The 51,822-nt window shown below is 51.2% G+C and carries 42 protein-coding genes, 5 tRNA genes and 1 pseudogene (1 of these 48 cut by a window edge); 28 read left to right on the top strand and 20 right to left on the bottom strand.

Going from position 1 to position 51,822, the window contains the following annotated elements; all coding sequences use genetic code 11:
- Positions 1-297 precede the first annotated feature (297 nt).
- Positions 298-1,506: an NAD(P)-binding domain-containing protein gene (locus EA58_RS06530; RefSeq protein ID WP_036750514.1), complete on the bottom strand. Its 1,209-nt coding sequence runs from the start codon at positions 1,504-1,506 to the stop codon at positions 298-300.
- Between the two features lie 9 nt (positions 1,507-1,515).
- Positions 1,516-2,388 (bottom strand): HTH-type transcriptional activator IlvY, encoded by an 873-nt coding sequence (ilvY, locus tag EA58_RS06525; protein ID WP_036750511.1) that lies wholly within the window; start codon positions 2,386-2,388, stop codon positions 1,516-1,518.
- 130 nt (positions 2,389-2,518) lie between these two features.
- On the opposite strand from ilvY, the gene ilvC reads away from it, so the two are divergent.
- Positions 2,519-4,003, top strand: coding sequence for a ketol-acid reductoisomerase (gene ilvC, locus EA58_RS06520; RefSeq protein WP_036750509.1), 1,485 nt, complete (start codon positions 2,519-2,521; stop codon positions 4,001-4,003).
- Between the two features lie 93 nt (positions 4,004-4,096).
- Here ilvC and ubiK read toward each other — a convergent pair whose 3' ends face one another.
- From ubiK to EA58_RS06500, 4 genes are all read right to left on the bottom strand, one after another.
- Entirely contained in the window at positions 4,097-4,354 is a 258-nt protein-coding gene (gene ubiK, locus EA58_RS06515; RefSeq protein ID WP_036750506.1) for a ubiquinone biosynthesis accessory factor UbiK, read from the bottom strand.
- Between the two features lie 159 nt (positions 4,355-4,513).
- The gene (locus EA58_RS06510; RefSeq protein ID WP_036750503.1) at positions 4,514-7,630 is read right to left on the bottom strand and encodes a multidrug efflux RND transporter permease subunit; all 3,117 of its coding nucleotides are present in this window, start codon (positions 7,628-7,630) and stop codon (positions 4,514-4,516) included.
- A 12-nt stretch (positions 7,631-7,642) separates the two neighbouring features.
- Complete coding sequence (locus EA58_RS06505) at positions 7,643-8,758, bottom strand: efflux RND transporter periplasmic adaptor subunit (protein WP_036750501.1); 1,116 nt, start codon at positions 8,756-8,758, stop codon at positions 7,643-7,645.
- Between the two features lie 33 nt (positions 8,759-8,791).
- Positions 8,792-9,358 (bottom strand): TetR/AcrR family transcriptional regulator, encoded by a 567-nt coding sequence (locus tag EA58_RS06500; protein WP_036750498.1) that lies wholly within the window; start codon positions 9,356-9,358, stop codon positions 8,792-8,794.
- A gap of 174 nt (positions 9,359-9,532) precedes the next feature.
- Between EA58_RS06500 and rep the strand changes: the two genes are divergently transcribed.
- Positions 9,533-11,551 carry a DNA helicase Rep gene (gene rep, locus EA58_RS06495; RefSeq protein ID WP_036750497.1) on the top strand — a complete coding sequence of 673 codons (2,019 nt, stop codon included), beginning with the start codon at positions 9,533-9,535 and terminating at the stop codon, positions 11,549-11,551.
- A 71-nt stretch (positions 11,552-11,622) separates the two neighbouring features.
- On the opposite strand, the gene EA58_RS06490 is transcribed toward rep, so the two are convergent.
- A complete protein-coding gene (locus EA58_RS06490) occupies positions 11,623-12,033 on the bottom strand; it encodes a c-type cytochrome (protein ID WP_036750495.1) in 411 nt (136 codons plus the stop codon).
- A 293-nt stretch (positions 12,034-12,326) separates the two neighbouring features.
- Between EA58_RS06490 and EA58_RS06485 the strand changes: the two genes are divergently transcribed.
- The 9 genes from EA58_RS06485 to EA58_RS06445 all read left to right on the top strand — a co-directional run bounded on the left by EA58_RS06485 (position 12,327) and on the right by EA58_RS06445 (position 19,174).
- A tRNA-Arg gene (locus EA58_RS06485) sits at positions 12,327-12,403 on the top strand.
- Between the two features lie 44 nt (positions 12,404-12,447).
- Positions 12,448-12,523: transfer RNA gene (locus EA58_RS06480), tRNA-His, on the top strand.
- 151 nt (positions 12,524-12,674) lie between these two features.
- Positions 12,675-12,751: transfer RNA gene (locus EA58_RS06475), tRNA-Pro, on the top strand.
- A 114-nt stretch (positions 12,752-12,865) separates the two neighbouring features.
- Positions 12,866-12,941: transfer RNA gene (locus tag EA58_RS06470), tRNA-His, on the top strand.
- Positions 12,942-13,043: 102 nt separating this feature from the next.
- Positions 13,044-13,120: transfer RNA gene (locus EA58_RS06465), tRNA-Pro, on the top strand.
- Between the two features lie 648 nt (positions 13,121-13,768).
- Positions 13,769-15,487 carry an ABC transporter ATP-binding protein gene (locus EA58_RS06460; protein ID WP_036750493.1) on the top strand — a complete coding sequence of 573 codons (1,719 nt, stop codon included), beginning with the start codon at positions 13,769-13,771 and terminating at the stop codon, positions 15,485-15,487.
- A 145-nt stretch (positions 15,488-15,632) separates the two neighbouring features.
- Complete coding sequence (locus EA58_RS06455) at positions 15,633-17,186, top strand: ABC transporter substrate-binding protein (RefSeq protein WP_036750490.1); 1,554 nt, start codon at positions 15,633-15,635, stop codon at positions 17,184-17,186.
- Between the two features lie 66 nt (positions 17,187-17,252).
- A complete protein-coding gene (locus tag EA58_RS06450; protein WP_036750487.1) occupies positions 17,253-18,230 on the top strand; it encodes an ABC transporter permease in 978 nt (325 codons plus the stop codon).
- Positions 18,231-18,232: 2 nt separating this feature from the next.
- Positions 18,233-19,174: an ABC transporter permease gene (locus EA58_RS06445; protein ID WP_036750485.1), complete on the top strand. Its 942-nt coding sequence runs from the start codon at positions 18,233-18,235 to the stop codon at positions 19,172-19,174.
- Positions 19,175-19,834: 660 nt separating this feature from the next.
- Here EA58_RS06445 and EA58_RS06440 read toward each other — a convergent pair.
- Complete coding sequence (locus EA58_RS06440) at positions 19,835-21,202, bottom strand: YjiH family protein (RefSeq protein ID WP_036750482.1); 1,368 nt, start codon at positions 21,200-21,202, stop codon at positions 19,835-19,837.
- A gap of 358 nt (positions 21,203-21,560) precedes the next feature.
- Between EA58_RS06440 and EA58_RS06435 the strand changes: the two genes are divergently transcribed.
- On the top strand, positions 21,561-22,805 hold the full coding sequence (locus EA58_RS06435; RefSeq protein WP_036750479.1) for a conjugal transfer protein TraF: 1,245 nt from the start codon (positions 21,561-21,563) through the stop codon (positions 22,803-22,805).
- A gap of 147 nt (positions 22,806-22,952) precedes the next feature.
- Here EA58_RS06435 and mdtI read toward each other — a convergent pair whose 3' ends face one another.
- The 3 genes from mdtI to EA58_RS06420 all read right to left on the bottom strand — a co-directional run bounded on the left by mdtI (position 22,953) and on the right by EA58_RS06420 (position 24,795).
- A complete protein-coding gene (mdtI, locus tag EA58_RS06430; protein WP_036750476.1) occupies positions 22,953-23,282 on the bottom strand; it encodes a multidrug/spermidine efflux SMR transporter subunit MdtI in 330 nt (109 codons plus the stop codon).
- Positions 23,279-23,677, bottom strand: coding sequence for an SMR family transporter (locus EA58_RS06425; RefSeq protein ID WP_036750472.1), 399 nt, complete (start codon positions 23,675-23,677; stop codon positions 23,279-23,281). Before EA58_RS06425 ends, mdtI begins: the two co-directional genes overlap by 4 nt.
- 179 nt (positions 23,678-23,856) lie before the next feature.
- Positions 23,857-24,795, bottom strand: coding sequence for a LysR family transcriptional regulator (locus EA58_RS06420; protein ID WP_036750469.1), 939 nt, complete (start codon positions 24,793-24,795; stop codon positions 23,857-23,859).
- Positions 24,796-25,260: 465 nt separating this feature from the next.
- Between EA58_RS06420 and EA58_RS06415 the strand changes: the two genes are divergently transcribed.
- Positions 25,261-28,257 carry an amino acid adenylation domain-containing protein gene (locus EA58_RS06415; protein WP_036750468.1) on the top strand — a complete coding sequence of 999 codons (2,997 nt, stop codon included), beginning with the start codon at positions 25,261-25,263 and terminating at the stop codon, positions 28,255-28,257.
- Between the two features lie 139 nt (positions 28,258-28,396).
- Positions 28,397-29,140: an AraC family transcriptional regulator gene (locus EA58_RS20845; protein WP_161781019.1), complete on the top strand. Its 744-nt coding sequence runs from the start codon at positions 28,397-28,399 to the stop codon at positions 29,138-29,140.
- A 29-nt stretch (positions 29,141-29,169) separates the two neighbouring features.
- Here the strand turns inward: EA58_RS20845 and hemB are convergent, their stop codons facing one another.
- The 3 genes from hemB to EA58_RS06395 form a co-directional block, all read right to left on the bottom strand.
- The gene (gene hemB, locus EA58_RS06405; protein WP_036750465.1) at positions 29,170-30,159 is read right to left on the bottom strand and encodes a porphobilinogen synthase; all 990 of its coding nucleotides are present in this window, start codon (positions 30,157-30,159) and stop codon (positions 29,170-29,172) included.
- Between the two features lie 219 nt (positions 30,160-30,378).
- Complete coding sequence (gorA, locus tag EA58_RS06400) at positions 30,379-31,734, bottom strand: glutathione-disulfide reductase (RefSeq protein ID WP_036750462.1); 1,356 nt, start codon at positions 31,732-31,734, stop codon at positions 30,379-30,381.
- A 195-nt stretch (positions 31,735-31,929) separates the two neighbouring features.
- The gene (locus tag EA58_RS06395) at positions 31,930-32,769 is read right to left on the bottom strand and encodes a 23S rRNA (adenine(2030)-N(6))-methyltransferase RlmJ (RefSeq protein ID WP_036750460.1); all 840 of its coding nucleotides are present in this window, start codon (positions 32,767-32,769) and stop codon (positions 31,930-31,932) included.
- Positions 32,770-32,961: 192 nt separating this feature from the next.
- Here EA58_RS06395 and prlC point away from each other — a divergent pair, with 192 nt between their 5' ends.
- On the top strand, positions 32,962-35,004 hold the full coding sequence (gene prlC / locus EA58_RS06390) for an oligopeptidase A (protein ID WP_036750458.1): 2,043 nt from the start codon (positions 32,962-32,964) through the stop codon (positions 35,002-35,004).
- A gap of 74 nt (positions 35,005-35,078) precedes the next feature.
- On the opposite strand, the gene gppA is transcribed toward prlC, so the two are convergent.
- Both gppA and rhlB read right to left on the bottom strand, forming a co-directional pair.
- Positions 35,079-36,575 (bottom strand): guanosine-5'-triphosphate,3'-diphosphate diphosphatase, encoded by a 1,497-nt coding sequence (gene gppA, locus EA58_RS06385; protein ID WP_036750455.1) that lies wholly within the window; start codon positions 36,573-36,575, stop codon positions 35,079-35,081.
- A 14-nt stretch (positions 36,576-36,589) separates the two neighbouring features.
- Positions 36,590-37,894, bottom strand: coding sequence for an ATP-dependent RNA helicase RhlB (gene rhlB / locus EA58_RS06380; protein WP_036750453.1), 1,305 nt, complete (start codon positions 37,892-37,894; stop codon positions 36,590-36,592).
- A 113-nt stretch (positions 37,895-38,007) separates the two neighbouring features.
- Here rhlB and trxA point away from each other — a divergent pair, with 113 nt between their 5' ends.
- The 6 genes and pseudogenes from trxA (at position 38,008) to fre (ending at position 43,629) form a co-directional block, all read left to right on the top strand.
- The gene (gene trxA / locus EA58_RS06375) at positions 38,008-38,334 is read left to right on the top strand and encodes a thioredoxin TrxA (protein ID WP_036750451.1); all 327 of its coding nucleotides are present in this window, start codon (positions 38,008-38,010) and stop codon (positions 38,332-38,334) included.
- A 203-nt stretch (positions 38,335-38,537) separates the two neighbouring features.
- Positions 38,538-39,803 carry a transcription termination factor Rho gene (gene rho / locus EA58_RS06370; RefSeq protein ID WP_036750450.1) on the top strand — a complete coding sequence of 422 codons (1,266 nt, stop codon included), beginning with the start codon at positions 38,538-38,540 and terminating at the stop codon, positions 39,801-39,803.
- Positions 39,804-39,918: 115 nt separating this feature from the next.
- Entirely contained in the window at positions 39,919-41,010 is a 1,092-nt protein-coding gene (locus tag EA58_RS06365; protein WP_051641925.1) for a hypothetical protein, read from the top strand.
- Between the two features lie 136 nt (positions 41,011-41,146).
- Positions 41,147-42,613: pseudogene (ubiD, locus tag EA58_RS06360) on the top strand (4-hydroxy-3-polyprenylbenzoate decarboxylase); the annotation flags it as partial.
- A gap of 26 nt (positions 42,614-42,639) precedes the next feature.
- On the top strand, positions 42,640-42,909 hold the full coding sequence (locus tag EA58_RS06355; RefSeq protein ID WP_036750445.1) for a 2Fe-2S iron-sulfur cluster-binding protein: 270 nt from the start codon (positions 42,640-42,642) through the stop codon (positions 42,907-42,909).
- A gap of 9 nt (positions 42,910-42,918) precedes the next feature.
- Positions 42,919-43,629, top strand: a complete 711-nt coding sequence (fre, locus tag EA58_RS06350; protein WP_036750442.1) for an NAD(P)H-flavin reductase — start codon at positions 42,919-42,921, stop codon at positions 43,627-43,629.
- A 133-nt stretch (positions 43,630-43,762) separates the two neighbouring features.
- Here fre and EA58_RS06345 read toward each other — a convergent pair whose 3' ends face one another.
- The gene (locus EA58_RS06345; RefSeq protein WP_036750440.1) at positions 43,763-44,635 is read right to left on the bottom strand and encodes a carboxylate/amino acid/amine transporter; all 873 of its coding nucleotides are present in this window, start codon (positions 44,633-44,635) and stop codon (positions 43,763-43,765) included.
- A 124-nt stretch (positions 44,636-44,759) separates the two neighbouring features.
- Positions 44,760-45,182, bottom strand: a complete 423-nt coding sequence (locus EA58_RS06340; RefSeq protein ID WP_036750438.1) for a universal stress protein — start codon at positions 45,180-45,182, stop codon at positions 44,760-44,762.
- Positions 45,183-45,424: 242 nt separating this feature from the next.
- On the opposite strand from EA58_RS06340, the gene ftnA reads away from it, so the two are divergent.
- The 3 genes from ftnA (at position 45,425) to EA58_RS06325 (ending at position 47,735) form a co-directional block, all read left to right on the top strand.
- Positions 45,425-45,952: a non-heme ferritin gene (ftnA, locus tag EA58_RS06335; protein WP_036750436.1), complete on the top strand. Its 528-nt coding sequence runs from the start codon at positions 45,425-45,427 to the stop codon at positions 45,950-45,952.
- Positions 45,953-46,065: 113 nt separating this feature from the next.
- Positions 46,066-46,404, top strand: coding sequence for a universal stress protein UspB (uspB, locus tag EA58_RS06330; protein WP_036750435.1), 339 nt, complete (start codon positions 46,066-46,068; stop codon positions 46,402-46,404).
- Positions 46,405-46,547: 143 nt separating this feature from the next.
- Entirely contained in the window at positions 46,548-47,735 is a 1,188-nt protein-coding gene (locus EA58_RS06325; RefSeq protein ID WP_036750433.1) for a BaiN/RdsA family NAD(P)/FAD-dependent oxidoreductase, read from the top strand.
- Between the two features lie 54 nt (positions 47,736-47,789).
- Here EA58_RS06325 and EA58_RS06320 read toward each other — a convergent pair whose 3' ends face one another.
- Complete coding sequence (locus EA58_RS06320) at positions 47,790-48,125, bottom strand: hypothetical protein (RefSeq protein WP_036750430.1); 336 nt, start codon at positions 48,123-48,125, stop codon at positions 47,790-47,792.
- 30 nt (positions 48,126-48,155) lie between these two features.
- Positions 48,156-48,485, bottom strand: coding sequence for a hypothetical protein (locus EA58_RS06315; RefSeq protein WP_036750540.1), 330 nt, complete (start codon positions 48,483-48,485; stop codon positions 48,156-48,158).
- 342 nt (positions 48,486-48,827) lie between these two features.
- Here EA58_RS06315 and EA58_RS06310 point away from each other — a divergent pair, with 342 nt between their 5' ends.
- The 4 genes from EA58_RS06310 to EA58_RS06295 all read left to right on the top strand — a co-directional run.
- Entirely contained in the window at positions 48,828-49,175 is a 348-nt protein-coding gene (locus EA58_RS06310) for a hypothetical protein (RefSeq protein WP_036750428.1), read from the top strand.
- A gap of 2 nt (positions 49,176-49,177) precedes the next feature.
- Positions 49,178-49,489: a hypothetical protein gene (locus EA58_RS06305; RefSeq protein ID WP_036750426.1), complete on the top strand. Its 312-nt coding sequence runs from the start codon at positions 49,178-49,180 to the stop codon at positions 49,487-49,489.
- Positions 49,490-49,498: 9 nt separating this feature from the next.
- Positions 49,499-51,094, top strand: coding sequence for a hypothetical protein (locus EA58_RS06300; protein WP_036750424.1), 1,596 nt, complete (start codon positions 49,499-49,501; stop codon positions 51,092-51,094).
- 83 nt (positions 51,095-51,177) lie between these two features.
- Positions 51,178-51,822: the 5' portion of a hypothetical protein gene (locus tag EA58_RS06295; RefSeq protein ID WP_036750421.1), read on the top strand. The gene runs 489 nt beyond the window's last position; 645 of the gene's 1,134 nt are visible here — the first part of the coding sequence; it begins with the start codon at positions 51,178-51,180; its stop codon lies off the right edge, out of view.

Here is a 51,822-nt window from a genome sequence, read left to right as displayed (position 1 = left end):
GACTGGGGCTTTTTTACATTCCGGGGTTTGAAATCCGCCCTGCGACCGGACGAGTCCCGGTCGTGTACGATCCCAGCCGTCCACCATTTCTTCAAGAAACCCAGTCAGCCATGGCTAGTTTTTTGTAATAAGGTTTGGGCATCTGTTCTTCAGTCAATCGTGTCATTTTTGTCGAGCGTGGTTTTGTCTTTGGGGTGGCGCTTGATGGAAAGTGTTTTCTCTTTCTGGGCAGTTATTCGAATGGGTTATGTATATTTGAGCTTTGAAGCAGCCTCTAGTCAGTGACACCCGGAAAGTTTAACTGTAGTGATAAAAGAAGCGTAGCCATTGCTCTGCGATGAATATTTCATCTTGAGCTGATAATGCTTGGATTCCGGCTGCATAGCCGTGATTCTGGCTGGCCAGTTGGAGTCCCGCCAGTAAATGAGCAGCTTCAAACAGATAGAGAGTGGGATCTCCCATCCCTGTTTTGAAAGGAGTATTGGCTGATTCACCGCCAGCGAGTAAGTAGATGCTTGCTTTGTGTTGATTCTTGTATTCTTTCACGAGCGCATTGCCCCCGATATAACGAAGGGTACCATTGTGTATCAGTTCAGGCAGGTTCAGTTCATCATCTGCTGAAGTAACCGTCGCGACAAACAGATTTTCACGACGGGATTGCAAATGCGCGGTGTGGAGTGCGCCATTCCCGGTACAACAGAAAATCAGATTACAGTGGTTGAGCATGGTTTCAGTCGAACAGACCTGAATGCCGTTACGTGGCATAGCCGTCAGCCGCCGCGGGTCTTGATCGCTGACATAAAGCTCATGGATACCTTTCCCTTGTAAGGTCTTGCAGATGCCACGGCCAAGGTTACCGCTGCCGATCACTCCTATTGATAAAAATCCCTGATTGTTGAGTTTCAGACCGAAAGCTTCACGCAAAATTTGATCGGTGTAGTGAACGATGCACTCTGAAGCTTCATAGTCTGCCGGTGTTTTGATACTCAGGTGAGCCACAGAGACCAAAGGTTTGAGTAGATGCCTGTTTCGGTATTTCGCGACGCCATTTGCAGTCAACTCTGCGATACCCACACAAGCATTGCTGAACGTCTCTAAAATTGCTTCAGCGCCGTGGGCGAAATAGCCTCCATGATCCAGGATCAGAAAAGCTTGTTCATCCGTCGTGTATCGGCGGATTAACTCGACACAGCAAGCCGGGTCGCGTAAGGCGATTTTGTCGAAGCCGGGCGCGACAGTCTGACAGTTTTCAATTGTTTCAATGGTATTCAGGAGTGAACTGTTATTACAAAACGTGGCTTGTTTGGGAAGAAAAATGACGTGATCAGCGAGCTGGCACAGTACGTTCAGATAAGGCAGCGTACCTTCGTAACAGTGCATGACGGAAAAAACAACCAGATTGTCTGGGAGAGCGTAATCCTTTGCTATCTGCTCCAGGAATCGGAAGCCTTTTTCTGCATAAAAGGCGGAATAGTAGCTGTGTGTCAAAGTATGCGATGACGTCATATGGACCTGCTATTTGAATAATGCCAGCAGCGCCTGATAAAGCGGTTCCTTTTGCCGGCTTTGTTTACAACACAATCCCAGTATTAAAGGGTCTACCGTTGCTGTGGGCAGCTTGTGTATCTTGTCGCGAATAGGACTGTTCTCTATGACAATATCTGGCGCAATCCCTATGCCACATCCCAATGCCACCATACTAACAATAGCCTCATGTCCAGCAACTTGGGCATAAATGTTAGGCTTAATTTTATGAGATTTCATCCACTTGTCAGCGTTTTCTCTGGCACTACCATGCTCAGGGAGAATGAAAGGAAGTTTTTCCCACTGAATTTCTGGAGTAAGCATGCTCTGAAGAGCGGGGGGAGGGGCTAAAGGGCTAATGAGTGACATGGAAACATCCCCCAGGTAAATAAAGGCAAGTTTACCGGGAAGGTTGGCCGGGAGTGCTGTAATGGCGAAATCTGCTTCATCCTGCATGACTTTATCAATGGCTTGTGCCGGATCGCCGGTGGCCAGTTGTATCTCAACTTGCGGGTAATGCTGTCGGAACTGGTTCAGCACACCAGGTAAATGGCTGTAGCTTGCTGTGACCGAGCAGAAGAGGGTCAGTTTGCCTTTGAGCATCTGATCTTGCTCGGTCAGTTCCTGTTGCAGGTGCTGCCATTCGGCAATGATACGGCTGGCGACAGGAAGCAGTTTGTGTCCAGCCGTTGTGAGTTCTACACTGCGGTTGTCACGGATAAACAGTGGCTGGGCGAGCTCCTGCTCAAGGCGCTGTATTTGACGGCTCAGCGCCGACGGACTGATATGCATTTTCTGGGCAGTCTGACTAAAGTTCTTGCTGTGACATAAATGAAGAAAGAATTGCAGCGATTTGATATTCATGACGATGTTGCACTTTTTGCAATATGGTGTTGTGAATATATCACTTTGGACAACATCACGCCTGATCTACTATCAGGTTATTCGGCAATGACGTGCCGACCAAGGATCAGATTTCACGGAGTAACTTGTTATGGCTAATTATTTCAATACTTTAAATTTGCGTCAGCAATTAGACCAACTGGGCCGTTGCCGTTTCATGGATCGCAACGAGTTTGCTCAGGAAGCAGAGTACCTGAAAGGGAAAAAAGTCGTGATTGTTGGTTGTGGTGCTCAGGGCCTGAATCAGGGTCTGAATATGCGCGACTCTGGCCTGAATGTCGCTTACGCGCTGCGTCAGGCTGCAATTGATGAGCAGCGTGCGTCTTTCCGCAATGCCAAAGACAATGGTTTTGAAGTCGGTAGCTATGAACAGCTGATCCCAGAGGCGGATCTGGTGGTTAACCTGACACCAGACAAGCAGCACACCGATGTTGTCACAACTGTGATGCCACTGATGAAGCAAGGTGCTGCATTGGGTTATTCGCATGGCTTCAACATTGTTGAAGAAGGCATGCAAATCCGTCCGGATATCACGGTTGTGATGGTTGCGCCGAAATGCCCGGGTACAGAAGTACGTGAAGAATACAAACGTGGTTTCGGGGTACCGACGTTGATCGCCGTTCACCCGGAAAACGACCCGCAGGGTCACGGTCTGGAAATTGCCAAAGCCTGGGCAGCCGCGACTGGTGGTCATCGTGCCGGTGTTCTGGAATCGTCTTTCGTTGCCGAAGTGAAATCTGACCTGATGGGTGAGCAAACCATTTTGTGCGGGATGCTGCAAGCCGGTTCGATTGTGTGTTACGAGAAGATGGTGGCAGAAGGGATTGATCCTGCTTATGCCGGGAAGCTGCTGCAATTTGGCTGGGAAACTATTACTGAAGCGCTGAAGTTCGGTGGCATTACCCACATGATGGATCGTCTGTCGAACCCTGCCAAAATCAAAGCCTTTGAGCTGTCTGAATCGTTGAAAGATCTGATGCGCCCGCTGTACAACAAGCATATGGATGACATCATCAGCGGTGCGTTTTCTGGCACCATGATGGCCGATTGGGCGAATGATGATGCGAATCTGCTGGGCTGGCGTGCAGAGACTGCTGAAACCGCATTCGAAAACTATCCGCAGTCTGATGTGAAGATCAGCGAACAGGAATACTTCGACAACGGCATTCTGATGGTGGCGATGGTGCGTGCCGGAGTTGAGTTGGCGTTCGAAGCCATGACGGCCTCAGGCATTATTGATGAATCGGCTTACTATGAGTCACTGCACGAGCTGCCGTTGATTGCGAACACCATTGCCCGGAAACGTCTGTACGAAATGAACGTGGTCATTTCTGATACCGCTGAATACGGGAACTATCTGTTCGCAAATGTTGCGACACCACTGCTACGTGAGCAGTTTATGCCGAAGGTTGGTACAGACGTGATTGGTCAAGGTCTGGGCGAAACCAGCAATCAGGTAGATAACCAAACACTGATCGACGTGAATGAAGCATTACGCAGCCATCCGGTTGAACTGATTGGTCAGGAACTGCGTGGCTATATGACTGACATGAAGCGTATCGCAGTCGGTGACTAATCATCACCTTAGATTTCTTCCTTCTAGTGACGAAAAGCCCGGCAAACACTGCCGGGCTTTTTCATGTTTCGAGCGGTTTCAGGAAAAGGCTGATTATTCAGCTTTATCAGCCAGCATGGCTTCCAGCTGAGCCACTTTTTGCTCCAGCTCATTGAGTTTCTGGCGGGTACGCAGCAGGACCTGAGTCTGCACATCAAATTCTTCGCGGTTGACGACATCCAGTTTGCTGAGCTGAGCCTGAATGGTTTGGCGCACTTTCTGCTCAACGTCCTGACCAAGCGCTTTGACCGGCTGAGGCATGGCTTCCTGAATCTGCTTTGCGACCTGCTCAAGTTTCTTTGGATCAAACATACGCGGGTTTAACTCCATGAAGGTATTGTGATACTTGACGTTAGTGTACACCAATTTCACCCTGCCGCAGGCAGGAATACTGGGATCGGCGACACGCGACTGACTCACCATAAAAAAAGGCCGCTTGTGCGGCCTGAAGTATAAAAAGTGAAAAGAAGGTTAACTTTCCCGGGCTTTGAGTGCTTGTCTCGCCTCATCAGCCCGTTTGAGCTTTTCCAGGTCTTTGTCCTCGACAAAGACGGGCAGCGGCTTATGCGTGCTGGCCAGATACGTATAAATGACCGGCAGAACAAACAGGGTAAACAGGGTCCCGATTGCCAGACCGGCTACAATCACGATACCGATACTGAAACGCTGTGCCGCACCGGCGCCGGTGGCGTACAACAGTGGGATCAGACCGGCAATCATCGCTGCAGTTGTCATCAGAATCGGACGCAGACGAACCTTGGCTGCTTCCATCACCGCAGACATTTTGTCTTTCTGGTGATTGAGCTGTTCTTCTTTGGCCACCTCACAGATCAGAATCCCGTGCTTGGTGATCAAACCAATCAGGGTGATCAGACCGACCTGAGAGTAAATGTTCATTGAGGCTGCGCCCCAGGCGAGTGCGACCAGCGCCCCACAGATCGCCAGCGGAACGGAAACCATGATGACCATCGGGTCGCGCAGGGATTCGAACTGAATCGCCAGAACCAGGAAGATGACCGCCAGGGCCAGACCAAAGGTTGCGAACAGTGCGTTTCCTTCGGTCACGAACTGACGGGCTTCACCCATGAAGTCATACTGGTAACCGGCAGGCAGATTTCCGGCAGCGTCCGTTTTGAACCAGTCAATCGCATCACCCATAGCCGTTCCCGGCATCGGAACGACACCAATGGTGGCTGAGTTCAACTGGTTGAAGTGTGGCAAGGCACGTGGCTCTGCGATGACATCAATGTTGATCAGGCTGCCCAGAGGGACTGAGTTACCATCCGCAGCACGGACGTAGTACGTGTTCAGTGACTCCGGATTCAGACGGTATTTCCGTTCTACCTGTGGAATCACTTCATAGGAGCGGCCATTGAGGTCAATCCGGTTGACATAACCGTCGGCCATCATGGTACTCAGGGTGATCCCGATATCCTGCATGGTGACACCATAGGCACCGGCTTTGTCCTTATCGATGCTGATTCTCATGGTGGCGGAATCAAAGTTCAGATCCAGGTTGGAATAAACGAACATCGGGTTCTTGCTGACATCAGTCAGGACAGTTGTTGCCACCTGGAACAGGCTTTCGAAGTTGTTCGGTGTCGTGATGACGAACTGAATCGGCAGACCTGAACCCGCACCTGGCAGCTCCGGCATCTGGAATGCGGTGACAGCCATGCCCGGAACATCGTTGACCAGTGTGGTCACACGGCCCACGACTTCAGCCTGGCTGGCTTCACGCTGACTCCAGGGCACCATGGATGCAATACCGAATGCCTGGTTTGACTGAGGGACACCGGAGAAGACCTGAGCAAAAGCAACTTCCGGCTGATCGCTCAGCATCTCGTTCACTTCACTCATGGTATTTTCGATGTAATCCAGGTTGGCGGTCGATGGCGCGGTCCCCATCATCATCAGGACGCCTTTATCTTCCGCCGGTGCCAGTTCACTCGGGATGAACTTGAACAGCACGGGCAAGACGGCAAAGACGAGCAGGGCAAAGACAATCACAACCGGACGGAAGTTCATGACAGTGCCCAGCATTTTCTCATAGCCGGTTGTCATGCGATCCAGCACACTGTGAACCGTGTCTTCAAAGCGGTTTGGTTTATCGTGTGCTTTGAGGATCTTGGAACACATCACCGGTGACAGGGTCAGGGCGATGATCCCCGAGATAAAGACCGCACCAGCCAGGGTCAGTGCAAACTCCTTAAAGAGTGAGCCTGTGATCCCGCCCATCAGTGCAATTGGTGCGTATACTGCACCCAGCGTCAGGGTCATGGCAATGACAGGTACTGCGATTTCTCGTGTTCCGATAATGGCTGCGCGGAACGGCGATTCGCCCAGTTTGATGTGGCGGTCGACGTTTTCCAGAACAACGATGGCATCATCGACCACCAGACCGATGGCCAGAACCATAGCCAGCAGCGTCATCAGGTTCCAGGAGAAACCGAAGCCCTGCATCAGCATGGCGACGCCAATCAGCGACAACGGGATAGTGATGATTGGGATCAGCACAGCACGGAACGAACCCAGGAACAGCGTGATGACGACCAGAACGATCAGTGCGGCTTCCCCAATGGTTTTGATGACTTCCTGAATAGACTCATTGATGGCAACCGTAGAGTCATACAGGACGTTCATCTTGATGTTGCTCGGCATGTTGCGCTGAATCTCAGGCAATAGCTCCAGTACATCGGCAGCAATGTTGATCGGGTTAGCACTCGGGGCAGCGTTGATCGCAGCCACCACGGCTTCCTGGCCATTCGCCGTCGCGCGGTAAATGTCGTGGCTTTTCTCCAGTGTGACCTTGGCAATGTCGCCCAGACGAATCACCTGACCTTTCTGGGTTGAAACAACCAGCTTTTTCAGCTCATCTGTGGTCTTCACCTGAGTATCAATCGTGCCGTTATACAGCACGAATTCACCATTGGCCTGACCCGTTGCAGACTGGTAGTTGTTGGCGTTCAGCACGGTCATGACATCGGATGCGGTCAGGTTATACGCCGCCATTTTGGCAGGATCCAACCAGACACGCAGGGCGTATTTCATCCCGCCGTACAGATCAACCTTGGAGACACCGTTGACGGTAAACAGCTGCGGATTGAATACCCGCTCCAGGTAGTCGGTGATTTGGCTGGAGCTTAGCTCGTCACTGGTGAAACCAATGTACATAACCGCCGTGGTTGAACCGGTCGACATGGTTACTGTCGGATCCTCGGATTCACGCGGCAGCTGAGAACGTACCGAGTTGGTTTTGGCCAGAATATCAGCCAGCGCCGCGTTCGGATCGGTATTCAGCTTCATGGTGACTGTAATGGTTGAAGAACCCAGCACAGACGAGGAGGTCATGTAGTCGATGTTATCAGCCTGCGCAATGGCCTGTTCCAGCGGCTGAGTAATAAAGCCCTGGATCAGGTCGGCACTGGCCCCGTAATAGCTGGTGGTCACCGTGACGACGGTGTTCGTCATCTCCGGATATTCCCGCACCTGCATTTTGAAAATAGCCTGGAAACCGAGCAGAGCAATCAGGATGCTGATTGAGACTGCAAGAACCGGCCTTTTTATGAATATATCAGTAAAGCGCATTTAACCTCCGAATCACAGCATCGGTGTTTCAGCCGGGGTTTTCAGGGCATCGTTGTCGACAATGCGGATTTTCACATCATTACTCAGGCGAACCTGACCTGTGGTGACGACCTGATCGCCTGGTTTGACGCCATCCAGAACATGAATGTTGTCACGCTTGCGTTCACCGGTTTTCACGACAGACTGACGGACACGCATGTCGCCTTTGTCGTCTTTATAAACGATGTAGACGTTGTCACCATACAGGGTGTAGGTGATGGCGTGTTGCGGCAGAACCACCTGATTTTCCTGTGTTGGCAGAATAATGTGGGCGCGGGCAAACATACCGCTGCGCAGACGACCATCATTGTTTGGAATGTCTGCCTGTACCTGAACCAGACCGCTCTGATAATTCACCGCCGGTTCAATGGCACTGATCTTGCCTTGGAAGTTTGTTTCCGGATACGCATCGATTGCGATATCCACTTCCTGTCCGATATGAATATCTGCCAGTTCAGTTTGCGGGATTGTAAAACGCAGTTTCATCAGCGAGGTATCTTCAAGACGAACGATATCCGTGCCCGGCTGGATGTACTGACCCAGGAATACATTTCGCAGGCCGACTTCACCGGAGAAGGGTGCGTTAATAATACGGCGGTCGATCGTCGCTTTCAGACTTTCAATATCAGCCATCAGCGAGAAGTAACTTGCCTGAGCATCGTCAAAGGCTTCTTTGGAAATGGAGCCTTTTTTATACAGATCCTGATAACGGATGTATTTGGCTTTGGCAGCGGGCAGGCGGGCTTGTGAACTTTTGAGATTGGCTTCTTCAACATCAGAATCCAGTCCCAGCAGGCGCTGACCTTGCTTGACCGACATTCCCGAATCAAAATCCAGGCTCTTGATGACACCTGAGACTTCCGTTGTGATCGTGACGCCCTGGTTGGGTTCGATGAAGCCAATGGCTTCAATGGCAGGAACCCAATCGATGGCTTTCACGTCCACGACAGTTACCGGGAAATCCGGTTCGGGTAAATTGGCGAAATACTCCATTTTCCCTTTAATTTCCATGTATTTGTATGTGAACAACGTGCCAAAGAGAGCGGCAACGATGATTAACATGACAATCCATGCTCTCCACTTTTTCATTATCTTTGCTCCGGAGTCTTTGTTAATGCGAAATCAGTGTGTAATTAATGCGTCCCAGCAAGCATTGATGGCGGCATCCCGTGCCTCATCACTTACTGTAAAAATGCCGGTCAGATGTTTACGGGCCAGCGCAGCGCTGGGCTCTAAACTGAGAGCGGCGAGTATCTCGTTGTCTAAAGGCTTGAACAGTCCCTGCGCTTTCCCTTCGTCAAACATTTTGTGGACGGGGGCAAAGAGGGTTTTTTCTAACGCGATCTTGTACTGCTTCCCGCGGTGCGGCATGTTTTCAAACTGACCACGGTTAATCAGCGGTGCTTCACTGTCGGTAGCCATCTTCCAGATGTTCAGCCACATGGTACGAAACCGCTGTTCCAGTGGCATGGCATCTGAAATGTGCTGCGTGATTTTTTGCGCGACAATGGTCAAAATATGATCATGAAGCTGATATAACAGGTCGTCTTTATCTGTGAAATACCGATAAATTGTGCCTGTCGCCACCTTGGCTTCCTTCGCCACCATGTTCATCGACAGACCGTGAAAACCATGCTTTGCCAGCAATTCTTCTGTCGCCTGCAAGATACGTTCTTTTTTATCAGTCATTACTACTCACAAGGTGAATGAACGTTCATTCATTATTATTGACGCTTAAATATTACGCAACTCATTTGTTAGCCAATTTTTGTGACAAAAACACGGGGGTTGTCTGAAATAGACACGAGACGAGATCAGGTTACAATGCAGCAGCTGAATCAATCATGACTCATAGGGCAAATCATGAAACTCAATCCCAGACAAAATGAGGCAGTGCGTTATGTGGCCGGACCGTGCCTGGTTCTGGCTGGCGCTGGTTCAGGCAAAACGCGGGTCATTACCAATAAAATCGCTTATCTGGTCCAGCAATGCGGGTATAAAGCCCGGAACATTGCGGCACTGACGTTTACCAACAAAGCTGCGCGGGAAATGAAAGAGCGGGTGGGCCAGACGTTGGGACGTCAGGAGGCTAAAGGGCTGACGGTATCGACCTTCCATACCCTGGGGCTGAATATTATTCGCCGTGAATATAAGACGCTGGGCCTGAAAGCGAGTTTCTCTCTGTTTGACGATCAGGACCAGATGGCACTGCTCAAGGAACTGACGGAAGCACAAATTGATGGCGATAAAGATCTGCTGAAGCTGCTGTTGTCGTCCATTTCAAACTGGAAGAACGATATGAAATCGCCGGCGCAGGCCCAAGCCGAAGCCCGCAGTGAACGTGACCAGCTATTTGCCCATTGTTATGAGTTGTACCAGCGGCAGATGAAAGCCTACAACGCGCTGGACTTCGATGATTTGATTCTGATGCCGGTACTTTTGTTGCGGGATAACGAGGAAGTCCGTCAGCGCTGGCAGAATAAAATCCGTTATCTGCTGGTGGATGAATATCAGGACACCAACACCAGTCAGTATGTGTTTGTGAAGCTGCTGGTGGGTGAGCGGGCCAAATTTACCGTGGTCGGAGATGATGACCAGTCGATCTATTCCTGGCGCGGTGCTCAGCCAGAAAACCTGGTATTGCTGAACAAAGATTTCCCGACCCTGAAGGTGATTAAGCTGGAGCAGAATTATCGTTCAACCAGCCGGATCCTGCGAACGGCCAATATATTGATTGCCAATAATCCGCACGTGTTTGAGAAAACACTATTCTCGGAAATTCCGGACGGCGACATGCTGAAAGTGATTACCGCCAAGAATGAAGAGCACGAAGCGGAAAAGGTGATTGGTGAACTGATTGCCCATCGTTTTTTGAACAACACCGATTACAAAGATTACGCCATTCTTTACCGTGGTAACCATCAGTCACGGTTGTTTGAAAAAGCGCTGATGCAGAACCGGATTCCTTACAAAATCTCCGGAGGAACCTCATTTTTCTCCCGGACTGAGATCAAGGACATCATGGCTTATCTGCGTTTGCTGACCAACCCGGATGACGATAATGCCTTTTTGCGCATTGTGAACACGCCGCGGCGTGAAATTGGCCCGGCGACGCTGGAGAAGCTGGGTACCTATGCCAATATGCGGGGGAAAAGCCTGTTCGATGCCAGTTTTGAGCTGGGACTGGAGCAGCACCTGACTGGTCGCGGATTAGACAGCCTGCGTCAGTTTACCCGCTGGGTAGTTGAGCTGGCTGATAACGCTGAGCGGGGCGATGCGGTTGCGGCGGTCCGGCAGTTGATCCGTGATATTCATTATGAGGATTGGCTGTTCGAAACTTCGGCGAGTCCGAAAGCCGCCGAGATGCGGATGAAAAACGTGTCGGATCTGTATAGCTGGGTCACGGCTGATCTGGAAGGGGATAATTACGACAACGAAGTGCGCACCCTGAAAGAGGTTGTTCAGCGGATGACGTTGCGGGATATGATGGAGCGCGGCGAAGATGACGATGAGGCGGATCAGGTTCAGTTGATGACATTGCATGCCTCCAAAGGGCTGGAGTTCCCGTATGTCTATTTGATTGGCACAGAGGAAGGCATTCTGCCGCATCAGAGCAGTATTGATGAAGAGAATGTTGAGGAAGAGCGCCGGCTGGCATACGTTGGCATTACCCGGGCTCAGAAAGCACTCACCTTTACCTTATGTAAGGAACGTCGTCAGTACGGGGAGCTGATCAAGCCGGAGCCGAGTCGTTTCTTGTATGAACTGCCTCAGGATGATCTGGAATGGGAGACAGAGCGCAAGCCGGTTTCAGCCGAAGAGCGGATGCAGCGAGGTCAGGCACACATTGCAAATATCCGGGCGATGTTCAATAAGAAGTAAGCATACAGACACGACGGAAAGAAAAAAGGTTAGCCCAGGCTAACCTTTTTGATGGCATTGTAGGGGGAAGCTTATAGGCCTTGAATCATGTGTTCGATGGCGGCAACGATTTCTTCATCGCTACAGTCCATACAGGTGCCTTTCGCCGGCATGGCGTTAAATCCGTTTAGGGCGTGGTTGGTCAGTGTTTCCATGCCTTTCGCGATCCGAGGTCCCCAGTCCGCTGCGTCGCCGGATTTTGGTGCGCCCATAACGCCGCTGCTGTGACAAGCCACACAGAAGGTGCCATAAACCTGATCGCCTGAACGTGGGCCGGAAGCGACGGCGGTAGCGGCAGGTGCATCACCTTCCTTATAAACCGAGCCAACGGGCTTGATGCGATCTGCGATCGCTTCGTCAGACATATCTGCCGCGACGGCTGAGCCGCTGATGGCAAGGGTGGCGACAGCTGCGACCATCAGTTGTCGAAGAGAAAATTCCATTGAGCTCACCTTAACACTCCCAGATTATTTGCTCGGATATCACAGCCATCCTGTAGATTGTTGTAAATATGACGTTTTGCGACAGGCTGTGAACCAATTATTAGTGGTTTTTCTGTTAAAAAACTGAGTGATTATATCTGTTAATGGGATTGTGTTAAACAGAATGGCTGTGTTTGTATGATGCGAATCAACCCAAAGATGGTTACAAATGAAGCGAATACAAATTTTTTTGCAAAAAAGACTAGACGACACGCATGCTGATCCGTAATATTCACCACCGCCGATAGGGCAAGGCGCCCGTAGCTCAGCTGGATAGAGCGTTGGCCTCCGGAGCCAAAGGTCACAGGTTCAAATCCTGTCGGGCGCGCCACTCCGGAAAGGCAAGACGGCACTGTTGGCGTTACAAAAACATTGGTGGCTATAGCTCAGTTGGTAGAGCCCCGGATTGTGATTCCGGTTGTCGCGAGTTCAAGTCTCGTTAGCCACCCCATACAATTGGGTATGGAGTTTTTCATGAAACTCGGTACGCAAAAAAGAATAAAAGTCGGTGAATAGCGCAGTTTGGTCGCGCATCCTGGCTCTTGAGAATAGCGGACCAGAGGAACCCTCTGGTTCAGAACTCAAGGCAGCAACAAAATTATCGGTGAATAGCGCAGTTTGGTAGCGCATCTGGTTTGGGACCAGAGGGTCGGGGGTTCGAATCCCTCTTCACCGACCACTTTTATTGTAAGTTTGCCTGATTTGCAAACCTACAGGTTCGGAAGAAAGAAGTGCATTGGCCGGGTGCGGAAGCCCGCCGCGTTCAATCCCTCTTCACCGACCACTTACAATGGTGGCTATAGCTCAGTTGGTAGAGCCCCGGATTGTGATTCCGGTTGTCGCGAGTTCAAGTCTCGTTAGCCACCCCATATTTCGGTGAATAGCGCAGTTTAGTCGCGCATCTCCGGCTCTTGGGAATAGCGGATCAGAGGACCCTCTGGTTCAAAAACTCAAGGCAGAAATAGAATTATCGGTGAATAGCGCAGTTTGGTAGCGCATCTGGTTTGGGACCAGAGGGTCGGGGGTTCGAATCCCTCTTCACCGACCACCTTCGAAAGCCCGCTCATTTGAGCGGGTTTTTTTGTATCTGCGATATTCTCTGAAGTATGGAACAGGCTGCGCTTGTCGGGTCGGGTGCGGATGCCCGCCGCGATCCATCCCTCTTCACCGACCACCTCCGGAAACCCTCATCTTTTTGTTTCTTCCATGTTCAGACTTGTCTGGTTTAGTTATTTATTCATGATTTTATGTGTTGTCCGGAGTGCTTATTGCCGGCTTTAAATGCTGGTGGTTATTATTTTGCTGGCCGCTTATCCCAGCCCTTTACGAGTATATGGATGAACATCTGGCTGTGTTAATAATATGTTTAACATTGTGTGCTTTTTTATTCAGAACGTCATGGTGACTGATGTCGCATAAATATGCGCACTTTTCTGACCGAGAATGGTTTTGTTCTATGTTTATCTAGGTTTATCTGAGCGATTTCTTAGGTTGTATGTTTATTTTTAGCTATGCAACTAGTGATTATTTATGCTTGTTTTGTGCTGTAGTACAGTTTTGTAGCATGAAATGTTGATTTTTCGTGAAATCTTTGCCAGATTGATCGCACTTAACGTGGCCGGTTTTTTGATCGGCGCATTTGAATGGAAGCAATTGCAGGCGGGCAGGCACACTGCCAGGTTGTTGAGGTCTGAACATGGCATTATTGGAAGTTAAAAACCTTCGTATTGAATATCCGTCACGTCACGGTGTCCACGCTGCGGTGAAATCGCTGTCGTTTACGATTGAGCGCGGTGAAATTGTTGGTGTGGTCGGTGAATCCGGTGCGGGTAAGTCGACCGTCGGGAATGCTGTGATCGATCTGCTGAGCCCTCCGGGTAAAATTGCCAGTGGTGATGTCTATCTGGATGGTGAGAAAATTTCTGGTCTGAACCCGGAAGCGATGCGTCAGGTTCGTGGTGCCAAAATTGGGTTTATTTTTCAGGACCCGATGACCTCTCTGAACCCGTTATTCACGGTGGAACGCCAGCTGACGGAAACGATTATTACGAATCTCAATGTCAGCAAAGAAGAAGCTGTGCGCCGTGCCATCAAGCTGATGGAGCAGGTGGGTATCCCCCAACCGGAAGTCCGCATCAAGCAGTACCCACATCAGTTTTCTGGCGGGATGCGTCAGCGTGTGGTGATTGCCATCGCGCTGGCCGGTGAGCCCGATTTAATTATTGCCGATGAACCAACGACCGCACTGGATGTGTCCATTCAGGACCAGATCCTGAATCTGATTCGCGAGTTGTGCGTGAAGAAAAATGTCGGTTGTATGCTGGTGACCCACGATATGGGCGTGGTGTCGAATGTCACCGATCGCGTTGCCGTGATGTACCGGGGCGATCTGGTTGAAATTGGTCCGACAGAGCAAGTGCTGGGGCATCCGAATCATCCGTATACGAAGAGCCTGATTTCTGCGGTGCCGCGTTCAGATATCAAACTCGATCGCTTCCCGCTGGTGAACTATATCGAAGAAGCTGGCGAAACCACTCAGTTGGATGTGAAAAATCACTGGTTGGGTCAGAGCGAAGATCAGCGCCAGTACACTGGTGCGCTGCTGCAGGTGGAAAACGTGAACCTGCGTTTTGTGACCAAAGATTCTTTCTTTGAAAGCCGTCGGGAGTATGTTCAGGCATCCAATAATGTCAGCTTTGAAGTGTTTGAAGGGGAAACCTTCGGCCTGGTGGGAGAGTCCGGTTCCGGAAAGTCGACCATTGCCCGCGTGATTGCGGGTCTGTATCCGCCAAATTCGGGCAAAGTGGTGTTTGAAGGGATTGACCTGACTGCGCTGAAGAGTGAAAACGAACGCCGCCCATTGCGTCGTCAGATGCAGATGGTGTTCCAGAACCCGTATTCGTCGATGAATCCGCGGATGAAGATTTTCGATATTATTGCTGAGCCGATTCGCTTCCACAAACTGGCTGACAGCGAAGGTCAGGTGCGCCAGATTGTCAGTGACTTGCTCGATCATGTCGGCCTGGGCCGTGCTGCGGGCGTGAAATATCCCCATGAGTTCTCCGGCGGTCAGCGTCAGCGAATTTCTATTGCCCGTGCACTGGCAACCCGTCCACGTTTGCTGATTTGCGATGAACCCACCTCCGCGCTGGATGTTTCGGTACAGGCTCAAATCCTGAACCTGCTGAAAGATCTGCAGGACGAATTAAACCTGACGATGCTGTTTATCAGCCATGACCTGCCTGTGATCCGTCAGATGTGTGATCGCATCGGTGTGATGCAGAAAGGGACGTTGTTGGAAGTCGCCCCCACGGAGCAGCTCTTCACGGCACCTCAGCATGAATACAGTCAACAATTGATTTCTCTGATGCCTGAATTTAAAGGAATGAGTCAGGAAGGTCTGAAGCTGGCCTGACAATTATTCAGTTTGCCCGCCGGTCGCTTGTGTCGTGGCCGGCATGGCTCTGTTTCGGGAGCCGGGCTTTTGTTGCTTACCTAAATCAATAATAAGCAAACATAATCATCTGGGAGTTCACTCCCTGCATAAAGGAGCTATGCGAATGAAAACCTTCAAGAGCAAGTTAGCCGTTGCGTTAATGGCTGCTGGTCTGAGCTTTGGTGCTGCCGCTGCGAATCTGAATCTGGCTTATGATGCGGACCCTGTGTCTATGGACCCGCATGAGCAACTGTCAGGCGGTACGCTGCAACTTTCTCACATGACTTTTGATCCGCTGATCCGTTTTACGCAGTCCATGGAATTTGAACCGCGCCTGGCGAAATCCTGGGAGCGGGTGAATGACACCACCATGCGTTTCAAGTTGCGTGAAGGCGTGAAATTCCACTCAGGCAATGACTTCACCGCAGATGATGTTGTCTGGACCTTCAACCGTCTGAAATCTTCTGCTGACTTCAAAGGCATTTTCACGCCGATCGTGGCAATGAAAAAAGTGAATGCCCACACGGTTGATGTGGTGACGGATGGCACTTACCCATTGATCGAAAACGTCATGACTTACGTTTTCCCAATGGATAGCAAATTCTACACCGGGAAAACCGCAGACGGTAAAGACAAAGCTGAGCTGAAGAAAAACGGTTCGACTTATGCCTCAACCAATCTTTCAGGAACGGGTCCATTCAAGGTATCGAGCCGCGAACAGGGTGTAAAAGTTGAGTTCGAACGCTTTGCCGATTACTGGGACAAAGACAGCGAAGGGAATGTGGATCATATTACCCTGCGCCCAATCAAAGAAGATGCCACCCGTGTTGCAGCCCTGCTGTCAGGCGACGTGGATATGATTGCACCGGTATCGCCGAACGATTACAAGCGAATCAAGAGCAATAATAAGCTGGATCTGGTCACGATGCCGGGCACCCGTGTCATTACCTTCCAGATGAACCAGAAAGTTGCAGAACCGCTACGTGATGCCCGTGTGCGTCAGGCCATTGTTTATGCAGTCAACAATGAAGGGATCGCGCAGAAAATCATGAAGGGTGCTGCGACACCTGCGGCTCAGCAGAGTCCTGTCGGTTATGCGGGCTACAATGAATCACTGAAACCGCGTTATGACCTGAAAAAAGCACAGCAGTTGATGAAAGAAGCCGGCTATGAAAAAGGTTTCTCGATCACCATGATTGCGCCGAACAACCGTTATGTGAACGACGAAAAAGTTGCACAGGCTGTGTCGGCGATGCTGGCGAAAATCAAAATCAAAGTTGACCTGCAAACCATGCCGAAGGCGCAATACTGGCCTGAGTTTGATAAGTGTGAAGCAGGGATGCTGATGATCGGCTGGCACCCGGACACCGAAGATTCTGCGAACTTTACGGAATTCCTGACCATGACACGAAATGCTGAAACCGGTAAAGGTCAGTACAACTGCGGTCATTACTCGAATTCAGAAGTGGATAAACTGGTCGAAGCGGCAAACTCCGAGACAGATCTGGAAAAACGCAGTGCCATGCTGAAGAAGATCGAAGAGATTCTGTATAACGATGCTGCCTTTGTTCCGCTGTACTGGCAGGACCCTTCTTGGGCTGCCAAGAAGAATGTGGACATCAAACCGATTGTGAACGGTATGGACTTCCCGTACCTGGGCGATCTGGTGATCAAGTAATCCCCTCCGTAACTCAGGCTCCGGCATTGGCCGGAGCCTCCTTATGGAAGTCGAAAGAGGCAAGGAATGTTTACGTTTTTGGTCAAGCGCCTGGTGCAGGCACTGGTAGTGATGTTTGTGATCAGTCTGGTGGCGTTTGCTATCCAGGACAATTTAGGCGACCCGCTGCGTGAGCTGGTGGGGCAGTCTGTGTCGGAAGCCGAGCGTGATGCGCTGCGGACTGAAATGGGCCTCAATGATCCCTTTATGGTGAAGTACGGCCGCTTTATTTCGAAAGCCGTTCAAGGGGATTTAGGCAACTCTTATTTCTTTAAGCGTCCGGTGGTGGACGTGATCCTCGATAAACTGGTGGCAACGCTGGAGCTGGTGTTTGCTGCATCCTTAATTATTGTGGTGGTGTCGATCCCGCTTGGGGTTTATTCGGCCATACACCCAAACAGCGCCCTGACGAAAGTGATCATGGGCTTCAGCATCGTGGGGATTTCGGTTCCGGTTTTCCTGACGGCGATAATGCTGATGTATGTTTTCTCTATTGAATTCGGCTGGCTGCCGTCGTTCGGGCGGGGGGAAACGGCGAACGTTCTCGGGTGGAACTCTGGTTTCTTTACCCTGGATGGTCTGGCACACCTGATCCTGCCAAGTATCTCACTGGCCTCAATTATGCTGCCACTCTTTATCCGTCTGGTTCGTTCTGAAATGCTGGAAGCACTGAGTACCGAGTATGTGAAATTTGCCCGGGCCAAGGGCCTGGCACAAAACAAGGTGTACTACCAGCACGCGCTGAAAAACACCATGCTGCCGGTCATCACCGTGGGTGGTGTTCAGATTGGTACCATGGTGGCTTATACCATTCTGACCGAAACGGTGTTTCAGTGGCCGGGCACGGGCTTCTTGTTTCTGGAAGCGATTAATCGGGTGGATACGCCGTTGATCACCGCTTATGTCATTTTTGTTGGCTTGATCTTTGTGGTGACGAATACCCTGGTGGACCTGCTGTATGGTCTGATCAACCCAACCGTGAACCTGACTGGCAAAGGAGCGTAATCATGACGACTAAGACGACCGACGCGCCTTCACGCTGGCAGCGTTTTATGCATTCGGATTTCATTTATTTCTTTAAGAAAGACAAAGTGGCGATGGGCAGCTTTGCTGTGTTTATGCTCTTTGTACTGGCGGCTGTATTTGCGCCGTTGATTTCACCGACGAACCCTTACGATCTGAACAGTATCGACATTATGGATGCCGAACTGGCGCCGTCCTGGATGGAAATGGGGGATACCCGCTTCCTGCTCGGTACGGATGATCAGGGCCGCGATATTCTGTCGACCATGATATACGGTTTGCGAATCTCGCTGGCGATTGGCTTGTTTGCAGTCGCGCTGCAGCTGTTTATCGGCATCATCGTTGGCCTGTGTGCCGGTTATTTTGGTGGCCGGGTCGACAGCTTCCTGATGCGGATTGCGGATGTTCAGTTATCGTTCTCAACCATGATGGTGGCGATCATTGTCTCGGCGATCTTCAAAGCCAGTTTCGGCAGTGATTTCTACAGCCAGTACGCGATTGTGATGCTGGTGGTGATCATCGGGATTGCAGAATGGCCGCAGTATGCGCGAACGGTTCGTGCATCGGTGCTGGCTGAGAAGAAAAAAGAGTATGTGGAAGCGTCTCGGGTGATGGGCCTGAAATCGCCGCGGATTATGTTCCGTCATATTCTGCCGAACTGTTTGTCGCCCATTCTGGTGATTTCTACCGTGCAGGTTGCGAATGCCATTATGTCGGAAGCGGCGTTGTCCTTCCTGGGGCTGGGGATGCCTGTGGATCAGCCATCTCTGGGTTCCTTAATCAGCATCGGGTTCAACTACATCTTCTCTGGTTCCTGGTGGATTACGGCCTTCCCGGGCATTGTGCTGGTGACGCTGGTGCTGGTGATTAACCTGCTGGGTGACTGGTTGCGAGATGTCTTTAACCCGAAGGTTTACAAAGGCTAAATTTTCCCCGGTATTTTATTTTCCTTCCTCTAGCCCCTGTTTTGCAGGGGCTTTTTTGATCAGTACCCTTGTGCTCTTTTGTGTCAGATGAATGTATCAATGATCTGTTTGCCTGAATGGGGATTGCATGATTGTTGCGACCGCTCGATTGCACGGACGAACTGACACTGAATCCGAATGATGTGAAAGGCGAATCAGAGAAAGCCTTCAGGATTTGTTTGCTCAGTGGGTCGGGCAGCTACCTGCTGTTGCATGTCAGGTTTGGAAATAGTGTTGTTCTCCCAAGGGGTTGTTATCCACATGTCTCATGCGCAATCAGATTGTGATATTTGAGGATAGGTGCAGTCGTTTTATCCGGCGGGATGTCGGTAATCTGACTGTGTTGGCAACTTAAGGTTGGAGTGGCCCGAAGAGGTTCGTGATGACTCATGATGATTTGGGAGGGAACGAATACGAGCGGGGTTACTTTGCTCGTACTCTGGTGTTGAGCCGCAAAGGGCACCATCAGGTTTTGGGATGAGGAGACGGAACTTTACATGGTGCCGACACCAGCCTGGCGGTGTCTTTCGGCCCCATCCCACAGGAATGTCTGATTGATAACAATAAAAAAGCGGCTGGGTTTCCAGCCGCTTTGATGAGATCTGAAATTCAGGTGTTTGTTTAGAAAATCAGGTGCGCCATCAGTGCGATAACCGGCAGGGTGACCAGCGTACGCAGGATGAAAATGGCAAACAGTTCCCAGGCTTTCACCGGGATCTTACTCCCCAGCAGCAGGGCACCGATCTCAGACATATATATCAGCTGGGTGACCGACATTGCTGCAATCACAAAACGCGTTAGATCGCTCTGGATATCGGCTGCCAGAATTGCAGGCAGGAACATGTCAGCAAAACCCACCACAATGGTTTTCGAGGCTTCAGCCGCTTCCGGAATTTGCAGCAGCTCCAGCAGTGGAATGAATGGCTTGCCTAACCAGTTAAAGACAGGGGTGTACTCGGCTACAACCAGCGCCAGCGTACCAATCGCCATGACCACAGGCAGAACGCCGAAAACCATATCAATCGCCGCTTTTACACCATCGTTGACGACTTTACGCAGACTGGTGACTTTACCGGCACGCTCAAACGCTTTCTCCAGACCATAGCTCATCACGGTATGGCCATTTGGCAGGGCATCCATATCTTCAGGCGCAGCCGTACCGCAGACATATTCGTCGCGCTTGCGGCTCAGTGGTGGTAAACGGGGCACGATCACCGCGGCAACCACACCCGCAATACAGACAGTGGCGTAGAACGGCAGGAACATGTGCTCCAGTTTCACCTGTGCCAGCACGACCAGGCTGAAGGTAATGGAGACAGCAGAGAAGGTTGTCCCGATCACCGCTGCTTCACGCTTGGTGTAGAAACCTTCTTCGTATTGTTTGCTGGTCAGCAGGACGCCTACACTGCCATCCGCCAGCCAGGATGCCATACAGTCGATGGCGGAACGGCCCGGCAGTTTAAAGAGCGGACGCATGATCTTGGTCAGCATGGCACCGAAAAATTCCAGCAGACCGAAGTTGGTCAGCAGCGGCAGGAAGAATCCTGCACACAGGAAAACGGCAAAGAGGACTGGCAGCAGATCGTTCAGCACCAGACCACCTGTATTGCCATTATAAATTTCAGCCGGACCGACTTCGAAGAACGTCATGTTCGCGAAGACTGCACCCAGTATTTGAACGATGAACCAAGGCAGGCTTGGTTTAAACAGGTTGGCAAGAAAAGGCTTACGTTCAATAAAACGAGGTTTGGTCAGGCGAACTAAAACTGAGCACAATGCGGTCATGGAAATGACGGTTGTGACAATCGCTGTCAGGCTGCCTTCGAACAGGCTCTGAATGCCTTTGGCCATCAGGGCAATCGGGATGGTAATGTCGCCATTGATACTGATTGGCGCCATAAATAGCAGGACACCGATGAGGGACGGCAGAATAAACATGAGCCAAGGCGCATTACGAGTTTTTGCGCCAGTTATCACTTGTTCTGACATAGTGGACCTTTAAGTAACTGATACAACGTGTTTTTATGATGACTAAGTGAATAGAGTCAGCATGAACATGCAGTTATTGGTAATATTATTCAAATGCAGGTTACATTTTTTATTGCTGTAATGGAATACTTTGCTGAAAGGATCGTCTAATTATTCATTGTAAATTAGAGGTTATGATAAGTAACTCACGTTTAACAACGATAAATCTTGCATTACATTCTGCGCTTATGTTCTCGCGCAAGAAGTTTGGGGGCAACCTCACTGTCAGTGATTTTGTCGTTGTTTAGCGGGATTGTGCTTATATAATGACCGGGCTTTAATACTTTTTTGACATTCTCACAGCAAGTAGTTACCAGACATGATGAAAATTAAATTGCAGGGACTTTCACTGGCCGTTGCGGCAGCACTTTCAGTGAGCGCTTTTTCGAGTCAGGCCGCTGTTAATGGTGCTGACGCGCGAAGTGTTGGTATGGGAGGCACAGGGGTGGCGTCAGCCAGTTATCTGACCGCCGCTTTTTATAACCCGGCGTTGGTTGCCCATTATCAACAAAGTGATGATTTTGGCGTGCTGCTGCCAGCCGTTGGTATCAGCGTTCATGATCCGGATGATTTGAATCAGAAAGTGGACGACTTCCAGAAAGTGAACGACCAGCTGGAAGCCGCCATTGATAATAGTCACGGTGCACCGGTTTCAGACGCGCTGGTCAACGAGTGGAAAGCGGCGTTGCTGGCAATGGATGAAGGCAAGCTGAAAGCAGACATCAGTGTGGGGGCTGCTGTTGCTGTCCCGAATCGCTATCTGAGTATGAGCCTTTTTACTCAGGCACAGATTGTGAGTTTGGCAAAAGCCAATATCGACCCGGCCGATCTGGCGGGTGTGGACGGGACGAACCCGCCAGATATGGATAACTTGCAGTCTGACGTGCTTGGCATTGCGGGTGGTATCGTTGATGTGGGCCTGGCGATGGGGAAATCTTTTGATTTGCCGATGGTCTCCCTGCCGGAGCAAAAAGTGTCTGTCGGCTTCTCACCAAAAATTCAGCAACTGATTGCGGTCAGTTTCCAGAATACGGTCAGCCAGTTCGATGACAGTGACTTTGATTTCGAAGAAGAATACCGGGATGACACGGCATTCAACCTGGATGTTGGTCTGGCTTACCAGCCGATTCCAGCTGTAACCGTCGGCTTCAGTGGCCGCAACCTGTTCAAGCAGGAGCTGGAAACCAATACCCCGACGTCACCTGCGGGTAAAACTGAGAAGTTTACGGCCAAAACCCTGCTTGTGGAGCCGAAATACACCCTGGGTGTGGCCTACAGTAACAGCTGGTTTACCGCGGCGGCAGATGTCGATTTGAACGAGCAAAAATACTTTAAAGAGTTCGATCTGGCCACGCAGTATGCCCGCTTTGGGATGGAGCTGAACGGTTGGGACTGGGTACAGCTGCGTGCCGGCTATAGCCTGAGTCTGACTGATTCTGCGAAAGACACCATGAGTGCCGGCCTGGGTCTGAGTCCATTCGGAGTGATGGGCGTTGATCTGGCGCTGCAATATGGCGCAGACAACAACTACGGCGCAGCCTTGCAGTTCGCTTTCACCATGTAATGGCGAAGGATCTGTCCTGAAAAGAAACCCGTCACAGTCTGACGGGTTTTTTTATGCTTTTTATCAGAGACGATGCAGGGTCAGAGACCCTGAATGTGTGCGCTGCTCTATCCGCCATTCAGTCGTTGAACAAGTTGATCAAATTGGTCACGCCGTTTTCATCACAACCACTGCGGCAATGACGACAAAAATGCCAGTCCAGCCCAGCGGCGTCAGCCGTTGTTTGAAAAACACTGAACCGCCGATGGCTGTGCCCAGAATGCCAATTGCACCCCATGAGGCGTAGGCAACAGCCAGATCAATTTCTTTCACAGCCTGTGCCAACAGGGTAAATGCGGTGAGGACCAGCACAACCGAAGTTGCTCCCCAAATGCGATGCCTGAAACCATCGGAGCGGGTAAGTGCCATATTGGCGGCAATATCGACGATGGCAGCCAGCACCACAAAGCCAAAAGACAGGGTAAAAAACTGATTCATGACCAACTTCCTGAAGACATGGACTGCTGGGATGTCTCAGTTTTTGAGACAGTGGTTTTGTCTGTACTGAGTTGTTGTTCACCCAGTGTGACCATGACAATGCCCACCACCGCCAGACCCAGTCCGAGTAGTTCCTGTGGATTTAAATCGGCGTCAAACAGCAGAAGAGATGCCAGGGTAATCAGAGAAATGCCCAAGCCCTCCCAGACAGCATACGCCACGCCAATCGCAATTTTTTTTGCGGCTAGAGACAGAAAGTAATAAGACACGGTGATCAGCAGGTACATGATCCCGTAGCCCCACAATGAATGTTGCTGGCCAATAAAATTCATCGTGCTGGTGCCTGCAACCTCAGAGGAAATGGCCAGCAGTAGAAAGATTCGTGCAATAAACATGCTATACCCGACAATGAATGAACATAAATGGATAGCAAAGGATTGCCAGGCCCTGAAGCACATAGAGCGCATCAGAAATCAGAGGTGGTTCCGGCGGGCAATGCTTTGCAATACAGGGCAAGATTAGCCGTTTGTCGGGGCAGTGGACAGGTATATGAGATATTCAATTATGAATATCTCTAGGGGCGACCGGGCGCGGACTGAAAGCATTCGTTTATCACACGATGCAAATGCTGGTGGAGCGGATGATTGCGGTTCGACTGAATAAAGCCGCCAGAAATGACAAATTCGCTGAACGCCCGGTTGACTGCTGGCATTGGGTAGGCGACCAGTTCCGGAAAGAGCCGGATGGTACTCTGACTTGCATACATAATGGCATCCGTTTCCAGCAGCAGTTGTGCTGCGACACGCAGACTGTAGGTTTTCAGCAGTACATTCGGCTGATAGTCCATGCGCTGGTATTCCGACTCGACCGTACACAACGGATTATAGGATGCGGGTGCGGGCAGCGAGATAATGGGGAGCTGCGCCACGGTTTCCCAGTCATTGGCGTCTTTGTGCAGCGACAGGGTCGGGTGGCCCTGGCGGGCCACAATCATCCGCTTTTCAGTAAAAAGCGGGCGCATGTATATGTCTTTCGACAGCGCGGTTTCCTGATCCAGAATGCAATAGTCATGCTGGCCTTCCAGCATCTCGTCCTGACTGTAGTTGTTCCAGCTTGAGAAAGTGAATGTTGCTTGGGGAAACGCCTGATGACAATGCCGGATCAACTGTGGGCCTTGTTCATCCAGCAGGTAAGGATCGATCACCAGTGACAGATGGCCATCATAAGTGTCGGCACTGAAGTCTTCAAACTCCTTCAGTACCTTTTCAATCGGTGCCAGGATGTGATCGAATTCTTCCGCCAGGCGCTGTGCCATCGGCGAAGGCTCAACCCCATGGGGTTTACGGACAAAAAGCGGATCATTCAGGGTTGCCTTCAGGCGTGCAATGCCCCGACTGGCACTGGGCTGCGACATGCCCAGGTGCATCGCAGCAACTTTAATACTTCGATGGTCGACCACGGCTTTGAGTAAGCGCATGAGATTGAGATCCAGAGCATCGAGCTGATGGGCCATAGGTTTGCCTGTCGGTGATTGTTTGGGGAAAAGTTCAGTGATTGTAATCTGCCGGACGAATCAGGTCACGGGCTCGTCGGTCATTGAATGCAGCGAGGGCAGTGCGGGATTGCGTGTGAAATGATGTGTCTTCGCAAGAAAATCAATGAGGTTCATTCGACGTCAAGGAATCAAAAATGAAGGTAATAAAAATTGAAATGAGATTGAGTGGTTTTATGTTGTTTGAATTGATTTATATTTTTTGAATTATTTTCTATCGAACTGAATTGCCAGAAATTATTTATGAAACTCTCCTGCGTGATTTATGTTTTCCTGCTAGGTCTTTTTCAGATTTCTGGTCGTGAATCACACTTTCAAAATAATAAGCGACTATACATAGCTTTGAAATACAAAAGGGGCAACAGAGAAGAGGGTTGGCTTTTATCTCTGTCTGTGCATTTTAGTAAGAACTTTCAGGTGCTTATTATGGCTAGGACGGTATTGGATGGGTTTTATCAGCAATTATCTGAGAATAAAGATAAAACAGCCATCGTGTATCAAAATCAGCAAGTCACATATCAGCAACTTAATGAATTCAGCGATCAACTTTGTACCTTTTTAAAAACAAAAGGGGTTCAGTCAGGTCAGATGATTCCAATAATTGCGCAGCGAACACCGAATTTCATTATTGGTATGATGGCTGTGATAAAGGCGGGCGCAAGTTATATTCCGATCGATGCGGCTTATCCGAAACGGCGTATTCAAGAGATTCTCCATCAGATCAATGCGAGGGTTGTCCTCACCACAGATTTATTTTCAGATTTGAATGTAGAGATAAACCCAGACTGTCTGGTGAATATTGAAACGGCCAAACACATGATGGTTCCTGGTCACGGGAATGGTAATATCAGCCCTGACGATCTGGCTTATCTCATTTTTACTTCAGGCACCACAGGCAATCCGAAAGGTGTGATGATTCCGCATTCGGCTTTGCAGAATCTGGTGGCCTGGCATAATGCGCATTTTGATATGACGACAGATGCCCGGACGTCATGGATTGCCGGGATCAGTTTCGATGTGTCTCAGTGGGAGCTTTGGTCGGCGTTAACCTGTGGCGCAACCCTGTATATTCCGGAGCCAGCGATTCGTCAGCAGCCCGATCGGTTATTGCAGTTTTTTGCGGATCAGCAACTCACGCATGCGTTTGTGCCAACGGTCTTTATCGAGCCGATCGTTTCGCTGCCGCAACCGGAGCATCTGGCGCTGCGCTATTTGTTTACCGCCGGTGAAAAGCTCAGTCCGGTGAATTTATCCCGGGTGGATTACACCCTGATTGATTATTACGGCCCAACCGAAGCGACGATTTTTGCAACCGGCCAGCAGGTTCCATGCCGCAGTCTGCACCAGCCGGAGTCCATTGGCCGGCCAATCGCTGGCGCTGAGGTGTTCATCCTGGACACGGAACACCAGGAAGTCGATGCCGGTCAGTCGGGCGAGCTTTGTATTGCCGGCCCCGGTTTGGCGGTGGGTTACCTGAATGCACCAGATCTGACTGCTGAGAAGTTTGTCTGGCTGCCTCAGGTGTCTGATCAACGACTGTACCGCAGCGGCGACCGGGCACGTTGGTTGCCGGATGGGCGGATTCAGTATCTTGGCCGAATGGATGATCAGGTCAAAATCCGTGGCAACCGGATTGAACTGGGTGAGCTGGAAGGGGTGACTCAGGAGCTGGATGAGGTCAAACAGGCCGTTGCTCTGGTCGCCCACCCGGACAATCCGGCGCTGAAGAAAATTCTGATGTTTGTCCTCGCCAATACCAAAGACAGCACTGTGCTGAATGCTTCGATCCGGCAGCAGATTGACAAGTCACTGCCTGAATATTTTCAGCCTGCAGCCATTGTGCCGGTGACACAGTTTCCGTTAACCCCGAATGGCAAAATCGATAAGAAACAACTGCTGAATCAATACCTCGCACAATTGGAACAAGCGGATGTCATTACTGCTCACCTGTCAGAGAGTGAAGCACAGATTGCCGCGATCTGGCGCGAACTGCTTGGCAACCGGACATTTCTGCCCGGTGATGCTTTCCTGGATGTCGGGGGCGATTCTTTGCAGGCTGTTCAGCTGGCAACGCTGATCAGCACCCGGCTGGGGGTTCAGAGCTACGTCAGGGATATCTATGATTATCCGACCTTACAGCAACTGGCACATGCCATGACCCGCAGGGCGAACGAACTTCCTTCGGAATTGGAGGGGGAACCGGTTCGTGAACTGCATCAGGATGTGAATTTACCGCCGGATGTGCAGATCAATCCGGTTTTTGACACTCAGCAAATCCTCGCGCCTCAGACCATTCTGCTGACCGGGGCCACGGGGTTTATTGGCTCGCATCTGCTGGCAGAACTGTTGCGTACGACTGCCAGCCAGATTGTCTGTCTGGTGCGGGCGACGTCCGCTGAAGCCGCCATGACCCGGCTTCGCTCTGTCCTGACGCAGTACAGGATTGATCTGACAGAAGCACTGCGACAACGAATTCATGCAGTGCCGGGGGATCTGGCAGAACCTGATTTTTCAATGGACTCAATGCAATATCAAGCCTTATGTCAGCAGGTTGATCTGGTGTACCACTCGGCCAGTGCCGTGAACTTCATTCAGCCGTACTCTTATATGAAGCATGACAATGTACAGGGGCTGAAAGAAGTCATCCGGTTTGCATCCAGGGTCAGAACCAAGCCGCTGATCTTGTTGTCGACGGTTTCGGTTTATAGCTGGGGGCACTTATTCACCGGGAAAACCGTGATGGATGAAGCGGATGATATCGACCAGAATCTGCCGGCCGTGGCGAGGGATATCGGTTATGTGCGCAGTAAATGGGTGATGGAGAAAGTGGCGGATCTGGCCGCTGCACAAGGGCTGCCGCTGATGACTTTCCGGCTGGGCTATGCGACGACGCACAGTCAAACCGGGGTGGCTGCAGATTATCAGTGGTGGGGACGCTTGGTGAAAACCTGTCTGCAGCTCGGTTGTGTGCCGGATTTGAGCGATTTCCATGAAGGCCTGACGACGGTGGATTACATGGCCGCCGTCATTGCACATATCAGTCGTCACCCGGAAGCACTGTCGCTGAAGTTTAATCTGGTTCATGAAGCGGCAAACAACCTGAAACTTCCGGAGTTCTTCCGGCGTCTGGGGGATGTTTGTGGCACTGATTTTCAGGTCTTGCCTTACCGGGACTGGCTGGCTTTGTGGGAGTCAGAGCCTGAGACGCCGCTTTATCCGTTGCTCAGTATGTTCAAAGACCGGGTTTATCAAGGGCAGTCGACCGTTGAGCTGTATCAGAAAACCTACCAGTGGGACTGCCGCAATGTGAAGCGCTTCCTGCAAGGCAGTCACATACAGGAACCGGTTTTTAACCCGGCACTGTTCAGGCGTTATCTGGCACAGTCGATTCAGTCAGCAACGGCGGACTTGTCTTTGGTGTAGGGGCGGGTTCGTGCGCCTGGAATGACAGCGTCAGCGATTTCTGAAAATGCAAAATGAACGGGCATGAATGACTGGATCATCATGCCCGTATAGTGTTATTTGTTGCATACTGTTTTCGTTTCCATCCGATCGAGCTGACATGGATATTGAATACTTTATCGACCATCCCATGATTCCGTTTCCGGAAGGTTGTTTAGTGGTCAAGAATAAGCGCCATCAGATTGTTGCCAGTAATCCCGTTCATCTTCGAATGTCGGGGAAACACCATCATTCAGAACTGATTGGCTTAACCGATGAGGACATGCCCTGGCATCAGGCTGCGCCTGTTTTTCAGATGTATGAAGATGACGTGATGGGCGGCAGACAGTATACGCTCTGCCACCTTATCCGGGATGCTGCGGGCCAGTTGCATCATTTCCTCATCCGGAAAAATATTATCCTGGATGCGGCAGGCTGCATCAGCGGGACCGTGACGCATGCAATCCCTTTACAGGCGACCTCAATGGCGACTGATTTTCGATTTCACTGTCTGGATCTCGGTAGCATCAAAGATGAGCGGTTGCGACAAGTCTGCTGTTGTCTGTCGGACAATCCGGCCAATCCACAACCTCTGAACCTTTGGGCGGCGAAGGTGGGTGTTTCATCGCGTACGCTCGCACGGCTGTTTCAATCTGAGCTGAGCATGACGTTTGTTGCCTTTCGTCAGTCCCTGCGTATTTACCGCTCACTGCCGGATGTACTGCATGGCAAGCCGTTGAGCCGCGTGGCGCAGGACTTCGGGTACAGCTCTCAGTCGGCCTATTCAAAAATCTTCAAGCAAGTCATGGGGGTGTCCCCGAAACGCTTTGTGGCAGCAGAGGTTTCCCCGGCTTCCCTGTCATGATATCCGCAGGAAGCCGGGGGGCGAATCAATCAGTCAATCGACGCCGATTCAGTCAGCCATTGCGCGATCTGGTGGGCGAAATAGGTCACAATCATGATCGCGCCGGCACGCTTGAACCCCATCATGGTTTCCAGCACGGCTTGTTTTTCATCGAGTAACCCTGCCTGGGCCGCGTGTTTGAGCATCGCGTACTCGCCGCTCACCTGATAGGCTGCCAGCGGTAAATCCGTGTGCTCTCTGAGGTTTCTGAGCACATCCAGATAAGGCGTGCCCGGTTTGACCATTAAGATATCAGCGCCTTCTTCCTCATCCAGCCGTGCTTCAATCAGCGCCTGACGACCATTGCAGGGATCGGCCTGATAGGTTTCCCGGGTGCCATGCAGGGTACATTCGACCGCACTGCGAAACGGGCCATAAAATGCAGACGCAAACTTAATGGCGTGCGCAAGAATGCCAACCTGCGTGAATCCGGCTTCATCCAGTCCACGCCGAATCGCGCCGATCTGACCATCCATCATGGCCGAAGGCGCCAGCATATCGGCACCGGCTTGAGCTGCGGCGATACACTGTTTGACCAGATTGTCGACGGTCAGATCGTTGTGGACATCCTGCTCTGAAACCACACCGCAATGCCCGTGGGTGGTGTACTCGCAGAAACAAATATCCGGGATCACAATCATCTCGGGTTGCGCGTCTTTGATTTGTCGGATCATCCGGCAGAGCAGGCCATCCGGATTCCAGGTGTCGCTACCGCATTGATCTTTGTTGTGGGAGATACCAAACGGCATGACATAGCGAATCCCCTGCGCATAAAGCGCATCAATTTCCTGCCTGATCGCAGATTCCGGGATGCGGTGGATTCCAGGCAGCGCGGCAATCTCTTTCGGCGATGTGATGTTTTCTTCAATAAACACCGGTTGGATCAAATCGCCGACAGAGAGCGTGTTTTCGCGAACCAGCTGGCGGATAAGCGCATTGGTTCTCAGGCGTCGTGGCCTTTTCATCAGTGTGTTTTGCATGGTGAATTCACCGGAACGGGTAGGGAATGAATGTGTCACAGCATGCCGGACGCCGCAGCCCCCGTCTTCTTCATATCAGACATGTTTGGGTGCAATTGGGACATGGCAGCGGTGAACGAGCCGATGAAGGTGTGTGCACAAGCCAGTAAAAAAGCGATACACCATAAACAGTGTATCGCTTTCTTTTTATTTGCAGATGTCAGTTGCTGGCAGCGCCTATCAACGCATGGTCACAAACTCTTCCGAGCCGGTTGGGTGGATGGCAACCACGCTGTCGAAGTCAGCTTTGGTTGCGCCCATCTTCATGGCGACGCCGAAGCCCTGAATCATTTCATCGACGGTGTAGCCGATGCCGTGCAGGCCGACGACGGTTTCTTCCGGACCGGCACAGACAAGTTTCATTTTACATGGCTGGCGATTGCTGGTGACGGCGGTGTACATGGCCGTGAAACCGGATTTGTACACTTTTACGTTGTCTTCGCCGTACTGAGCGATGGCTTCCTGCTCAGTCAGACCGATGGTGCCGATTGGCGGGTGGCTGAATACCACGGTTGGCACCAGTTTGTAGTCCATTTTCGCTTCTGGCTTGTTGTTGAACAGGCGCTCAGACAGCTGGCGACCCGCTTTCACAGCCACAGGGGTCAGTTCGATACCGCCTTCCATAATGTCACCCACGCAGTAGATGCCCGGGACGTTGGTTTGCTGGTATTCATCGACCTTGATGTAGCCTTTGTCAGTGGTTGCAACGCCGGTCGCTTCCAGATTGATCTTATGGGTGACCGGATTCCGGCCAATCGCCCAGATCAGCAGGTCGGTGTTATGAGACTCGCCGTTCTCGAAGTGCAGCGTGATGCTGCCGTCGGCTTCTTTCACCACTTCTTTTGGCACAGAGTGTGTGTGCAGTGTCGGGCCTTCGTTGTTCATCACTTCGACCAGGGTTTCGACAATCATCGGGTCGAAGCTGCGCAGCGGCGATTCTTTACGAACGAACAGGTGGGTGTCTGTGCCCAGTGCATGCAGCACACCGGCGATCTCAACGGCAATGTAGCCAGCACCGATCACGGCAGTGCGTTTCGGCTGTGCGTTCAGCTCGAAGAAACCGTTGGAGTCGATCCCGTGCTCGGCACCCGGAATGTTCGGAATGGTCGGCTCACCGCCCACGGCAATCAGGATGTGGTCGGCAGTATATTGCTGGCCGTTCACTTCGACGGTTTTGGCATCAACAAATTTGGCAAAGCCATGAATGACTTCAATTTTGTTGTTGCCCAGAACGTTTTCATACGCCTGGTGGATACGGCCGATGTAGGCTTCACGGCTCTCAACCAGGGTAGACCAGTTGAAGTTTTTCACTTCTACATCAAAACCGTAGTCTTTGGCATACAGATGCATGGCTTCTGCAATCTGGGCACCGTGCCACATCACTTTCTTTGGCACACAGCCAACGTTGACACAGGTTCCGCCCAGGGCTTTGGCTTCAATCAGCGCGACTTTTGCGCCATACATTGCTGCGCGGTTTGCCGATGCAATTCCGCCGCTGCCGCCGCCAATACAGATGTAATCAAAATGCGTTGCCATGACTTTTCTCTCTATGCTGTGAAATCTTAGCTGGCGGACAGTGTATACCTAAGTCACTGTCAGATGCTAGGTGCGGTGAAATGGACGCCCGGGATGTGTGTTTGGGAGGTGCGTTTGAGATGGGTTTTCCGGGAAGAAACGGAAAACCGGTGATCGGAAAAGTGCAGTGATCACCGGTGATTGGGGTGCTGGTGTTTACTCTGGCACCACCCAGCGCAGGGTGGTGTGGCCGCGGGTTGGGGCAATCACGGATTGCAGCCACGGCAGCAGGGTTTCCATCTGGCTTTCCAGCTTCCAGGGCGGGTTGATGACAATCATGCCTGAAGCGGTCATCCCGCGTTCTTCTGTATCTGGCTCCACACCCAGCTCGATTTGCAGGATTTTACGGATGCCGAGATCTTCCAGCCCTTCCAGCATGGCGTCGATGTTGCTGCGGTAAACCACCGGATACCAGATGGCATAGGTGCCGGTCGCCCAGCGTTGGACACTCTCGCCAATGGCTTTCACCACGTCCATGTACTCGTGTTTCAGCTCATAGGGCGGGTCGATCAGCACCAGTCCACGACGCTCTTTCGGCGGCAGACTGGCTTTGAGACGGGCAAAGCCGTCTTCTTTATAAATGCGGACCTGACGGTCGCCGCGAAATTCCTGTAACAGCAACGGAAAGTCAGTCGGGTGCAGCTCAGTCAGTACCATGCGATCCTGCGCGCGGATTTGTGCCCGGGCCACTTTCGGTGAACCCGGATAGTAACGCAGGGTTTCGCCGTCATTCAGGACCCGGATAGCATCCAGATAAGATGTCAGTTCAGCGGGCAGATCGTCGCGCTGCCACAGACGGGCAATGCCCTGCAGGAACTCACCGGTTTTCTCGCTGCGCTCGTCCTGTAAATCATAGCGGCCGACCCCGGAGTGGGTGTCGTGATAGACAAAGGCTTTATCCTTTTGCTTCAGGGCATCAAGGATCAGGCTCTGGACGATGTGCTTGAGCACGTCGGCGTGGTTGCCGGCGTGGAAACTGTGGCGATAACTCAGCATGGGTCACTCTGTGGTAGTCGGTGAAGGGCGCTATTATCGCCGAATCAGTCGGAATATCCAGCGTGTATGTGGCCTGTTCACAATGCTTGCCACTAAAATAGAGCATGGAACCCGCCAAAATTGCGCTAAGGGATTGAAAAAGGCGTCGCTCAGACGCATGTATTCAGGAATCACTTCAAAAAGGAAACGCTGATGTCGAACCCATTACTGACCATGACGGATCTGCCGCCGTTTTCACAGATTAAACCCGAACACATCTTTCCTGCCGTTGAGCAGGTCATCAAAGACTGCCGGGCCAAGGTAGAAGAAGTTCTGGCCAGCGGTGCGACGCCAAGCTGGGACAGTATCTGTGCACCACTGGCCGAGGCGGATGACCGTCTGGGGCGTATCTGGTCGCCGGTTGGCCACCTCAACGGGGTGAAAAACAGCCCGGAACTGCGTGAAGCCTATGAAAGCTGCCTGCCGATGCTATCGGAATACAGCACCTGGCTGGGACAGCACAAGGGCCTGTATGAAGCTTATAAAAGTATTCGTCAGAGCGCGTCTTTTGCTGAACTGTCGAAGGCGAGACAAAAAGCGATTACGGATGCACTGAAAGAATTCGAACTGTCAGGCATTGGCCTGCCAGCGGCAGAGCAGCATCGCTATGGTGAAATCAGCAAGCGTCTGTCGGAGTTGTCCTCGACTTTCAGCAACAATGTACTGGATGCCACCATGGGCTGGACCAAACTGGTCAAAGACGAAAAAGCGCTGGCCGGAATGCCGGAATCAGCCTTGCAGGCCGCTGCGGCTGCGGCAGAAGCCAAAGGTGAAAGCGGCTACCTGCTGACGCTGGAGATTCCGTCTTATCTGCCCGTGATGACATACGGAGACAACCGCGAGCTGCGTCGCGAGATGTATGAAGCATTTGTCACTCGTGCTTCCGATCGGGGGCCGAATGCTGGTCAGTGGGATAACAGCGAAATCATTGCTGAGAAATTGAAACTCAGCCATGAGCTGGCGCGCCTGCTGGGTTTCAATACCTACAGTGAAAAATCGCTGGCGACCAAGATGGCTGAATCCACTGAGCAGGTGCTGGGTTTCCTGAACGATCTGGCGGCGCGTGCCAAACCTCAGGGTGAACGGGAAGTAGCTGAGCTGCGTGATTTTGCCCGGGAGGAATTCGGCGCAGAAGCACTGGAACCCTGGGATATTGCTTACTATGCCGAAAAGCTGAAGCAGCATCGTTACAGCATTTCTGATGAGCAGCTGCGTCCTTATTTCCCGGAACACAAAGTGGTTTCCGGACTGTTCGAGGTGCTCAAGCGTGTCTTCGGTATGACAGTGACTGAGCGTGAAGGTGTGGATGTCTGGGATCCGAGCGTGCGTTTCTACGATATCTTCGATGCCAGCGGCGAACTGCGTGGCAGCTTCTATCTGGATCTGTATGCCCGCGAGCACAAACGCGGTGGCGCCTGGATGGATGAGTGCATTGTGCGCCGTGTGCGTCAGGACGGCAGTCTGCAGCGTCCGGTAGCTTACCTGACCTGCAACTTTAACAAGCCGATCGGTGATAAACCGGCGCTGTTTACTCATGATGAAGTGGTGACGCTGTTCCATGAAACCGGTCACGGGATTCATCATATGCTGACCAAGGTGAATGAATCGGCTGTTTCCGGCATCAATGGCGTGCCTTGGGATGCGGTCGAGCTGCCAAGTCAGTTCCTGGAAAACTGGTGCTGGGAAGAAGAGGCACTGGCTTTCATTTCCGGTCACTACCAGACCGGTGAGCCGCTGCCGTCTGAACTGCTGGAAAAAATGCTGGCGGCGAAGAACTTCCAGTCTGCGATGGGCATGCTGCGTCAGCTGGAGTTCGGCCTGTTCGATTTCAGTCTGTATACCAACTACGATCCGGAAATTGGCGCTCAGGTGCTGGATACGCTGGCGTCTATCAAGCAGAAGGTCTCTGTGGTACCAAGTCCGGAATGGGGACGTTTCCCACACAGCTTCAGCCACATCTTTGCGGGTGGCTACAGTGCCGGTTACTACAGTTACCTGTGGGCGGAGGTGCTGTCGTCGGATGCGTATTCCCGTTTTGAGGAAGAAGGGATCTTCAACTCACAAACCGGTGCCGACTTCCTGGATTGCGTGCTGGAACGCGGCGGCAGCGAGGAGCCGATGGATCTGTTCAAACGTTTCCGCGGCCGGGAGCCGAAGATTGATGCATTGCTGCGTCACAGTGGCATCACTGGCTAAGTGCTGGGTGTGCTGAGACAGAAACAGAAAAAGCTCCCGAGGGAGCTTTTTTTATAGGAATCAGACGCTGCGGATCAGCGGGTCAGATTGATGTGCAGCGGCCAGCCCAGGTCGGTCTGACGGTGTGCTTCCTGATGGAGTTCAGTGTCTGTCAGTGGGTTGGCTGCCAGCCAGGCTTGCGGCAGTTCCAGTGTTAGCTGACTCTCATCAACAGACAGACGAGCCGGGGGCTGGTGCTGACTGTCACGGCGGTGGCAGAGAATCACGGCCAGCCGCAGCAGGCGCAGGATCCGGACCGCGTTGACTGCCGGCAGGGCATGTTGCTCCGGAAGGCTGGTCAGATTGTCGCGATAGCGGCGTAGCACTTCACCCAGCAGGTGTTTCTGGGCGCGGGTAAAACCGGGCAGGTCCAGGTGCTGGATCAGGTAAGCAGCATGGTCGCCACTTTGTTTGAAGCCAATCCCGGTGCCGATTTCATGCAGCATGGCACTGGCATGCAACAGCGAGCGGGTCTGGTCATCGGTTTGCCATAATGGCTGGCAGTCATCCAGCAGTGTCATCGCGGTTTCAGCCACCGTGACGGCATGTTCACTATCGATCTGGAAACGATACTGAAGACTGCTGATTGTCCGGTTGCGCACGTCATCGTGGCACATCTGCCGGCGCATCATGTCATACACCATGCCTTCGCGTAGCGCGCCGCCAGCCAGCGTCATGGTCTGGATTTTCAGTGTTTCAAACAGGGCGATCAAAATGGATAAACCGCTCGGAAAGACCAGTGCACGCTCCAGCGTCAGACCTTCAATATCCAGATCTTCCAGGCGCTCGTATTGCATCGCCTGACGTTGCAGACGTTTGAGCTTGGACAGCGTGATCAGTTCATCCATCCCCTGAGCGACCATGATTTCCTGTAGTGCCTGCACAGTGCCGCTGGCCCCAACACAATGTTCCCAGCTCAGGTCGCTGTATGGCTCGACAATGGGTGCGATCGCTTCTTTGGCGGCCTGAATGGCAGCATTGAAGTTCTCTGCGGTCAGGTAGCGGTCTTTGAAATAGCCTTCCAACCAAGTGACGCAGCCGATTTTCAGGCTGGTCAGCGCGCGTGCCTCAAAACCTTCACCGATGATGACTTCGGTACTTGCACCGCCGATATCGACGACCAGTCGTTTGCCCAGGCCGCCGGATGTATGAGCGACACCCTGATAGATAATCCGGGCTTCCTCTTCCCCCGGAATGATGTCGATTGGATGGTTGAGGATGGCCGTCGCTCTGGAAAGAAAGTCGTCAGCATTGACGGCTGTGCGCAGGGCGGCTGTCCCGACAATTCGGATTCGCTCGGCCGGGATATCCTGCAGACGTTCGGCAAACAGTGACAGGCACTCCCAGCCGCGTTGCATAGCTTCCTGACTCAGTTCATTCTGGCTGTTCAGGCCAGCCGCCAGCCGGACTTTGCGTTTGATTTTGGCCAGCGTGTGTACACTGCCGGCGACTTCACGCACGATCCACATGTGGAAACTGTTGGAGCCCAGATCGATGGCTGCATACAGTGGGGATACGGCACAACTTTCCATAGCGTCTTCTTCAGTTACTGCGTTTTCTGTGGAGAACGGCGGCGACTGCGCTGACGTCCCTGTCCCTGTCCCTGACGGGAACCACTGCCGCTGCGACGGCCGCCCTGACGCGGCGCACGCTGTACTTTGACCGGTGGTGGCAGATCGTCCAGCATGGCACTTGGGTCGTAATTCGAACGTGGAATTGTATGCTCGATATAAGTTTCAATCGCGAGTAGGTTATGCGAATAGGCTTCACAGGCAAAGCTGATGGAGTGGCCACTGGCCCCCGCACGGCCCGTCCGGCCAATCCGGTGCACGTAATCCTCTGCATCGTCAGGCAGATCGTAGTTGAACACGTGGGTGACCTGAGGAATATGCAAACCCCGTGCTGCGACATCGGTGGCGACCAGAATGTCGACCTCGCCCTGAGTAAACTGTTCCAGAATACGTACGCGTTTTTTCTGCGGCACGTCGCCAGTCAGTAGTCCGACACGGTGACCGTCTGCTTCCAGGTGAGCCCAGATGTTCTCACAGCTGTGCTTGGTGTTGGCAAAAATAATCGCACGATCCGGCCAGTCTTCTTCAATCAGCGTCTGCAGCAGGGGCATTTTGTCCTGATTTGACGGATAGAACAGTTCTTCCTGAATGCGGTGACCGGTTTTTTGATCCGGCTCAACCACAACGTTTTCCGGAGTGTTCATGTGCTCGAACGCCAGCTCTTTCACCCGGTAAGACAGGGTGGCTGAAAACAGCATATTCCTGCGTGCTTTCGGGTTTGGCATCTGGCGGAACAGGAAGCGGATATCTTTGATAAAACCCAGATCGAACATCCGGTCGGCTTCATCCAGAACCACCACTTGAATGCCTTTCAGGTCAATCACGCGCTGTTTGAAAAAGTCGATGATCCGGCCACAGGTGCCGATCAGAATGTCAACGCCGTTTTCCAGATGCTGCTTCTGCTTTTCATACGCTTCGCCACCATAAGCCAGACCTGCGGTCAGGCCAGTGCTTTTCAGCAGTGGCGCGGCATCGTTGAAAATCTGAATTGCCAGTTCCCGTGTAGGTGCCATAATGATTGCACGGGGCTGATTGGTCTTTCTCTCCTCAGGTGCTGGCGTCAGCATCAGGTAGTTAAAGGTGGCCGTCAGGAAAGCCAGGGTCTTGCCAGTCCCTGTCTGCGCCTGACCGGCAATGTCATGGCCGGAGAGCACTACCGGCAATGCCTGAGCCTGGATCGGGGTACAATAATGGAACCCTTTCTCTTCCAGCCCTTGTAAAACCTGAGGGTGTAGCCCCAGGTCGGCAAATTTTTGCTCTGTGATATGAGTCGTCTTCATTCGTATAGAATATCAGCTTAGGGTTGCAATACGAAACGTATTCAATTCAAATAGGGCATCGATTTGCTGGTTAAAATAGAATCAGCGTTGAAAATCAACCATTGGAGTGGAAGATGAGCGACAAGATTGTGCAGCTGACAGACGCAAGTTTTGATAACGATGTGATTCACGCTGCAGGCCCTGTTTTAGTCGATTTTTGGGCCGAGTGGTGCGGACCATGTAAGATGATCGCACCTATTCTTGACGAAATCGCAGAAGAATATGCAGATAAACTGACGATTGGTAAGCTGAACATTGATCACAATGCTGCGACACCACCGAAGTTTGGTATCCGTGGTATTCCGACCCTGCTGCTGTTCAAGGACGGCGCAGTGGCAGCGACCAAAGTGGGTGCGCTGTCGAAGACGCAACTGAAAGAGTTTCTGGACGCCAATCTGTAATTGGCGAAATTGAGACCTGTACCGCGTACAATACTTTATTGTGCGCGGTGGCTTTTCAGCGTACTAGACGGACGCTGGCTTTAGTGCTAAGTTATTGCACGTAAATTATACGACAGTTCATTTCTTGACCAGCCCCATTGGTCAAAGCTTTATCTCAATTAACCTATAGAACCCCTAATTTGACTGACAAGAAACCCACCACTATGAATCTTACAGAACTGAAGAACCAGCCTATTTCCAAGTTGGTTGCGCTCGGCGAAAGCTTAGGACTCGAAAACCTGGCGCGTTTGAGAAAACAGGACATCATTTTCGCCATTCTCAAACAACACGCCAAAAGTGGTGAGGACATATTCGGCGACGGGGTTCTGGAAATTCTGCAAGACGGATTTGGCTTCCTCCGCAGTGCAGACAGCTCTTACCTGGCCGGCCCGGATGATATTTATGTCTCGCCAAGCCAGATTCGCCGCTTCAACCTGCGTACCGGTGATACCATTTCAGGTAAAATCCGACCACCAAAAGACGGCGAACGCTACTTTGCCCTGCTGAAAGTTAACGAAGTAAACCACGACAAACCTGACAACGCCCGCAACAAGATCCTGTTCGAAAACCTGACCCCGCTGCATGCGAACGATCGTATGCGTATGGAACGCGGTAACGGTTCTACTGAAGACATCACCGCACGTGTTCTGGATCTGGCCTCACCGATTGGTAAAGGTCAGCGTGGTCTGATTGTGGCACCGCCGAAAGCGGGTAAAACCATGCTGCTGCAGAACATTGCTCAGAGCATTGCCTACAATCACCCTGAGTGTGAGCTGATGGTGCTGCTGATCGACGAACGTCCTGAAGAAGTCACCGAAATGCAGCGTTTGGTGAAAGGCGAAGTGGTTGCATCAACCTTTGATGAGCCGGCTTCCCGTCACGTTCAGGTGGCTGAGATGGTGATTGAAAAGGCCAAGCGTCTGGTTGAGCACAAAAAAGACGTGGTGATTCTGCTCGATTCCATTACTCGTCTGGCGCGTGCTTACAACACCGTTGTGCCATCTTCCGGTAAAGTGCTGACCGGTGGTGTGGATGCCAACGCCCTGCATCGTCCGAAGCGTTTCTTTGGTGCGGCTCGTAATGTGGAGGAAGGCGGTAGCCTGACCATCATCGCGACGGCACTGGTCGATACCGGTTCGAAGATGGACGAAGTGATTTACGAAGAATTTAAAGGTACAGGTAACATGGAACTGCACCTGTCCCGTAAAATTGCTGAGAAGCGTGTCTTCCCTGCGATTGACTTCAACCGCTCGGGTACCCGTCGTGAAGAGCTGCTGGCGAAGCCGGATGAGCTGCAGAAGATGTGGATCCTGCGCAAGATTGTTCACCCGATGAACGAAACAGACAGTATGGAATTCTTGATCGACAAGCTGTCGATGACCAAGACCAACGACGAGTTCTTCGAAGCGATGCGTCGCCAGAAATCCTGATAACTCTGGCTTCACATCACAGTTCATAAAAACGCCACCTTGTGTGGCGTTTTTTATTGCTGATAATATTCACCATACTGTTTTATACAGCATTCAATTCATGCAGTATGAATGAATGTGGCTCACAACAGAGCAGGCCAGCCAGGAAGGCGGCTTTTTCATATCTTATCTGACGATAGAACGTGCCGACGATGGCACTGAGGATGATGACATGCGACAAGGATGGGGCATGTGGCTCGGATTGTGGATGGCGTGGCTTGCCTTACCGCTTCAGGCTGATGAACTCAGTCAGCGGGAATACCGGCAGGTGACGGAAGCTATCACCGCTGAACTGAAACCGCTTCAAACCCTCTACCGTGACAGTGATATCACCCGGCTCGATGCGCAGTTGACCGATTTTCCGGTGCTGGAACAGGAAGCGCTTCGTGCTGCGCTGGTGGACTACGCGCAAACGCTGAAGCAACTGGATGCCAAAAAGATTGGCTGGCTGGAAACACTGGCCTCCCGCAACCCCCGGTTTACGCTGACGGAGCAGGGGGATGGCTATACGGTGACCCGCTCAGCATTTAATTACGGCCCGCAGGCCCGACAATTGCTGCAACACTGGCAACGTGAACAACTGGCGCAGGCGTTTGTCCGTGAGGTTGAAGCCGGTACTCTGGTGCTGACCACTTGGCTGGGTGATGACCTGAATACGCAGCGAATCCGGCGTGAGATTGCACTGGCACAGTTATCTGAATTGTCTGACATTGGTGTACGTTATCTGGCCGATCAGTTCCTGTCTGACCGACATCTGTTGTGGTTGCCGGATAACGGCCTGCTGGCCAGGCTGGCAGAAATCAGCGGCGATCCGGGGCTATATGAGCAGCTCTGGCGTCGTCGGACGGATCGCTACAGTCGTGCCGAACTCAATCGTTTGATCGACTTGTTGCCAGAGCCGGCGGCCATTACTCAACTGATCGAAGCCACGCGGAATCCGTCGCTGAAGGATCAGGCGTATCAGGCGCTCACGACGTTGAAACCTTTGCCAAGCCGGGTTGAAGTTTTTCTGCTCAGTAAACTGTCGGAACCGGATGATGGCGGCATGGTTGCCAGCCAGCTGGTGAGTCAGGGGCATTCCAGCTGGTTAGCGAAACTGGCAGCCGGATCGAAAAGTTATACCCTGAAGCGGAACCTTGAAACGGCCCTGTCTGCAACCGTGCCTTAGGGACGGATGTTTTCAGAACCGAACGGTCAATAATTTCTCGCGAAACAAGCATCTTGGTCGTGAGACGTATATAATGTGTCCTATTTTCATCCCGGTCCCCGAGAGGGCCGGGCGAGTTAACAGATAGGGTGCAGGAATGAAATTCAACGATCTGCGCGACTTCATTGCCTACCTGGAAGAGCGTGGGCAACTCAAGCGTATCAAGCAGCCGATCGATCCCCGGTATGAGATGACTGAAATCTGCGACCGCACTTTGCGTGCGGGCGGTCCGGCATTATTGTTTGAAAATCCGGTGGGGTACGACATACCTGTGCTGGCCAACCTGTTTGGTACGACGGAACGGGTGGCGATGGGAATGGGCCGTGAAGATGTGCTGGAGCTGAGGGAAGTCGGCAAGCTGCTGGCCTATCTGAAAGAGCCGGAGCCGCCCAAAGGCTTTCGCGATGCGATGGATAAGCTGCCGGTCTTTAAACAAGTGCTGAATATGCCGGCCAAACGCCTGAGTAAAGCACCGTGCCAGCAGATTGTCTGGGAAGGCGATGAGGTCGACCTGGATAAGATCCCGGTGATGAGTTGCTGGCCGGGTGATGTGGCGCCGCTGATGACCTGGGGCCTGACGATTACCCGCGGGCCGGAAAAGAAACGCCAGAATCTGGGTATCTATCGTCAGCAAAAGCTGAGTAAGAATAAAGTGATCATGCGCTGGCTGGCGCACCGTGGCGGTGCACTGGATATGCGAGAGTTCATGCAGGCGCATCCGGGAGAAAAATTCCCGGTTTCGGTCGCTTTCGGTGCCGATCCGGCCACCATTCTGGGGGCTGTCACGCCAGTGCCGGATACGCTGTCTGAGTACGCTTTTGCCGGATTGCTGCGTGGCAGTAAAACGGAAGTGGTCAAAAGTATCAGCAACGATCTGGATGTGCCTGCCAGCGCAGAAATCGTGCTGGAAGGCTATATTGATCCCAATGAGTACGCGGATGAAGGCCCGTATGGTGACCATACCGGGTATTACAATGAGGTGGAGCGCCACCACGTCTTTACTGTCACCCATGTCACCATGCGCAAAGATCCGATTTATCACAGTACCTATACCGGCCGTCCGCCCGATGAACCGGCGGTTCTCGGGGTGGCGCTGAATGAAGTCTTTGTGCCGATTCTGCAAAAGCAGTTTCCGGAAATTGTCGATTTCTATCTGCCGCCGGAAGGCTGTTCTTACCGCATGGCGGTGGTCACAATGAAGAAGCAGTATCCGGGCCACGCCAAGCGGGTGATGATGGGGGTCTGGTCTTTCCTGCGTCAGTTTATGTACACCAAGTTCGTGATTGTCTGTGATGATGACGTGAATGCCCGTGACTGGAACGACGTGATCTGGGCCATTACCACCCGGATGGACCCGGCGCGGGATACGGTGATGATTGAAAATACCCCAATTGATTCGCTGGACTTTGCGTCGCCTGTGGTTGGGCTGGGCTCCAAAATGGGCTTGGATGCCACCAACAAGTGGGAAGGTGAAAGCCAGCGCGAATGGGGAACTCCCATCGTTAAAGATCCGGATGTGGTCGCGAAGGTGGATGCCATCTGGGATGAGCTGGGAATTCTTGCGAAATAGCCACCCGAGATAAATAAGTCATGACGACGTACCGGATCAGATTATTGCCACAGGATGTTGATTTTGATGCCGGTGAGGATGAAACCCTGCTGAGTGCGGCCCGCCGGGCGGGTTTCATTTTGCCTCACCGCTGTCTGATCGGGGCCTGTGCCAGTTGCCTGTGCCGTAAACTGTCGGGTGAAGTGAATTATCAGTTAGCACCGATGCTGACTGAAAGAGAACAGGCTGCAGGATGGATCCTGCCCTGCCAGGCCAAACCCCGTAGTGATCTGGTGCTGACATTAGAGTAGAGGAACAGAATGTCGATTCAATGTGAAGTGAAGTCAGTCGAGTCACTGGCATGTAATACCTACCGTATCCTGCTGAAGCCTCAGCAGTCGGTTGATTTTAAGGCTGGTCAGTATCTGCTGGCGGTCATGGGCGAAAAGGATAAACGTCCGTTTTCTATTGCCAGCAGCCCTTGCCGCGGCCAGGAACTGGAGCTGCACATTGGTGCGGCAGATCACAACCCGTTCGCTATTGAAGTTGTGGAAGCCATGCGTCAGGCGATGGAAAATGGCACCCTGTTCGACGTTGAAGCACCGATGGGCGATGCCTGGCTGCGTGAAGACAGTACTAAACCTTTGCTGCTGATTGCTGGTGGAACCGGGTTCTCTTATGTGCGCAGCCTGCTGGATAACTGCCTGAGCCGTGGCATGACTCAGCCGATTTTTGTGTACTGGGGTGGTCGTGACGCATGTCAGCTGTACGCCCATGATGAGCTGGTTGAACTGGCCGCGAAGCATGCCAATCTGACCTATGTTCCTGTTGTCGAAACTGCGCCGGAAGGCTGGCAGGGCAAACTGGGTAACGTGCTGGAAGCAGTCAGCGAAGATTTTGTCAGTCTGTCAGCGTACGACATTTATATCTGTGGTCGTTTCGAAATGGCTGGTGCTGCCCGCGAGCTGTTTACTGCCGAAAAAGGTGCAGACCGTGAGCGGATGTTCGCGGATGCTTACGCCTTTATCTGATCCGTAAAGCATGCATCAAAAGCCCCTGTGATGATCTGAATCACAGGGGCTTTTTTGTTGTCGTTTCTAAACCGCTGTATCACTGGACCACCGCCAATGACAGTGGGGCTGTGTTCGGTTTTAGCGAGGCTGATCAGGCACGTGCTGCCGCAACCCGGTTCTTCACCCAGGTTTCATTGATCCACAGTGACAGCAGAATAATGGTGCCGCCGATGAGCAGGCGAGGGTAGTCGACATCCCGGTTCCAGATCACGATGTTGACGATCAGGCCCGCGGGCACCAGTGCATTGTTCATAATGGCCAGTGCGCCGGCATTGACCAGAGTTGCGCCTTTGTTCCAGATAAAATAGCCCAGACCTGAAGCGACAATTCCCAGATAGATCAGAATGCCCCACTGGGTGTTCGTGGTCGGCAGCTTTTCCATGTTGCCAAACAGCAGAAACATTGGCAGGGCGATACAGGCAGCACCGAGATAGAACAGCCCGAAGACGGTGTGCTGCGGCAAGTCGGCTTGCTCTTTTTCCATGATCACCTTGTAGCCCACCTGGCCGATGGCGAAGCACAGGTTCGCGCCCTGAACAATCAGGAAACCGAGAATGAAGTTTTCGTTGATGCCTTCAAATTTGATCACGGCGGCACCCAGCACGGCAATGACCGCTGTGACCAGATACCAGGCTGAGAAGCGGCGCTGAAGCAGGTCGTAAATCAGGGTGACATAAATCGGCGTGAAGATCGTGAATAGCAGTACTTCCGGAACCGTCAGATAAAGGAAAGACTGGTAGTAGAAGCAGTACATGATCCCGAGCTGAAACGCACCGATGACCATCAGCTTGAGTGCCAGCTTGATCGTCAGGTGCTGACGACGCAAAAAAGGCAAAAAGACCAGTGCAGCCAGGGCGACCCGGGTGAGAACCGAGAACCAGGCATCAACCTGTCCGGCCAGATAGACCCCGATCAGGCTGAATGAAAACGCCCACAGCAGCGTTATCGCAGATAAGTATCCCATTTGACAGTGTCCTTAGAAATTCGGCCGCCTAGTGTAACCGAAATCAGTGCTGAACCAATGGGTGGGCTGGTTTGATGTTGCGGGAGACTGGCTGACGCTCACAGTCGTCAGCCAGAGCAAAGACTTAGTGCAGTGGGACCATCAGCAGGTCAACCGGGGTGTGGTTGATCAGTTGCTTGGTTGAGGAGAGAATTTTGCTCCAGAAATCCTGATGGTGGCCACAAATCATCAGATCAACATCAGACTCTTTGATGATATTGCAGATTTCATCGCTCAGATCGCCGCTGCCGACATAGGTGTGCGTGACCGGATATTCCGCTTGTTTGGCCAGTTCCTGCAACTGTTCTTTGGCGTTATCGGCCATACGGAACTGAGCTTCAGCCATATTGATATCAATCAGGCCGGTGTAGAGTTCGGCATAGTTGGTATCAATGTGGATCAGTGACAGCTTCGCATTGAGGGTTCGTGCCAGTGCCGCGCCTTTGCTGACCAGAACTTGACTGTCTTCAGATAAATCCACTGCAACCAGAATATGTTGATAGGTCATAACCTGCTCTCCTGTATGTTTTTTGTATGCTAGCATGGCGTATCTGTGAAAAATGCTGTGCTGATCTCATTGCTTACACTGTTGGATAATTCTGCGAGCCCTGTTGCCAACCAGTTGGATCTTTTTGGCTTTTTTATGATTTGTCGTCAGGATAAGCATGATACCTTGTCAGGTGAGTTGCAAACTCAGTTATGCATAGTGACAATGTGTTGATTACACTTGATTAGGAAAGGAGTAGTGCGATGCTAGCTCAAACAATGGTTGATAAGCTGAACGAACAAATCAACTTGGAGTTCTTTTCATCAAACCTGTACCTGCAGATGAGTGCCTGGTGTGAAGATAAGGGCTTTGAAGGAGCGGCAGAGTTTCTCCGCATGCATGCGGCAGAAGAGATGCAACATATGCAGCGTTTGTTTACCTATGTAAGCGAAACGGGTGCGATGCCGATTCTGGGCTGCATTGAAGCACCGCAGCATGAGTTTGGTTCTTTGGGTGAAGTGTTCCGCGCCACTTACGAACATGAGCGTCTGATCACTGGATGTATTAACAAGCTGGCGCACGTCGCGTTCACGACGCAGGATTACTCAACCTTTAACTTCTTGCAGTGGTATGTTGCAGAACAACACGAAGAAGAGAAGCTGTTTAAAGGTATTCTGGACAAGATCGAATTGGTTGGTGAAGACGGTAAAGCTTTGTTCTTCATTGATAAAGATCTTGCCGCTATGGCGAAGCAGGAATCCAGCTCTGTCATGGGTCAGCAGGCCGTCTGATAGGCTCAGGCGTAGCTACAACGGCGTCCCTCTCCGACAAGGACGCCGTTGTGAATTACAGCACTGAACCTATCTGGCCCGCAAAGAACAATCGCCGTTGTTCGGGGGGTACTATGTTTAGTGGTGATGCAATTCTGATGGCTCTGTTTTTGGTCGCCATCATCAACATTTCTCGTTATGTCAGCACGCTGAAAACTTTACTGGTGGTGATGCGTGAGTGCGATCCGCTCCTTTATCAGCAGGTTGACGGCCGTGGCTTTTTCTCCTCTCAGGGGAACGTGAACAAGCAAATCCGGCTCTTCCACTATATCCGCAGCCAGCAGTACCAAAAGCACCATGATGAAATTTTCATGGCTAAGTGCGAAAAGGTACGCAAACTGTTTGTGCTTGCCAGCACCAGCCTGATGGTTTTTCTCATGACCATTTTTGTTGTCGCTTATCTCGGTATCTGACTTCTGCCACCCGCTTTCTGAGATTGGTATTCCGGCGACAGATGAGTAAAATACGCGCACTTGAAAAGGATGCCTGGTAATCAAGCTGGTTACCGCATCCTTTTTGTTTTACGCACAGCACAGGTCGCAGAGCAGGAAAGACAATGGCAGAGAAGTTTGATGTAGTGGTGATTGGTGCCGGTGCCGCCGGGCTGATGTGTGCCGCCGAAGCGGGCAAGCGCGGGCGTTCCGTGCTGGTGGTCGATCACGGAAAAAAGCCGGGCCGGAAAATTCTGATCTCCGGCGGCGGTCGCTGCAACTTCACCAACTACGATGTCACAGCCGGGAACTATGTTTGCCGTAACCCGCATTTCGCCAAGTCTGCCCTGGCGCAGTACACCCAGTGGGATTTCATCGGCATGGTGGCGAAACATGAGATTGCTTATGAAGAGCGGGATCACGGGCAACTGTTCTGTTTAGATTCTGCCAAAGACATTGTGGAAATGCTGCTGAAAGAATGCGACCTGCCGACCGTACAGCAACGCTATCGCTGCGACGTGCATGACATCGCGAAAACTGAAGACGGCTTCACCCTGATGCTCAATACCGACACGGTGCATTGCCAATCGCTGGTGATTGCGACTGGCGGTCTGTCGATGCCGAAGTTGGGGGCGACGCCTTTCGGGTATCAGGTCGCGGAGCAGTTTGGCCTGAAGATGGTGCCAACGACTGCCGGGCTGGTGCCCTTCACGCTGCATGTGGAAGATAAAGACGCCTTTGCTGATCTGTCCGGAATTGCCGTACCAGCCGTCGTCACCGCAGAAGACGGCACCAGTTTTAAAGAAAACATCCTCTTTACGCACCGCGGTCTGTCTGGCCCGGCGATTTTGCAGATCTCGTCCTACTGGAATCCGGGTCAGGCGGTTTCGATTGACCTGCTGCCAACCCTGAGTCTGGATGAGACCTTACAGGCCATGCGTGACAAGCATCCGAATCAGAGCCTGAAGAACTCGCTGTCCCGACTGCTGCCGAAACGTCTGGTTGAAGCCATGATTGAGCGCGGTGATCTTGAAGACAAACCGCTCAAGCAACTCAATCCGAAAGAGGTGCAGGCACTCCACAATTATTTCCACGCGTGGCACATTGCCCCGAATGGCACTGAAGGCTACCGCACGGCTGAAGTTACCCTGGGTGGTGTGGATACCGACGGCCTGTCATCGAAAACCATGGAAACCAAAACCGTCCCGGGATTATATTTCATCGGCGAAGTCATGGATGTCAGCGGCTGGCTGGGTGGCTACAATTTCCAGTGGGCCTGGAGCTCGGGGTTTGTCGCCGGTCAGCATGTGTGAGTGAATCACAAGAAATAATCACGATAGCCCTGCAATGCAGGGCTTTTTTATATTTCAAACACCTGTCTTCATCCGCAACCCCGTTAAAACCGGGCGGCCCCAGTCGTCACAGCCTGAAATGGCAGGCCAGACTTTTTTATTGGCTGTAATTGCCGTCAGTAGGGTACTGATAAAATATTGCCCTTTCTGTGTGTCACCGTAAATCCGGATATAATCGCCATTTTGATTCTTGCAGCCATCTACCGTGAATTTGTCCTGAAACACGATGTAAGCGCGAGATCCATTGTCATCTCCTTCATACAATAACTCTACTGGCTGTACGTAGTATTGCCATTTCGCATAGGTTGTTGCAGAGAAAAATAAGAGAAACAGGAGCAATAAATTTTTCATAAATAACCTTTGTCTGTTGATGCTGAAAATTTATTTAAAAACCAAAAAACGGTTGATGGATGGTTCACAGACGGGCTGATTGAACTGCTCACCATCAATATTCATTTTGATTTTCTTGTCTGCCATGAATGCTGCAATCATGGTGCTGCTCATCACTGCGTAATTGTCATGGGTGCGGGGAATGATAAATCGCTTGCCAGCATCGCAACTGCTGAATGTCTGATTGGCGTAGTCCTGGGTTCCGAAAACCAGCCCCTTGTTTGTCGGATATAACCATTGGATGCGTGTTGGTGTCGACCAGGGATCGGCCTTGGTCATCAGCGGTGTCATAACCATCATGATATATAACAATTTTTTCATCATCATTTCACTTTTCTCTGAATGACTCAGAGTGCTGTCATGGTTTACAAAATTGTTCTGCATTGTGAGTAAAAACGCGACGTGATCTGTTGAGTTTTTATGCATCGGGTATACTATACACAAATACTCATATGATTCCTTCATGCTTTTCATTTGTTTCAGATGGTCTGTCTGGAGCGTGCTTGCTTTTTATTGGATGTAACGAAGGAGTTCATCAGAAAGGGTTATTTGCATCACGTTTTTTTGAAATGAAACATGAAGGTGTGATTCAAATCGGCTGAATTCACTGACCCAGGGCGTGATTTCCTGGATGAATATTCATTTGCTCACTGAGGATGGAAGATGAAATTTAAAACTTTGTTATGTGTTGCCCTCTCAGCTTTCTGCACCGTTGCTCAGGCTGAAGTCTCGGCCCCTCAATGGATCACCCAAATTGGTTGTGACCAGCAAAGTCAGCAATGTGTTTTTTCATTGGGTGCAGAAAAAATCGGGCCTGCTGAATGCGCCTCAAACAAGATCAGCTGGTCGAGTGACACAACGCAGGGAAAACTGGCAGTGGCACTTTTGTCTTCAGCAATGATGACGCGACATCAGGTGGTCGTATCTATTGATGGCCTGTGTGGGTCAAACGGTTTGCCTCAATTGAAATCTTATGAGGTTCTGGCTAAAGCAAAGCATGAGGGAGCCTGAAAATGAAACAGAAACTTGGCCTTGCGCTTTCTTTATCACTCGTGGCTGCAACTGCCAGCGCATCTGATGTGGATGTAAACACGATTCAGGGCATTCAGTGCGATATCCATGCTGATCATTGTCAGTTGGTTCTTGAAAAACCTATTTCTTCTACTGCATGTCTGAAAAATGCAGTGGTTGTACCTGCAGAAAAACAGCAGCTTTTATCCGTTTTAAGTTCAGCAATGTTCACTGGAACACAAGTGAAGGTCCATTTTGCATCTGAATGTGTCAATGGCGCTTATGAGCTTCAGACGTTTGATTTGGTTCAGTAAGGATAAATGATGAATAAAACGAATTTTGGTCTCCTGAGCGCTTGTATTCTTGCTGGCTCCCCACTCAGTGTATTTGCGGGCACAACAGATGGTTTTTGCTTCAACGACAGTAGTTACCCCGTTCACCGGGATCGGGCCTGTAACTTGGAAAAGTGGGTGAAAAATCAGCAGGTGCCGACTCAGCTTCAACAGCTCGATACAGGAAATTCAGCATCGCTGCTTCTGCAACCAGAAGATTTAGTGGGCGATCTGCTTCTGCGTCAGAATGACAGCGTGTTAGAGGTGAGTAAACGCTATCAAAACTGTAAAGACGTTTACGAGAACTTTAGAAAACAGGCCCGTCAGACCGCGGGAACCATCGAATGTCAAACCGGGCCGAATGATTTTGTGCCTTCCAGTTATTATGGTTCCGGAAATTATTGCTCTGTTTCTGGCAACATTGAAACCTGTTATGCCTCGAAGCTGACGCTGACACCGGATGCCGCAGATATCAGTCAGGTTCAGCCGGTGGCCAACTACAGTGGTAACCTGGTGAAAACCACCCGGAAAAATGAGCTGTCGTACCGACAGGGTTATATTCCGGTTAGCAATGGCGGCATTACGTTCTTTGTGAAAGGGACGGTGACGGATCGGAAACAAACCTCGCTGGTGAATCAACAATTGTGGACTGGTTCGATTAAATCTCCGGTGAACCCAACCCCTTATTTTGAACTGACTTGTGTGGGTGAAACCCGGGTTGATCCAGTTACGATCAGCCTGACTTATCGAAACGCTAATATGACGCAAGTCGGCTTCTTAGGCGGTTCTTTAATTCGTGCTTTTGATCAGGATAAGCTTAAGACATTCAAACAAAATTGCGTATCAAATGTCCGACTGAGCCTAGTGAATCATCAGGATATTGCAACCGGAAACTGGTCTTTCAATTTCGAAAGGACAGGGGGAAGTTATATTGATGAGCTGGTTCGGTTCGGTGAGCAGTTGCTGAAAGATGCGAATTATGTGATTGCGGAACATAATACACTCCAGAAGATCAGCACAAATACGAATGCCATCAAACAGGATATCCTGGCTGAAATTAATGTAAATTGGAACAACATTGCTTCTACCGTGACTGTACACGACTTTTTTAATGCCGGTGCGATTCCGCAGCGTTATCAGGGGGAATCCTATAAAAATACCCTTGTTGTAAATACAGAGCTGAGTGTGACGGGGGCTGATGGTCAAGCTGTACCCAACTTTTCTCTTATGTCACAACTGGTTGAAGAGTTAAAAGGTCAGGGCATTTCAGCGATTGGCCAATTGTTTAATTTCTCGATTGGCTACCTGTATGATGACTATTTCAATCAGAAATATTCGGATGAATATTTGGCGAACTGGGATTCAATGATTGTCCTTTCTCAAATTTCAGGTTTGATCAATGATGAAAATAATGACAATACGGTTGAAGATTTAGTCCTTCGAATTGAATCATTAAAACAAAGCAAACAGGAAAAAGTTCAGGGGATCAGTGCAGTGATTGAACACTTCCTGTATATCGTCGATATTGCAGATGCTGCGGAAGTCGAGAAACTCAATGAACTGAGAAATAAATTAGAAAAGCTTTGATTTTCTATTTGATATCAGAGGGACTGTAAATCCTCTGATATTTCTCTATATTTTTTCTTTCAAGTTTATCACCGGGATAGGGTATGAAACTTCGTCTGCTTTCGTTCTCTTTCTGTATGATGATGCTCCCCTGGACGTCATCTGCAGCGAATGTCACCCCTGAGATGCTGGATAAACAGCAGTTTCAGTTAAATCAAATCAACTACCGATTGGATGAGGTACTGGACGCGTTAACAAAATATGATCTGGCCCGCGAGCAGTATTATTTAGGGCAGCATGGCTCTGCTGCAATGGCAGAGGTCTGGTATCAGAAACATTTACTTTGGCTGGCAAAGATGGATCAGCTTAGACGGACCATCAGCGATCATCAGCAACTTGCAGCGACGGATACGGCAGCCTTTAAAAGCCAGATATCAACGCTGATGAATGAATTGTATCAGTCTGAAGAAGAAGCGAAGAAAATATACAGCCGGACGAGCACAGGTTTACAGCTGTTAGAGGATATTCCCGCTTACCCGGAAAATTATATCCGGGAGCTGAAGTCTGTGATTGTACCACTGAATGATAATGTCGCGCTCACGTACCAGGCGTTTGAAAGTTTGAATACAGACTTTTCAGCGCAGCACCTGAAACGGTTAAATGACGCATTGTTGATGACCAGAGAAGTTCTGGAAACACTCATCAATCGTTCGAAGCTTGAGTTTCCTGAACTGACCGCAGCCTTGCAA

Source organism: Photobacterium galatheae (genome assembly GCF_000695255.1).
Taxonomy (GTDB): domain Bacteria; phylum Pseudomonadota; class Gammaproteobacteria; order Enterobacterales; family Vibrionaceae; genus Photobacterium; species Photobacterium galatheae.
The sequence above is the reverse complement of the archived record's forward strand: the minus strand, read 5'-3'. Positions and strand labels throughout refer to the sequence as shown.

Bases quoted from the DNA above. Each gene is read 5' to 3' on its own strand.
- mdtI (WP_036750476.1), bottom strand. From the start codon at position 23,282: ATGAATCAGTTTTTTACCCTGTCTTTTGGCTTTGTGGTGCTGGCTGCC.
- EA58_RS06345 (WP_036750440.1), bottom strand. From the start codon at position 44,635: ATGGGATACTTATCTGCGATAACGCTGCTGTGGGCGTTTTCATTCAGC.
- gorA (WP_036750462.1), bottom strand. From the start codon at position 31,734: ATGGCAACGCATTTTGATTACATCTGTATTGGCGGCGGCAGCGGCGGA.
- EA58_RS06500 (WP_036750498.1), bottom strand. From the start codon at position 9,358: ATGACTGATAAAAAAGAACGTATCTTGCAGGCGACAGAAGAATTGCTG.
- EA58_RS06425 (WP_036750472.1), bottom strand. From the start codon at position 23,677: ATGTTTATTGCACGAATCTTTCTACTGCTGGCCATTTCCTCTGAGGTT.
- EA58_RS06510 (WP_036750503.1), bottom strand. From the start codon at position 7,630: ATGCGCTTTACTGATATATTCATAAAAAGGCCGGTTCTTGCAGTCTCA.
- EA58_RS06300 (WP_036750424.1), top strand. From the start codon at position 49,499: ATGAATAAAACGAATTTTGGTCTCCTGAGCGCTTGTATTCTTGCTGGC.
- EA58_RS06320 (WP_036750430.1), bottom strand. From the start codon at position 48,125: ATGAAAAATTTATTGCTCCTGTTTCTCTTATTTTTCTCTGCAACAACC.
- fre (WP_036750442.1), top strand. From the start codon at position 42,919: ATGTCGATTCAATGTGAAGTGAAGTCAGTCGAGTCACTGGCATGTAAT.
- EA58_RS06310 (WP_036750428.1), top strand. From the start codon at position 48,828: ATGAAATTTAAAACTTTGTTATGTGTTGCCCTCTCAGCTTTCTGCACC.
- EA58_RS06435 (WP_036750479.1), top strand. From the start codon at position 21,561: ATGATGAAAATTAAATTGCAGGGACTTTCACTGGCCGTTGCGGCAGCA.
- EA58_RS06355 (WP_036750445.1), top strand. From the start codon at position 42,640: ATGACGACGTACCGGATCAGATTATTGCCACAGGATGTTGATTTTGAT.
- EA58_RS06395 (WP_036750460.1), bottom strand. From the start codon at position 32,769: ATGCTGAGTTATCGCCACAGTTTCCACGCCGGCAACCACGCCGACGTG.
- uspB (WP_036750435.1), top strand. From the start codon at position 46,066: ATGTTTAGTGGTGATGCAATTCTGATGGCTCTGTTTTTGGTCGCCATC.
- EA58_RS06340 (WP_036750438.1), bottom strand. From the start codon at position 45,182: ATGACCTATCAACATATTCTGGTTGCAGTGGATTTATCTGAAGACAGT.
- EA58_RS06315 (WP_036750540.1), bottom strand. From the start codon at position 48,485: ATGAAAAAATTGTTATATATCATGATGGTTATGACACCGCTGATGACC.
- EA58_RS06450 (WP_036750487.1), top strand. From the start codon at position 17,253: ATGTTTACGTTTTTGGTCAAGCGCCTGGTGCAGGCACTGGTAGTGATG.
- trxA (WP_036750451.1), top strand. From the start codon at position 38,008: ATGAGCGACAAGATTGTGCAGCTGACAGACGCAAGTTTTGATAACGAT.
- ilvC (WP_036750509.1), top strand. From the start codon at position 2,519: ATGGCTAATTATTTCAATACTTTAAATTTGCGTCAGCAATTAGACCAA.
- EA58_RS06415 (WP_036750468.1), top strand. From the start codon at position 25,261: ATGGCTAGGACGGTATTGGATGGGTTTTATCAGCAATTATCTGAGAAT.
- EA58_RS06325 (WP_036750433.1), top strand. From the start codon at position 46,548: ATGGCAGAGAAGTTTGATGTAGTGGTGATTGGTGCCGGTGCCGCCGGG.
- EA58_RS06445 (WP_036750485.1), top strand. From the start codon at position 18,233: ATGACGACTAAGACGACCGACGCGCCTTCACGCTGGCAGCGTTTTATG.
- EA58_RS06420 (WP_036750469.1), bottom strand. From the start codon at position 24,795: ATGGCCCATCAGCTCGATGCTCTGGATCTCAATCTCATGCGCTTACTC.
- EA58_RS06490 (WP_036750495.1), bottom strand. From the start codon at position 12,033: ATGGAATTTTCTCTTCGACAACTGATGGTCGCAGCTGTCGCCACCCTT.
- rep (WP_036750497.1), top strand. From the start codon at position 9,533: ATGAAACTCAATCCCAGACAAAATGAGGCAGTGCGTTATGTGGCCGGA.
- EA58_RS06365 (WP_051641925.1), top strand. From the start codon at position 39,919: ATGTGGCTCACAACAGAGCAGGCCAGCCAGGAAGGCGGCTTTTTCATA.
- EA58_RS06460 (WP_036750493.1), top strand. From the start codon at position 13,769: ATGGCATTATTGGAAGTTAAAAACCTTCGTATTGAATATCCGTCACGT.
- EA58_RS06530 (WP_036750514.1), bottom strand. From the start codon at position 1,506: ATGACGTCATCGCATACTTTGACACACAGCTACTATTCCGCCTTTTAT.
- gppA (WP_036750455.1), bottom strand. From the start codon at position 36,575: ATGGAAAGTTGTGCCGTATCCCCACTGTATGCAGCCATCGATCTGGGC.
- prlC (WP_036750458.1), top strand. From the start codon at position 32,962: ATGTCGAACCCATTACTGACCATGACGGATCTGCCGCCGTTTTCACAG.
- ftnA (WP_036750436.1), top strand. From the start codon at position 45,425: ATGCTAGCTCAAACAATGGTTGATAAGCTGAACGAACAAATCAACTTG.
- ilvY (WP_036750511.1), bottom strand. From the start codon at position 2,388: ATGAATATCAAATCGCTGCAATTCTTTCTTCATTTATGTCACAGCAAG.
- hemB (WP_036750465.1), bottom strand. From the start codon at position 30,159: ATGCAAAACACACTGATGAAAAGGCCACGACGCCTGAGAACCAATGCG.
- EA58_RS06440 (WP_036750482.1), bottom strand. From the start codon at position 21,202: ATGTCAGAACAAGTGATAACTGGCGCAAAAACTCGTAATGCGCCTTGG.
- EA58_RS06305 (WP_036750426.1), top strand. From the start codon at position 49,178: ATGAAACAGAAACTTGGCCTTGCGCTTTCTTTATCACTCGTGGCTGCA.
- ubiK (WP_036750506.1), bottom strand. From the start codon at position 4,354: ATGTTTGATCCAAAGAAACTTGAGCAGGTCGCAAAGCAGATTCAGGAA.
- EA58_RS06455 (WP_036750490.1), top strand. From the start codon at position 15,633: ATGAAAACCTTCAAGAGCAAGTTAGCCGTTGCGTTAATGGCTGCTGGT.
- EA58_RS20845 (WP_161781019.1), top strand. From the start codon at position 28,397: ATGGATATTGAATACTTTATCGACCATCCCATGATTCCGTTTCCGGAA.
- EA58_RS06505 (WP_036750501.1), bottom strand. From the start codon at position 8,758: ATGAAAAAGTGGAGAGCATGGATTGTCATGTTAATCATCGTTGCCGCT.
- rho (WP_036750450.1), top strand. From the start codon at position 38,538: ATGAATCTTACAGAACTGAAGAACCAGCCTATTTCCAAGTTGGTTGCG.
- rhlB (WP_036750453.1), bottom strand. From the start codon at position 37,894: ATGAAGACGACTCATATCACAGAGCAAAAATTTGCCGACCTGGGGCTA.